Annotated in this window: 47 protein-coding genes, 4 tRNA genes and 4 pseudogenes (2 of these 55 cut by a window edge); 29 read left to right on the forward strand and 26 right to left on the reverse strand. The window is 40.6% G+C overall.

Features of this window, described 5'->3' with window-relative positions:
• The 3 genes and pseudogenes from AC0T5Z_RS03945 to AC0T5Z_RS03955 all read left to right on the forward strand — a co-directional run.
• Window positions 1-405: pseudogene (locus tag AC0T5Z_RS03945) on the forward strand (DUF808 domain-containing protein); its annotated part reaches 285 nt to the left of the window's first position; the annotation flags it as partial.
• A 40-nt stretch (window positions 406-445) separates the two neighbouring features.
• Window positions 446-1,351, forward strand: a complete 906-nt coding sequence (ypfJ, locus tag AC0T5Z_RS03950) for a KPN_02809 family neutral zinc metallopeptidase (RefSeq protein WP_435337657.1) — start codon at window positions 446-448, stop codon at window positions 1,349-1,351.
• Window positions 1,352-1,488: 137 nt separating this feature from the next.
• The gene (locus tag AC0T5Z_RS03955) at window positions 1,489-1,776 is read left to right on the forward strand and encodes an MGMT family protein (protein WP_291334098.1); all 288 of its coding nucleotides are present in this window, start codon (window positions 1,489-1,491) and stop codon (window positions 1,774-1,776) included.
• Between the two features lie 181 nt (window positions 1,777-1,957).
• Here the strand turns inward: AC0T5Z_RS03955 and AC0T5Z_RS03960 are convergent, their stop codons facing one another.
• From AC0T5Z_RS03960 to carA, 6 genes are all read right to left on the reverse strand, one after another.
• A complete protein-coding gene (locus AC0T5Z_RS03960) occupies window positions 1,958-2,398 on the reverse strand; it encodes a universal stress protein (RefSeq protein WP_004972175.1) in 441 nt (146 codons plus the stop codon).
• Between the two features lie 189 nt (window positions 2,399-2,587).
• Window positions 2,588-3,226 carry a CatB-related O-acetyltransferase gene (locus AC0T5Z_RS03965; protein WP_435337659.1) on the reverse strand — a complete coding sequence of 213 codons (639 nt, stop codon included), beginning with the start codon at window positions 3,224-3,226 and terminating at the stop codon, window positions 2,588-2,590.
• A gap of 94 nt (window positions 3,227-3,320) precedes the next feature.
• Entirely contained in the window at window positions 3,321-3,533 is a 213-nt protein-coding gene (locus AC0T5Z_RS03970; protein WP_291334087.1) for a hypothetical protein, read from the reverse strand.
• 110 nt (window positions 3,534-3,643) lie between these two features.
• The gene (gene greA / locus AC0T5Z_RS03975; protein WP_291340641.1) at window positions 3,644-4,120 is read right to left on the reverse strand and encodes a transcription elongation factor GreA; all 477 of its coding nucleotides are present in this window, start codon (window positions 4,118-4,120) and stop codon (window positions 3,644-3,646) included.
• An 85-nt stretch (window positions 4,121-4,205) separates the two neighbouring features.
• Window positions 4,206-7,436: a carbamoyl-phosphate synthase large subunit gene (carB, locus tag AC0T5Z_RS03980; RefSeq protein WP_291340643.1), complete on the reverse strand. Its 3,231-nt coding sequence runs from the start codon at window positions 7,434-7,436 to the stop codon at window positions 4,206-4,208.
• A 15-nt stretch (window positions 7,437-7,451) separates the two neighbouring features.
• Complete coding sequence (carA, locus tag AC0T5Z_RS03985; RefSeq protein ID WP_291340644.1) at window positions 7,452-8,591, reverse strand: glutamine-hydrolyzing carbamoyl-phosphate synthase small subunit; 1,140 nt, start codon at window positions 8,589-8,591, stop codon at window positions 7,452-7,454.
• A 321-nt stretch (window positions 8,592-8,912) separates the two neighbouring features.
• On the opposite strand from carA, the gene AC0T5Z_RS03990 reads away from it, so the two are divergent.
• The gene (locus AC0T5Z_RS03990) at window positions 8,913-9,392 is read left to right on the forward strand and encodes a hypothetical protein (protein WP_291340646.1); all 480 of its coding nucleotides are present in this window, start codon (window positions 8,913-8,915) and stop codon (window positions 9,390-9,392) included.
• A 126-nt stretch (window positions 9,393-9,518) separates the two neighbouring features.
• On the opposite strand, the gene AC0T5Z_RS03995 is transcribed toward AC0T5Z_RS03990, so the two are convergent.
• Both AC0T5Z_RS03995 and yhbY read right to left on the reverse strand, forming a co-directional pair.
• On the reverse strand, window positions 9,519-10,058 hold the full coding sequence (locus tag AC0T5Z_RS03995; RefSeq protein ID WP_291340648.1) for a DOMON-like domain-containing protein: 540 nt from the start codon (window positions 10,056-10,058) through the stop codon (window positions 9,519-9,521).
• 6 nt (window positions 10,059-10,064) lie between these two features.
• Window positions 10,065-10,388, reverse strand: coding sequence for a ribosome assembly RNA-binding protein YhbY (gene yhbY, locus AC0T5Z_RS04000; RefSeq protein ID WP_004972158.1), 324 nt, complete (start codon window positions 10,386-10,388; stop codon window positions 10,065-10,067).
• A 295-nt stretch (window positions 10,389-10,683) separates the two neighbouring features.
• Here yhbY and rlmE point away from each other — a divergent pair, with 295 nt between their 5' ends.
• From rlmE to AC0T5Z_RS04020, 4 genes are all read left to right on the forward strand, one after another.
• The gene (rlmE, locus tag AC0T5Z_RS04005) at window positions 10,684-11,334 is read left to right on the forward strand and encodes a 23S rRNA (uridine(2552)-2'-O)-methyltransferase RlmE (protein ID WP_291340650.1); all 651 of its coding nucleotides are present in this window, start codon (window positions 10,684-10,686) and stop codon (window positions 11,332-11,334) included.
• A 136-nt stretch (window positions 11,335-11,470) separates the two neighbouring features.
• On the forward strand, window positions 11,471-13,360 hold the full coding sequence (gene ftsH, locus AC0T5Z_RS04010; protein ID WP_291340652.1) for an ATP-dependent zinc metalloprotease FtsH: 1,890 nt from the start codon (window positions 11,471-11,473) through the stop codon (window positions 13,358-13,360).
• A 173-nt stretch (window positions 13,361-13,533) separates the two neighbouring features.
• Window positions 13,534-14,388 carry a dihydropteroate synthase gene (gene folP / locus AC0T5Z_RS04015; RefSeq protein WP_435337658.1) on the forward strand — a complete coding sequence of 285 codons (855 nt, stop codon included), beginning with the start codon at window positions 13,534-13,536 and terminating at the stop codon, window positions 14,386-14,388.
• Window positions 14,389-14,479: 91 nt separating this feature from the next.
• The gene (locus AC0T5Z_RS04020) at window positions 14,480-14,794 is read left to right on the forward strand and encodes a DUF5713 family protein (protein WP_291340656.1); all 315 of its coding nucleotides are present in this window, start codon (window positions 14,480-14,482) and stop codon (window positions 14,792-14,794) included.
• 25 nt (window positions 14,795-14,819) lie between these two features.
• On the opposite strand, the gene AC0T5Z_RS04025 is transcribed toward AC0T5Z_RS04020, so the two are convergent.
• Together AC0T5Z_RS04025 and AC0T5Z_RS04030 are read right to left on the reverse strand one after the other, a co-directional pair.
• A complete protein-coding gene (locus AC0T5Z_RS04025; protein ID WP_291340657.1) occupies window positions 14,820-15,245 on the reverse strand; it encodes a hypothetical protein in 426 nt (141 codons plus the stop codon).
• A gap of 115 nt (window positions 15,246-15,360) precedes the next feature.
• Window positions 15,361-15,446 (reverse strand) — tRNA-Leu (locus AC0T5Z_RS04030).
• A gap of 209 nt (window positions 15,447-15,655) precedes the next feature.
• Between AC0T5Z_RS04030 and AC0T5Z_RS04035 the strand changes: the two are divergent.
• The 3 genes and pseudogenes from AC0T5Z_RS04035 to AC0T5Z_RS04045 all read left to right on the forward strand — a co-directional run.
• Window positions 15,656-15,928 (forward strand): annotated as a pseudogene (locus AC0T5Z_RS04035) (PhoD-like phosphatase N-terminal domain-containing protein); the annotation flags it as partial.
• A gap of 40 nt (window positions 15,929-15,968) precedes the next feature.
• On the forward strand, window positions 15,969-16,631 hold the full coding sequence (locus AC0T5Z_RS04040; protein ID WP_473786247.1) for an IS1595 family transposase: 663 nt from the start codon (window positions 15,969-15,971) through the stop codon (window positions 16,629-16,631).
• Window positions 16,632-16,661: 30 nt separating this feature from the next.
• Window positions 16,662-18,167: an alkaline phosphatase D family protein gene (locus AC0T5Z_RS04045; RefSeq protein WP_435337514.1), complete on the forward strand. Its 1,506-nt coding sequence runs from the start codon at window positions 16,662-16,664 to the stop codon at window positions 18,165-18,167.
• A gap of 86 nt (window positions 18,168-18,253) precedes the next feature.
• Here the strand turns inward: AC0T5Z_RS04045 and AC0T5Z_RS04050 are convergent, their stop codons facing one another.
• From AC0T5Z_RS04050 to AC0T5Z_RS04060, 3 genes are all read right to left on the reverse strand, one after another.
• Complete coding sequence (locus AC0T5Z_RS04050) at window positions 18,254-18,985, reverse strand: hypothetical protein (protein ID WP_435337515.1); 732 nt, start codon at window positions 18,983-18,985, stop codon at window positions 18,254-18,256.
• Between the two features lie 109 nt (window positions 18,986-19,094).
• A tRNA-Leu gene (locus tag AC0T5Z_RS04055) sits at window positions 19,095-19,180 on the reverse strand.
• A gap of 15 nt (window positions 19,181-19,195) precedes the next feature.
• Window positions 19,196-19,269: transfer RNA gene (locus AC0T5Z_RS04060), tRNA-Cys, on the reverse strand.
• A gap of 153 nt (window positions 19,270-19,422) precedes the next feature.
• On the opposite strand from AC0T5Z_RS04060, the gene folD reads away from it, so the two are divergent.
• Window positions 19,423-20,271, forward strand: a complete 849-nt coding sequence (gene folD / locus AC0T5Z_RS04065; protein WP_291340662.1) for a bifunctional methylenetetrahydrofolate dehydrogenase/methenyltetrahydrofolate cyclohydrolase FolD — start codon at window positions 19,423-19,425, stop codon at window positions 20,269-20,271.
• Window positions 20,272-20,470: 199 nt separating this feature from the next.
• On the forward strand, window positions 20,471-21,139 hold the full coding sequence (locus AC0T5Z_RS04070; protein ID WP_435337516.1) for a class I SAM-dependent methyltransferase: 669 nt from the start codon (window positions 20,471-20,473) through the stop codon (window positions 21,137-21,139).
• Window positions 21,140-21,178: 39 nt separating this feature from the next.
• On the opposite strand, the gene AC0T5Z_RS04075 is transcribed toward AC0T5Z_RS04070, so the two are convergent.
• Entirely contained in the window at window positions 21,179-21,613 is a 435-nt protein-coding gene (locus AC0T5Z_RS04075; RefSeq protein ID WP_435337517.1) for a hypothetical protein, read from the reverse strand.
• A gap of 292 nt (window positions 21,614-21,905) precedes the next feature.
• Window positions 21,906-23,735 carry a phosphoenolpyruvate carboxykinase (GTP) gene (locus AC0T5Z_RS04080; RefSeq protein ID WP_291340666.1) on the reverse strand — a complete coding sequence of 610 codons (1,830 nt, stop codon included), beginning with the start codon at window positions 23,733-23,735 and terminating at the stop codon, window positions 21,906-21,908.
• 414 nt (window positions 23,736-24,149) lie between these two features.
• Here AC0T5Z_RS04080 and AC0T5Z_RS04085 point away from each other — a divergent pair, with 414 nt between their 5' ends.
• The 5 genes from AC0T5Z_RS04085 to AC0T5Z_RS04105 all read left to right on the forward strand — a co-directional run bounded on the left by AC0T5Z_RS04085 (window position 24,150) and on the right by AC0T5Z_RS04105 (window position 29,428).
• The gene (locus AC0T5Z_RS04085; protein ID WP_435337518.1) at window positions 24,150-25,088 is read left to right on the forward strand and encodes a diacylglycerol/lipid kinase family protein; all 939 of its coding nucleotides are present in this window, start codon (window positions 24,150-24,152) and stop codon (window positions 25,086-25,088) included.
• Window positions 25,069-25,842: a metallophosphoesterase family protein gene (locus AC0T5Z_RS04090; RefSeq protein ID WP_291340670.1), complete on the forward strand. Its 774-nt coding sequence runs from the start codon at window positions 25,069-25,071 to the stop codon at window positions 25,840-25,842. The genes AC0T5Z_RS04085 and AC0T5Z_RS04090 overlap by 20 nt, the downstream gene beginning before the upstream one ends.
• Before the next feature lie 185 nt (window positions 25,843-26,027).
• Window positions 26,028-26,318: a co-chaperone GroES gene (locus AC0T5Z_RS04095; RefSeq protein WP_004972131.1), complete on the forward strand. Its 291-nt coding sequence runs from the start codon at window positions 26,028-26,030 to the stop codon at window positions 26,316-26,318.
• Between the two features lie 59 nt (window positions 26,319-26,377).
• Entirely contained in the window at window positions 26,378-28,012 is a 1,635-nt protein-coding gene (groL, locus tag AC0T5Z_RS04100; protein ID WP_435337519.1) for a chaperonin GroEL, read from the forward strand.
• Between the two features lie 264 nt (window positions 28,013-28,276).
• On the forward strand, window positions 28,277-29,428 hold the full coding sequence (locus AC0T5Z_RS04105) for a helix-turn-helix transcriptional regulator (RefSeq protein WP_435337520.1): 1,152 nt from the start codon (window positions 28,277-28,279) through the stop codon (window positions 29,426-29,428).
• A gap of 37 nt (window positions 29,429-29,465) precedes the next feature.
• Here AC0T5Z_RS04105 and AC0T5Z_RS04110 read toward each other — a convergent pair whose 3' ends face one another.
• On the reverse strand, window positions 29,466-30,143 hold the full coding sequence (locus AC0T5Z_RS04110; protein WP_473786264.1) for a hypothetical protein: 678 nt from the start codon (window positions 30,141-30,143) through the stop codon (window positions 29,466-29,468).
• A 784-nt stretch (window positions 30,144-30,927) separates the two neighbouring features.
• Between AC0T5Z_RS04110 and AC0T5Z_RS04115 the strand changes: the two genes are divergently transcribed.
• The 3 genes from AC0T5Z_RS04115 (at window position 30,928) to AC0T5Z_RS04125 (ending at window position 36,268) form a co-directional block, all read left to right on the forward strand.
• Complete coding sequence (locus tag AC0T5Z_RS04115; protein WP_435337522.1) at window positions 30,928-34,020, forward strand: multidrug efflux RND transporter permease subunit; 3,093 nt, start codon at window positions 30,928-30,930, stop codon at window positions 34,018-34,020.
• 175 nt (window positions 34,021-34,195) lie between these two features.
• Window positions 34,196-35,530, forward strand: coding sequence for a magnesium transporter (mgtE, locus tag AC0T5Z_RS04120; RefSeq protein ID WP_435337523.1), 1,335 nt, complete (start codon window positions 34,196-34,198; stop codon window positions 35,528-35,530).
• A 147-nt stretch (window positions 35,531-35,677) separates the two neighbouring features.
• Window positions 35,678-36,268 (forward strand): DUF4112 domain-containing protein, encoded by a 591-nt coding sequence (locus AC0T5Z_RS04125; protein WP_435337524.1) that lies wholly within the window; start codon window positions 35,678-35,680, stop codon window positions 36,266-36,268.
• A gap of 112 nt (window positions 36,269-36,380) precedes the next feature.
• Here the strand turns inward: AC0T5Z_RS04125 and htpX are convergent, their stop codons facing one another.
• Window positions 36,381-37,286, reverse strand: a complete 906-nt coding sequence (gene htpX, locus AC0T5Z_RS04130) for a protease HtpX (protein ID WP_004972117.1) — start codon at window positions 37,284-37,286, stop codon at window positions 36,381-36,383.
• Window positions 37,287-37,407: 121 nt separating this feature from the next.
• On the reverse strand, window positions 37,408-38,295 hold the full coding sequence (locus AC0T5Z_RS04135; RefSeq protein ID WP_414630565.1) for a lytic transglycosylase domain-containing protein: 888 nt from the start codon (window positions 38,293-38,295) through the stop codon (window positions 37,408-37,410).
• A gap of 499 nt (window positions 38,296-38,794) precedes the next feature.
• On the opposite strand from AC0T5Z_RS04135, the gene ttcA reads away from it, so the two are divergent.
• On the forward strand, window positions 38,795-39,715 hold the full coding sequence (gene ttcA / locus AC0T5Z_RS04140) for a tRNA 2-thiocytidine(32) synthetase TtcA (RefSeq protein ID WP_291333438.1): 921 nt from the start codon (window positions 38,795-38,797) through the stop codon (window positions 39,713-39,715).
• Between the two features lie 236 nt (window positions 39,716-39,951).
• Complete coding sequence (locus AC0T5Z_RS04145; RefSeq protein WP_004972111.1) at window positions 39,952-40,335, forward strand: SCP2 sterol-binding domain-containing protein; 384 nt, start codon at window positions 39,952-39,954, stop codon at window positions 40,333-40,335.
• Between the two features lie 134 nt (window positions 40,336-40,469).
• Here AC0T5Z_RS04145 and AC0T5Z_RS04150 read toward each other — a convergent pair whose 3' ends face one another.
• On the reverse strand, window positions 40,470-41,585 hold the full coding sequence (locus AC0T5Z_RS04150) for an MltF family protein (protein WP_315280504.1): 1,116 nt from the start codon (window positions 41,583-41,585) through the stop codon (window positions 40,470-40,472).
• Between the two features lie 363 nt (window positions 41,586-41,948).
• Between AC0T5Z_RS04150 and greB the strand changes: the two genes are divergently transcribed.
• The 3 genes from greB (at window position 41,949) to AC0T5Z_RS04165 (ending at window position 43,483) form a co-directional block, all read left to right on the forward strand.
• A complete protein-coding gene (greB, locus tag AC0T5Z_RS04155) occupies window positions 41,949-42,446 on the forward strand; it encodes a transcription elongation factor GreB (RefSeq protein ID WP_435337525.1) in 498 nt (165 codons plus the stop codon).
• Window positions 42,447-42,532: 86 nt separating this feature from the next.
• A tRNA-Ser gene (locus AC0T5Z_RS04160) sits at window positions 42,533-42,622 on the forward strand.
• A 198-nt stretch (window positions 42,623-42,820) separates the two neighbouring features.
• Entirely contained in the window at window positions 42,821-43,483 is a 663-nt protein-coding gene (locus AC0T5Z_RS04165; protein ID WP_152875444.1) for an IS1595 family transposase, read from the forward strand.
• A 345-nt stretch (window positions 43,484-43,828) separates the two neighbouring features.
• On the opposite strand, the gene AC0T5Z_RS04170 is transcribed toward AC0T5Z_RS04165, so the two are convergent.
• Window positions 43,829-44,854 (reverse strand): IS30-like element ISAba125 family transposase, encoded by a 1,026-nt coding sequence (locus tag AC0T5Z_RS04170; RefSeq protein ID WP_010326927.1) that lies wholly within the window; start codon window positions 44,852-44,854, stop codon window positions 43,829-43,831.
• 27 nt (window positions 44,855-44,881) lie between these two features.
• Between AC0T5Z_RS04170 and AC0T5Z_RS04175 the strand changes: the two genes are divergently transcribed.
• Complete coding sequence (locus AC0T5Z_RS04175) at window positions 44,882-45,982, forward strand: hypothetical protein (RefSeq protein WP_473786265.1); 1,101 nt, start codon at window positions 44,882-44,884, stop codon at window positions 45,980-45,982.
• 327 nt (window positions 45,983-46,309) lie between these two features.
• Here AC0T5Z_RS04175 and metH read toward each other — a convergent pair whose 3' ends face one another.
• Window positions 46,310-49,999 (reverse strand): methionine synthase, encoded by a 3,690-nt coding sequence (gene metH / locus AC0T5Z_RS04180; protein WP_435337511.1) that lies wholly within the window; start codon window positions 49,997-49,999, stop codon window positions 46,310-46,312.
• Window positions 50,000-50,525: 526 nt separating this feature from the next.
• Here metH and AC0T5Z_RS04185 point away from each other — a divergent pair.
• Window positions 50,526-52,175, forward strand: a pseudogene (locus AC0T5Z_RS04185) (inorganic phosphate transporter).
• A gap of 117 nt (window positions 52,176-52,292) precedes the next feature.
• On the opposite strand, the gene AC0T5Z_RS04190 reads toward AC0T5Z_RS04185, so the two are convergent.
• The 3 genes and pseudogenes from AC0T5Z_RS04190 to AC0T5Z_RS04200 all read right to left on the reverse strand — a co-directional run bounded on the left by AC0T5Z_RS04190 (window position 52,293) and on the right by AC0T5Z_RS04200 (window position 55,236).
• A complete protein-coding gene (locus tag AC0T5Z_RS04190) occupies window positions 52,293-53,840 on the reverse strand; it encodes a hypothetical protein (RefSeq protein ID WP_435337510.1) in 1,548 nt (515 codons plus the stop codon).
• 251 nt (window positions 53,841-54,091) lie between these two features.
• Window positions 54,092-54,286: pseudogene (locus tag AC0T5Z_RS04195) on the reverse strand (hypothetical protein).
• Between the two features lie 332 nt (window positions 54,287-54,618).
• Complete coding sequence (locus AC0T5Z_RS04200; protein ID WP_435337509.1) at window positions 54,619-55,236, reverse strand: rhomboid family intramembrane serine protease; 618 nt, start codon at window positions 55,234-55,236, stop codon at window positions 54,619-54,621.
• Between the two features lie 157 nt (window positions 55,237-55,393).
• Here AC0T5Z_RS04200 and nfuA point away from each other — a divergent pair, with 157 nt between their 5' ends.
• Window positions 55,394-56,032, forward strand: coding sequence for a Fe-S biogenesis protein NfuA (gene nfuA, locus AC0T5Z_RS04205; protein WP_291333463.1), 639 nt, complete (start codon window positions 55,394-55,396; stop codon window positions 56,030-56,032).
• Window positions 56,033-56,105: 73 nt separating this feature from the next.
• On the opposite strand, the gene AC0T5Z_RS04210 is transcribed toward nfuA, so the two are convergent.
• A complete protein-coding gene (locus AC0T5Z_RS04210) occupies window positions 56,106-57,119 on the reverse strand; it encodes a hypothetical protein (RefSeq protein WP_435337508.1) in 1,014 nt (337 codons plus the stop codon).
• 18 nt (window positions 57,120-57,137) lie between these two features.
• Window positions 57,138-57,671, reverse strand: the 3' portion of a protein-coding gene (locus AC0T5Z_RS04215) for an alpha/beta fold hydrolase (RefSeq protein WP_435337507.1). Its footprint extends 528 nt past the window's final position; the window shows 534 of its 1,062 coding nt (coding positions 529-1,062); the start codon falls outside the window, past its right edge — the gene reads right to left on this strand; it ends in the stop codon at window positions 57,138-57,140.

Consider the following 57,671-nt stretch of genomic DNA (forward strand, 5'->3'; position numbering starts at 1 on the left):
TTGAGTGTGATTGCCGTTGCTATGACAGTTGGGGTCTATGGGTTTGTAGCGTTAATTGTCAAAATTGATGACATCGGTTTATATCTCACAGAACAAGCCACCAAGTTTAAACAACGCATTGGGCGTGGTTTACTGGCATTTGCTCCAATTTTAATGAAGACATTATCTGTGGTGGGTACTGCAGCGATGTTCTTGGTTGGTGGCGGAATTATCAATCATGCGATTCCTTTTGTGCACCATTTCACAGAAGATACGGTAGAGTATGTACAAGACATCCCAACCATGGGGAGTATTGTAGGTTCAGTCACGCCAATGTTGATTAACCTTGTCGTGGGTATTTTGGCAGGCATTTTGGTGGTGATTGTGGTCACACTCGTTCAAAAAGTGTGGTCAAAGTCTAAATAGGCTTAATCTGTTATCAGGGTTTAAGAGAAGGATAAGAATAATGCGTTGGAAAGGTCGTCGAGTTAGCACAAATGTAGAAGACCGCCGTGGTGGAGGTGGAGCAAAAGCGGGTGGTATTAGTATTTTGGGCTTAGTGGTGGCCTTTGTTGCGTGGAAGTTTTTTGGGGTAGATCCTCAATCGGCTTATCAAGCGACCAAGCAAGTCACCTCGCATGCACAAAGTACTGAAACCAAAGGTTTAGACAATCCAAGCCCCGAACAACAAGAGGCAATTGAGTTTGTGGGCACTGTTTTGGCTGATACGGAAGACACGTGGTCACAAGTGTTTCAGCAGCAGTTAAATAACCAGTATGTGCCGCCTAAACTAGTGTTATTTACAGGTGTAGTTAATTCTGGCTGTGGTACGGCACAATCGGCGATGGGGCCGTTTTATTGTCCTGCCGATCAAAAAGTATATATTGATACTTCATTTTTCCAAGCCATGCGTCAGCAAATGGGCATCGGGGGTGAGCAAAATCAGACTGAATTAAGCCGAAATGATCAGGCAGGCGATTTTGCCCAAGCCTATGTGGTAGCGCATGAAGTTGGGCATCATATTCAGACTATTTTAGGGATTTCAGAGCAAGTGCATAAAGCACGTCAGCAAGTCAGTGAAGTGCAAGGTAACCAGCTTTCGGTGCGTCAGGAGTTGCAAGCGGACTGTTTATCGGGGGTGTGGGCGCATCATAATCATCAACGTACTCAATTCCTGGAACAAGGCGATATTGAAGAAGCGATGGACGCTGCACATAAAATTGGGGATGATTACTTGCAAAAACGTTCACGTGGACAAGTCGTACCTGATAGCTTCACGCATGGTACTAGTGCGCAGCGCGTACAATGGTTCCAAACAGGCTTAAAGTCAGGCTTGATTAACGATTGTGACACCTTCAATGCCGCAATATAAGTGACTTAAACTTGTATGATTATGATAAAAGGAGTGATTGATTCACTCCTTTTTCTTTTTACTAATTGCAGAAAATCAGGCTGTTTATGAAGTCAAATATACCTATTACAAAACCCAGCGATGAATTAGCACAATAGATTTTAGCCGTGGTGTGTCTAATTCCTAAAGGGCATGTAGCGACTTATGGACAAGTGGCGGCATTGGCAGGTTTACCCAAACATGCGCGATTAGTGGGGTATGTCTTAAAGCATTTGTCGGCAGGTCATCAAGTCCCGTGGCATAGAGTGATTAATGCACAAGGCAAAATTAGACTAAGTAAGTTGAATACTCAGGGAGAGAATATACAAGTATTAAAGCTAATGGCTGAAGAAATAGTTGTGCTTGAAGGTAAAGTAAATTTAAAACAATACCAATGGCGACCTTGAGTCGTTGAAAAAACAAGAGGGAAGAAAGCAAAGCTTAAGCAGACTAAATATTATGTTGTAAGCAAAGTGGTTTAAGAAATTGTTGAAATGAAAAACAGTATAGTTTTAAGTGCATGAAGATGTGAAAAAGAAAGAAAAAGCGAAAAGTTCCCCATTTCCGAAGAAATGAGGAACAAAAAACTTATTGGCGTACCACAAGTACAGGTGTTGTGCCTTCGCTTAAAATGCTTTGAGCAACGCTACCTAAGAATAATTTTTTCAAGCCAGTACGACCATGAGAACCGATCACGATCAGGTCAGCATTTAAGTCTTTTGCAGCGTTGGTAATTTCGCGTGCAATTACTTGACCTTCAAGTAGTTTAGTTTCAGCTTCAACACCTTGTTCAGTGAATTTTTGCTTTGCTTCTTCTAAAGTTTTTACAATAGAAGCGCGCGCGCGTTCAATCAAGTCATTGGTTTGGTTTGCAGTGATGTATTCTGCAGCAATATACGGGTCAAGTGTAAGTACTTGTACCACAGTAATTTTACTACCAAATGCTTTTGCAAGTTCAGCAGCTTTTGCAACAGCAGCAAAAGAAGTTTCAGAACCGTCCACTGGTACGAGGATGTTTTGGTAAGCCATGAGTGTTTCTCCTTATTGTAATTTCAATACTTTAATAAAATATTCGCTCTGAGTCCTGTCTTATCTTACGCTGAATTTATAGAGAATAAAACCCAGTAATTTCATAAAGATAATTGAGTGCTGTAAGTCCTTATTTCACCTTAATTTAGCATGAAATTATGACGCTGTGCTTGAAATTCAACTAAAGTTTTAGTCCTTATTGTTGTGCTGATTTTTAAAAAATTCCACCAGTTTTTTAACGTCATCTGTCTGCAATTGTTCTCGTATTTGTAGCAGATATTTTTCATCTAAATCATACAGTTTTAGTGCCAGAATGTCGGAAATTTCAGCTGCATTAAAACGGTATTTAATCACTTTAGCAGGTACGCCCGCCACAATGGCATAAGGTGGTACATCTTGCGTAACCACTGCACCTGTAGCCACAATAGCACCTTCACCCAGTTCAACGCCTTGCATAATCATGGCTCGACTGCCAATCCAGCAACCATCACCAATTTTGGTATCACCTGCAGCAACAAAACTACGGGTATCGAATGGAAAAGCGGAAATCCAGTCACTGCGATGCAATTGATTGCCGCCCATCATAATCACACATTCCGCACCAAAGCAGACAAAATTACCAATATAGAGCTGATCAATTGGTTTTTCTGCTGTGGCGGGTTTGTCGTGCAAATAACGTACTACACAACGCTCAAAGCCTTGATCCCAATAAGCTGAATAATACGAGTAATTGCCTTTAATATGGATATTCGGATTTTTTACAGTTTTGGAGATAAACTCAAATTCGCACCAGTGTTTGACAGGGGAATTAATCAGCGCTTCAGACATGGTTTTTTCGTATGGGAAGGTGAGGGAATTATAACGAATGTTGCTTAGTACTGCTAAAAAGTGCGAAAGTTTTTGCGTTGTAGGGATGTTCTGATTATCTAAACCAATGCCACAAATACATAAAAACATTTTTAACACTATTGGGAAAGATGAAACCCCAAATGCCAAAAAGGAGTGATGCGGCCAATACGATACTGACGGGACTGGTTTGTGTATTGATGAAGAGTCCCCAGACAGGAATTAAAATCAGTCCTAACACTGCCCCAGAAAGCGCATAAACAAATGTATGAATGATGCGATTTTCCATCTTATTTTCCTAAATTTTTGTCGCAGTATAATCCATACATCATTCATTGTGATTTTTAGACAATAAAAAACCCCTCAAAGAGGGGCATCGCGTGCAGTTATCTTTAATTCTTAAAGATATTCTACATTCACAATTTCGTATTCCACTTCGCCTTGCGGGGTCACAATTTTGGCTTCATCGCCTTCATTTTTACCCAACAAACCGCGTGCAATTGGCGAGTTCACTGAAATTTTATTGATTTTAAAATCAGCTTCATCATCACCTACAATTTTGTAAGTTTTTTGCTCTTCAGTCTCTAGGTTTTCAATGGTCACAGTTACACCAAAAACCACACGTCCGTTTTGTTCCAACTCTTTAACATCAATCACTTGGCAAGCGCCCAATTTACCTTCGATGTCTTGAATACGGCCTTCGCAGAAACCTTGCTGTTCACGTGCGGCATGGTATTCGGCATTTTCTTTTAAATCGCCATGTTCACGTGCTTCTGCAATCGCTGCAGTAATACGTGGACGATCCACAGTTTTCAGTTGGTGTAGTTCTTTCTCTAGGGCAAGTTTGCCTTCGGGAGTCATAGGATAACGTTGCATAGTTGTCCCTCAGTAATAAAAAATAAAAGTCTATAAATGAAAAAAGCCCGCCACCGAGAAGGTGGCGGGACTTCTCAGTAACGAATTAACCTAATGTTAAATCTTGCAAACGATATACATCCATTGGTAATTTAATCGCTAAGGCTTGGCATACAGCATCTGCACCATTCAAGGTTGTGGTGTAATACACTTTACCTTGTAATGCAGAACGACGGATTGAGAATGAATCTTGCTGAGCTTGTTTACCTTCAGACGTATTGATGATGAGGTGAATCTCACCATTTTTCAAGCGGTCTACAATGTGCGGGCGACCTTCAGTCACTTTATTCACACGTTCACACTCAATACCTGCATCGGTGATGACTTTATGAGTGCCACTCGTTGCAACAAGTTTGAAGCCAAAATCAGCCAATTGTTTTGCAATACGCGCCACATGCGGTTTATCTGACTCACGTACAGACAAGAATGCATGTTTCACTTCGCCTTCAGTTGGAATTCCTGGTAAGCGATCATTCGAGCCTAGCACGGCTTTATAGAATGCTTCACCAAAAGTTTTGCCTACGCCCATGACTTCACCTGTAGATTTCATCTCAGGCCCAAGCACTGGGTCTACACCAGGGAATTTGTTGAATGGGAACACAGCTTCTTTCACAGAGAAGTGTTCCGGAATGATTTCTTTAGTAAAGCCTTGAGCTTCTAAAGATTGACCCGCCATACAACGTGCTGCAACTTTAGCCAATGATTCGCCAATACACTTAGAAACGAACGGAACAGTACGTGATGCACGTGGGTTCACTTCCAAGATATAAACGTCGTTGCCTTTCACTGCAAACTGTACGTTCATTAGACCAATAACGCCCAACTCTTTTGCCATTGCAACAGTTTGACGACGCATTTCGTCCTGTACTTCATCTGACAATGAGTAGGGTGGAATTGAACATGCCGAGTCACCAGAGTGAATACCTGCTTGTTCGATGTGCTGCATAATACCGCCAATCACCACATTTTTACCGTCAGATACGCAGTCTACATCAACTTCAATCGCATCATCCAAGAAACGGTCTAACAGTACAGGTGCATCGTTAGACGCTTGAACTGCATCACGCAGGTAGCGTTTCAATTCTTCCTCGTTATACACAATTTCCATTGCACGACCACCCAATACATAAGATGGACGAACAACGAGCGGATAACCTACTTTCGCTGCTTCTGCGATACCTTCTTCAGCAGATTTTACAATGCTGTTATTAGGTTGACGCAATTGCAGACGTTGAATCATTTGCTGGAAACGCTCACGGTCTTCTGCGCGGTCAATTGCATCTGGTGATGTACCAATAATTGGCGCACCTGCTTCTTCTAAAGCGCGTGCCAATTTCAATGGAGTTTGACCACCGTACTGCACAATAATGCCTTTTGGCTTTTCAGTACGTACGATTTCAAGTACATCTTCTAAAGTAATTGGTTCGAAGTACAAACGGTCTGAAGTATCGTAATCGGTAGATACTGTTTCAGGGTTACAGTTCACCATAATGGTTTCGTAACCGTCTTCACGCATTGCAAGCGCAGCGTGTACACAGCAGTAATCGAATTCAATACCTTGACCAATACGGTTTGGACCACCGCCAATCACCATGATCTTGTCTTTCGCTGAAGGGTTTGATTCACACTCTTCATCGTAAGTTGAATACATATATGCTGTGTCAGATTCAAACTCTGCAGCACAGGTATCCACGCGTTTGTAAACTGGGGTTACGCCCAAGTTCCAACGGTGTTTACGGAATTGCTTTTGTGAAATGCCCATCAAGTTCGCAATACGTAGGTCAGATAAACCTTTACGTTTGAACGAGCGAATGTTGTCAGCGTTTAGATCACCAAAACCTAAAGTTTTGATTTCGTTTTCAGTGTTAACGATGTCTTGAATTTGAATCAAGAACCAGCGGTCAATTTTGGTCGCTTCAAAAACTTCGTCCAAGCTAAAGCCGTGACGGAAAGCGTCAGCCACGTACCAAATACGCTCAGGGCCTGGAACTTTTAATTCAACTAAAATCTTGTCGCGTGCGCCTTCAGCACCCACTTCAATTTGTTCGTCAAAACCACAAGCACCAGTTTCTAAACCGCGAAGGGCTTTATTTACAGACTCTTGGAAATTACGGCCAATTGCCATGACTTCACCTACAGATTTCATCTGCGTGGTTAAAGTCGCGTCAGCTTGAGGGAACTTTTCAAAGTTGAAACGTGGAACTTTAGTTACAACGTAGTCAATTGCAGGTTCAAATGATGCAGGTGTTGTACCACCCGTGATGTCATTTTTCAATTCATCAAGGGTGTAGCCTACAGCCAATTTTGCTGCAACTTTTGCAATTGGGAAACCAGTTGCTTTAGAAGCCAGTGCAGATGAACGTGATACACGCGGGTTCATCTCAATCACAACCATACGGCCAGTATTCGGGCAAATACCGAACTGTACGTTAGAACCACCAGTTTCTACACCAATTTCACGCAGTACTGCTAAAGATGCATTACGCATCAATTGGTATTCTTTGTCTGTCAAGGTTTGCGCAGGAGCAACGGTAATTGAGTCACCTGTGTGCACGCCCATTGGATCAAAGTTTTCAATTGAGCATACGATGATACAGTTGTCGTTTTTGTCACGTACAACTTCCATCTCATATTCTTTCCAACCAATGAGTGATTCATCAATCAATAACTGTTTGGTTGGGGAAAGATCGAAACCGCGTTCACAAATTTCAAGGAATTCTTCTTTGTTGTATGCGATACCGCCACCAGAACCACCCATCGTGAATGATGGACGAATAATCACAGGGAAGCCAAAGCGAGATTGAATCTCAAGTGCTTCTTCCATAGATTCAGCAATCGCTGCTTTCGGGCACTCAAGACCAATTTTGCGCATTGCTTGATCAAACAGTTTACGGTCTTCAGCTTTTTCAATCGCGTCTTTGGTTGCACCAATCAATTCAACATTGTATTTGGCTAAAATACCGTTGGCATCTAATGCAAGCGCACAGTTCAACGCAGTTTGACCGCCCATAGTCGGAAGTACTGCATCTGGACGTTCTTTTTCAATGATTGCTGCAACAGTCTGCCAAGTGATTGGCTCGATATAGGTTGCATCTGCCATTGCAGGGTCAGTCATGATGGTCGCAGGGTTCGAGTTTACCAAAATAACGCGGTAACCTTCTTCACGCAGCGCTTTACATGCTTGAGCACCAGAATAGTCAAACTCACAAGCCTGACCAATAACAATAGGACCAGCACCAATAATTAAGATGCTTTTAATATCCGTACGTTTAGGCATTATTTCGCTCCTTAATTACTTCTTAGCGGCTTCAATAAGATCGATGAAATGATCGAACAATGGTGCGCAGTCATGTGGACCTGGACTTGCTTCTGGGTGACCTTGGAAGCTAAATGCAGGCTTGTCTGTACGATGAATACCTTGGTTTGTGCCATCGAACAATGAACGATGCGTTGAACGTACATTGCTTGGTAAGGTGTTTTCATCTACCGCGAAGCCGTGGTTCTGAGAAGTAATCATCACTGTACCAGTATCTAAATTCTGTACAGGATGGTTTGCGCCGTGGTGACCGTGCGACATTTTCATTGTTTTTGCACCAGATGCAAGTGCAAGAATTTGGTGACCTAAGCAGATACCAAATACAGGGGTATTCGTGGTTTCTACAATTGTTTTTACAGCTTCAATTGCGTAGTCACATGCAGCAGGGTCGCCAGGACCATTTGACAAGAAAATGCCATCTGGGTTCAGTGCAAGTACGTCAGCAGCAGGGGTTTGTGCAGGGACAACGGTTAATTTGCAACCGCGGTCTGCGAGCATACGCAGGATGTTGGTTTTGACACCGTAATCGTATGCAACCACATGATATTTAAGTTCAGGTTGAGTAAAGCCTCTGCCAAGTTCCCATGAGCCCTCAGTCCATTCAAAACCTTCAGGGTCACAGCATACTTTTGCAAGATCTAAGCCGTTTAAGCCGCCAAATGCACGTGCTTTCGCAATTGCTTCTTCTTCAGTGATATTTTCACCAGCAAGAATACAACCGTTTTGCGCACCTTTGGAACGTAAAATACGGGTCAATTTACGGGTGTCAATATCGGCAATTGCAACAACATTGTGTTGTTGTAAGTATTCACCTAATGATTGAGTAGAACGGAAGTTACTGTGTAATAAAGGCAAGTCACGGATAATTAAACCGTTTGCCCATACGTTATGAATTCGACCTGACTCAACATCTTCATCATTGCAACCAGTGTTCCCAATATGTGGGTAAGTTAAAGTCACAATTTGTTGTGCATAACTCGGGTCGGTTAAAATTTCTTGATAGCCAGTCATGGCAGTGTTAAAAACGACTTCACCAGTCGTGCTTCCCGTTGCACCGATAGACGTACCTTTAAAGATTGTACCGTCGGCGAGGGCTAAAATGGCGGGGGTGCTCAAACCAAAGCTCCTGAACTAAAACCACAAAAATAGGGCTGTAAAAAAGCGAGTAGACGAAAAAAAAGGAAGGTCAATGTTTAAACCTACCCTCCCATGTCTGCTCGCTTGAACTTAACATTGCATTATACGCACGCACTCATTAAAAGTCCATTGCGAATCTGACGAATATGTAAGTTAAAAGACTTGCTTTTTTGCTAAGTTTATGTTTCGCGTGTAGTCCAAATGTAATCAATCTATGATTGTTAGACAATCCAAAAACCATTTTAGTCTAAATTGCCTTATGCTTAAATTATAAACAACAACGACCTTGGGTGAAGCAAAATGACTGAACAAAAAAAATCAGTATTTGACAAAAACGCAATCAAAGATGCGGTACATGAAAGTGCTGAAAAGCTTGAAAATGTAACGCATGATGCTAAAGAGCAGGTGCTTGATGTGGTTGCGGAAACGCAAGAAAAACTGCAAACCGAAGCCAAACAACTCAATGCTAGCGTGCAAGAACAATTGGGTCAGTTAAAGCAAGATGTGTTGCAAAAAATTGAAGCTTTAAAGGCACAATTTGGCAGTTCACCTAAAGATTTGGGTGAATTAAAAGACTTTGTGAAAACTGAATTTAGTGCAATCATTGAAGACCTTTCTAAACTTGGTAAAGAGTTGAAAGAAGATGTCAGTAGCATTTCAGTGAAACACAAAGATCAATTGGCTGAAACTTTTAAGCGTTCTAAAGAGCACACATTAGAAGCGTGGAAAAAAGTAAATCCATCAAAAACTGAAAAAAATGAAGAAACTGATCAAGCATAATATAGTTTAAACTGTTGCTGATTCAGCCATAAAAAAAGTGAGGTCATACGCCTCACTTTTTTTTATTCAAATTTTTTGCTCAAACCAAAAATTAATTCTTTCAATCTAAACTATTATTAATCACAGTTAAAACTGATGTAGCCAATCTCGCTTATTGTGAAAATCGGCGGCAGGACTGCTGTGTTGCATGGCATAAAACTGTTCACCCTGACTGGTTTTGAGCACAGCAGTGAGCCCAATAAACAAATCTGTCCATTTCAGTTTATGTTTCAGCATAAATTCGGTTAAATCCAAACTGACATTTAAACCGTAATGCGTGCGTTTCAACTGATTCAACTCAATATCATAAGCGGCCATAGGTGGAATTTGCTCAGGATAACGATATTCTTCAAAGGCATACGCCTGCCAAGCTTGAGAAGGGGAGAGATTGACTTCGCGATAAAAATCTTCGCCCTGAACGCCAATGAAAATTTCAAAGCAGGTCTGTTCCCACAAAAAGTCCTGACGTGGATGTGAAGTCACCAATGCAGGCCATTCGACCCATTGATTAGGATCACGCAGCCAGTAACCTACATTTAAGCTAAACGGACTTTGTTGCTCAATTGCACCGACCAAAGAAATCGCTTGACACTGACGATCAAAGGCGCTGAGTTCGTAACTTGCCATATAAACTTAGTTAGACAAATGGGCGTGACGAACTAAATTTGACAACTTGGCATTTTGTTTTGCTGCTTTTTTATAAAGCAAAGCAATTTTACCAATCGTTTGTACCACTTCAGAACCTGTTGCTGCAGCAATTTCAGTAATTACAGCTGCACGTACTTCACGGTCTTCACCACCAATTTTGACTTTTATCAATTCGTGATCGTTTAAAGCACGGTTGGTTTCTTCAATTACATTTTCAGTCAAACCTTGACCGCCAACCATCACTACAGGGTTAAGTGCATGACCAATTTGACGTAAACGCTTGCGTTCCTGAATAGAGAGAGCCGCCATAAAGATAACCTAATTTTAAAAACGGCTTAGTATAACAAAAGCCAATTTGAAACGCTGTAAATTCTATGCAAATAATCCGCGAACGTGGAGCAGTGCAAAAATATCAAAATTGAACATTTGCTTAGGTTTATCTAACGGTGATGAGTATTTTTTTAGGTCCCGGTACAGAAATAAGCGATGGATTTAATAGAAAAAACTTGTCAGTTATTGGCATTTAGATACAGATGTCTACTGCAAGCTTGCTAATTTTCACGTACAATCGCAATTTAGATGGCTATTCGTTACTAAGAGAGTTATGGCAACACGGATTACCAACCAAAAGTTATCCAAAAGTAGTCGCGCGTGGATGAGAGAGCACCTAGATGATCCCTTTGTGAAAAGAGCGCAAAAAGAAGGGTATCGTGCACGTGCTGCTTACAAACTACTTGAGATTCAAGAAAAATATAAACTGATCAAACCAGGCATGACGGTGGTGGACTTAGGTGCAGCACCGGGTAGTTGGTCGCAAATCGCAGGGAAACTTGTCGGTGACAAAGGTTTGGTGATCGCTTCCGATATTTTAGAAATGGACGCACTACCAGATGTGACCTTTTTACAAGGTGACTTCCGCGAAGAAGAAGTGTTCGAAAAATTGTTAAATATTTTAAACGGACGCACGGTAGATGTTGTAATTTCCGATATGGCCCCCAATACATCAGGTAATAAAGCTGTAGATCAACCGCGTCAAATTTACTTATGTGAGTTGGCTCTTGATTTTGCCAACCGCGTATTGGGACCCAATGGTCAGTTTGTGGTCAAAGTGTTCCAAGGTTCTGGATTTGACGAATTTCGTAAACAAGTCGTGGATAGTTTTGATGTTTTAAAGACAGCAAAACCTGCTGCTTCACGTGCGCGTTCCAAAGAAGTATTTCTTATTGGACAAGGGCGTAAAAACGCGTCTAAATAAAGTTTACTTGCCAAGCCGCTAAAAATTGTGCATTTTGTACGTTTTTAATGAATTGTCTAGCTGATGTTCAGCTTTTTGAATGAAAGGTCACCCAGTAACGGGCATGATCAAATTAGATTGATATGGGAATAAAGCTTTGAGCGATCTCTTCAAGAATGCCGTATTGTGGCTGATTATACTTGGTGTGCTGATTCTAATTTTCAGCAACATCAATAACAGTGAAAAGCCAACTGCAATGAACTACTCAGAGTTCGTTGCAGCGGTGAATGCTGGTCAAATTAAGCAAGTCACAATTGATGGCGAAAGAATTAGTGGCGAAAAAGTCAACGGCACGTCCTTTGAAAGCATTCGTCCAGCAGTTCAAGATCCTGAACTGATGTCGAATCTGATTAAAAACAACGTTGTAGTTGAAGGTACTGCACCTCAACGTCAAGGTTTGTTAATGCAACTATTGATCGCAAGTTTCCCTGTACTTTTAATCATTTTGTTATTCATGTTCTTTATGCGCAACATGGGTGGCGGTGCAGGTGGTAAAAACGGCCCGATGAGCTTTGGTAAGTCTAAAGCCAAAATGTTGTCTGAAGACCAAATTAAAGTCACATTTGCCGATGTTGCGGGTTGTGACGAAGCAAAACAAGAAGTGGTTGAAATTGTAGATTTCTTAAAAGACCCAGCTAAATTCAAACGTTTAGGTGCAACTATTCCTAAAGGTGTGTTGATGGTGGGTCCACCGGGTACAGGTAAAACCTTATTGGCCAAAGCCATTGCAGGTGAAGCTAAGGTGCCATTTTTCAGTATTTCTGGTTCTGACTTCGTTGAAATGTTCGTGGGTGTTGGTGCTTCTCGTGTCCGTGATATGTTCGAGCAAGCTAAACGTCATGCACCATGTATCATCTTTATTGATGAGATTGATGCGGTGGGTCGTCACCGTGGTTCAGGTACAGGTGGTGGACACGATGAACGTGAGCAAACACTTAACCAAATGCTTGTTGAAATGGACGGTTTTGAAGGCAATGAAGGTATTATTGTCATCGCTGCGACAAACCGTGCCGATGTACTGGATAAAGCTTTATTGCGTCCAGGTCGTTTTGACCGTCAAGTCATGGTTGGCTTGCCAGACATTAAAGGTCGTGAGCAAATTCTAAATGTTCACTTGAAGAAATTGCCTTCTGTTACAGGGGTAGATGTCAAAGTCCTGGCACGTGGTACACCTGGTTTCTCAGGTGCGCAATTGGCGAACCTTGTGAATGAAGCTGCATTGTTTGCTGCCCGTCGTAATAAAAACACGGTGGATATGCACGACTTTGAAGATGCTAAAGACAAGTTGTATATGGGCCCTGAACGTAAGTCGATGGTGCTGCGTGAAGAAGAACGTCGTGCAACGGCTTACCATGAAGCAGGCCATGCGATTGTTGCTGAAATGTTGCCAGGTACAGACCCTGTTCATAAAGTGACGATTATGCCACGTGGTTGGGCATTGGGTGTGACATGGCAACTGCCTGAGCATGACCAAACTAGCCATTATAAAGACAAAATGCTAAATGACTTGTCCATTTTATTTGGTGGTCGTATTGCGGAAGAGGTCTTTATCAACCAAATGTCGACAGGCGCATCGAATGACTTTGAGCGTGCGACTAAATTGGCGCGTGCGATGGTGACCAAATACGGTATGTCTGAAAAGTTAGGTGTGATGGTCTACGAAGATGATACTCAACAATCATTCATGGGTAGTTTAGGTAGCCGTACGATTTCTGAAGCAACCCAACAACAGGTAGATGCTGAAGTTCGTCGTATTATTGATGAGCAATATAAAGTAGCCCGCGATATTTTGGAAAATAACCAAGACATTGCCCACGCAATGGTAAAAGCATTGTTGGAATGGGAAACCATTGATCGTGACCAAATCCGTGACATCATGGAAGGTCGTGAGCCACAGCCACCTAAGGTATATATTGCAGACAATCCTGTGATTGATGTAACGCCAACTGATGGTCCTAGCACACCGCCGCCATTACCAGCGAGCTAGTCAGCTAACATGATTCAAAAAAGAGTCTTTATATAAAGGCTCTTTTTTATTTGTGTAGTTTACGTGCAGTTGTGACACGAATATTGGCAATGTTGAAGCCCACTGAAAAGAATTCAGCATCTTCAAAATTAGCCTTGTTAAAATAAGCATTTCAAATTAAAAGGAAGACAAGCATGCAGCTAATGCCATTACCAAAACGCATATTGCAATGTGGGCGTTTGAGTTTAGACTTGTCTCAGCCGCATGTGATGGGAATTCTAAATGTGACACCAGACTCGTTTAGTGATGGTGGGCGACATAATGAAAAAGATGCTGCTGTGGCGCGTGCGTTGGAAATGATGACCGAAGGTGCAACCGTGATTGATATTGGTGGTGAGTCTACACGTCCGGGGGCAAGTCCAGTCGGTGTGGAAGAAGAAATGCGTCGTGTGGTGCCTGTGGTAGAAGTCTTGTCTGCTTATGATGTGGTACTTTCCATTGATACGTCACAACCAGAAGTGATTCGTGCTGCGGTAGCTGCAGGGGCACATATCTGGAATGATGTACGTGCGCTGACCCGACCAAATGCGTTGCAAACAGCCGCAGATTTAAATATCCCTGTGGTTATTATGCACATGCGCGGTGAACCAACCACCATGAACAATTTAGATCAATATGATGATGTCACTGCAGATGTGATTGCAGAGTTGCAGCAACGTGTCGCCGATGCTTTGGCGGTAGGGGTCAAGCCTGAAAATATCATGATTGATCCAGGTTTTGGTTTTGCGAAAAATGCACAGCAGAATCTGAAACTGTTAAATGAGTTGCATCAACTTAATGGTATGGGGTATCCAATTTTGTCAGCATTGTCCCGTAAACGCTTTATTGGTGAAGCTTTGGGTGGGGCAGAGCCAACACAGCGTGCAGTCGGTTCTGTAGCGGCACATTTACTCAGTATTCAGCAAGGTGCCTGTATGGTGCGTGCGCATGATGTTAAGGCTATGTCTGATGCTATTAAAGTTTGGCAAGCAATGCAATTAGCAAATTAAGCGCTGTTTGTAGATTTGAGGCGAAGCTAGAATTAAAGTCCTGCTTATGCTATATAAGCACGCTTAAATATCTGTATTTTTGAGTGCCTGTATGTTTGCAGATTTACTTCTCCCTATGTTTGATGATGAGTTTTATCCTGATATTTTAGTTGCTGAGTTAAAACAACTGATTCAACAGTTTGCAAAACACGTGTCCAAATCCAATTTATCTGAAGCGGATATTTATCATTTTGCCGATCAGACCGTGCAAGCCATCAATAAAATGAAACCACAATTTGAAGATCTGGATTCAGATTTGGACGATACCGCAGCAGATTATATTGCTGAGGCGATGATGATGGTGTTGCAAGATCAAGGCTATTTCGAGATTGAAATGGAAGCGTTAATTGCAACGCGAGAGTGGTGATTGATCACTCTCTTGTATCTTTAATTTATGGGTGATTCAATAAATCATCTAAAACATCATTCAAATGGCAACTTTGTTGTGTATGTAGTTCTGCAATTTCCCGTACATTCAGCGTGTATTGCCCATTGTGTTCACTCGGCTTTGCAATTAAATTCACCCAAAACTTTGTATTTTGTTGCAGCAAAGTTTTGAGTTGCTTTTTATCTTCAGGATTTTGGAAATCTAATAAATATAAATCGTTGCCTAAGCTGCAACGACGTAGTTGTAACTCTTGCTTTTTATATTGCACTGTTCCCGCAAAAATATCATAAAATTCTGCATCAGTTTCAATTGGGCTTACGGACTCGGTTGCTGACTCAAGGCTGGGATTTTGTGCCTGGCTTGCAAAACTGAGCAAGCAGCATAAACAGGTCATCCACTTGAAAGAGAAGATAAAGCGTTGTAGAAACATTGCAAATCATCGGCACATAAATATTATTGTTTTCAATATTATATTTTTTAGGCATAAAAAAACCAGCGTAATGCTGGAGTTCTTTATTTGCACCATTTGAATGATTTCATTCAAATGGTGCCCGAGGCCAGACTCGAACTGGCACGCTTTGAGGGCGGGGGATTTTAAATCCCCTGTGTCTACCGATTTCACCACTCGGGCATGTGCGCAATAATAGAGGACGAAATAAATCTTGGCAAGTAAATTTATTTACAATTGCTTTCTTTTCAATCAATTCAATTCATTAGCCATTATAGACATCTCTATTTAGCTCATTTTTTCGATTTGTCATTAATCCGTCATCATTTGGAGATTAAAGCGACATCATGATTCTTTATGTTGTTTGCTTTAGAAAAATAAAAGGAAAATTTATGAGCATTCGTTTAAATCGTCGTGAACTGATTCAAAAAGGTTTAGCGGGGTTTGGGGCACTATCATTACCTGTGGCGTTGACTGCATGTCGAGATGACAATGAAAACACAGCAGGAAGTACACTAAAAGTGCAGTTTTTGCATGGTGTCGCCAGTGGTGATCCGCTGCATGATCGTATCATTTTATGGACTCGCTTAACACCTAATGACAATGCAGCGCGTCTTGAGGTGGTGTGGGAAATTGCGAGTGATGAGGCGTTTAAGCAATTGGTAAGGCTCTAGACTAGCAGAATAGATATGTTAGTCTAGAATCATGATAGAAAACAGTAAATTAAGTCACTATAAGATTAAAAAAATTATTCAGTGCTTTTGCATTGATATTCCTGCTTCTAAAACAGCCTTATTGCTTAACTTGAACCGTAATACCATCAACTATTGGTACATGCTTTTTAGAGAAGCAATCTACGATCATCAAACAGATTTAAGAGCAAAGTTTGTAGGTTCTATTGAAGTTGATGAGAGCTATTTTGGAGCAAAAAGACAACGTGGTTTTCATGGGAAATTGAAGCGAGGTCGAGGTACTTTAAAACAACCTGTATTTGGAATATTTGAAAGGAATGGTCGAGTTTATACAGAAATAGTCCCTGATTGTAAAAAGACTACATTACAACAAGTTATCTTAGGTAAAGTTGCACTTGAAAGTGTAATTTATAGTGATGGTTGGCGTGGATACAATGGTTTGGTAGATGTTGGTTACTCAAAGCATTTTAGAGTAAATCATGGAGCGAATGAATTTGCCAGAGGACAATGTCATATAAATGGAATAGAATCATTCTGGAGCTTTTGTAAAAGAAGGCTAGCAAAGTTCAACGGTATATCAAAAGAGTATTTTGATTATCATCTTAAAGAAACAGAATGGCGTTGGATGAGGGAGTCTAATGAGCTAGCAACAGAGTTGTGGGACCTCATTAGGTAAAACTAAGTGCAAATCTGCTAGTCTAGAGCCTTGGTAAATACTGGCAAAGTACAAACCAATGCAGCGCAAGATTTTACAGTGAAAGTGGACGCAGATCGTTTGCAGGCAGGGACTGAATATTATTACCGTTTCCGCTTTGGCAATACAGTTTCAGCTGTAGGACAGACCAAAACCTTGCCACAACGCAGCGATCAGGTGAAATTTGCAGTTTGCTCTTGCTCGAACTACCCTGCAGGATATTTCCATGTCTATAAAGAAATGGCACAGGAAAATAATCTAGATGTGATTATTCACTTGGGGGATTACATTTATGAATATGGACAAGGTGGGTACGCAACTGATGATGCAAAACAGTTAGGGCGTACCTTTGCTGCAGACAATGATAAAGAAATTATCAAGTTAGATGATTATCGTAAACGCTATGCTTTATATCGTACCGATGCCGATTTGCAAGTCGCACACCAACGTTATCCATTTATTGTAATTTGGGATGACCATGAACTCAGTAATGATACTTGGGAAGCGGGCGCAGATAATCATCAAGAAGGTGAAGGTAGCTTTATAGAGCGCCAGATTGCAGCCTTGAAAGCCTATTTTGAATGGATGCCGATTCGTCCAGTTGCAGAAAATGATCACTTAAATATTTATCGTCAATTTGATTTTGGTGGTTTGGTCAATTTGATGATGCTGGATACTCGTATTTTGGCACGCCATAAGCAATTAGATTATGCAGATTATATGACGGCAACAGGTATGGATGTTGCCCGATTTATGGCAGATTTAAGCAGCAATAGCCGTAGTTTATTGGGCGTAAAACAACTGCAATGGTTACAAGCACAATTGATGCAGTCCACTGCCAAATGGAATGTGTTGGGCCAACAAGTATTGATGTCTAAGATGTTTATTCCACAAGAGCTGTTATTGCTTTTAGAACAAGTGACCAGTGGCAATGCTACTGTAGAAACGCTTGCACAGATTAAACAAAAAATTGCTGATTTACTCACACTGAAAATGCGTTTAAAAGCTGGTGATCCTACGCTATCAGCAATGGATAAAGCACGTTTGAGTACAGTTGCACCCTATAACTTAGATGCCTGGGATGGTTATGCCTACGAGCGCGAAGTTGTGTATGGTACCTTGCAACAGTTAGGCAAAAAAGCGGTAGTGTTGGCAGGTGATACCCATAATGCTTGGGCTGCAAGCTTGTATACACATGCAACAAATCATGAGGTTGGGGTTGAGTTCGCGACCAGTTCGGTATCATCGCCAGGCATTGAATATTACTTAAATGTGCCTGCAGCGGAAATGGTAGAGTTAGAGAATGCCTTCAAATTGCTGATTGATGAGCTGGATTATTGCAACCTAAATCAGCGTGGTTATTTAACAGTGACTTTTGATCATGATCAAGTGGTTGCCGATTGGAAGTTTGTGGATACGGTGAAGGCACGTGAATACAAAGTTGATTCAACACGTAGTCATCAAATGACCTACGATGTGCACTTAAAACCAATCATTGAAGTTGCTAAAACCGCCTAAAATTGGTGTGATGTTTACAGAAAACCGAGTTTAAGTTGCTCGGTTTTAATTTTTTTGATGAGTTTTCTGATGTTTGGAGTGAAATTTTAATCGAGTTTCTCTTGAATATAACTGTCTAAATCTATGTATTTAATGCTTTTACATAAATTATGCTCAGCCTGCATAAGTTGTTGGTGTAATTGGGTTGCATGTTGATATTGCTGATTTAATTGGGTAAAACGAGGACTCTTTTTATTAGAAAAATACATCCGATATTGAATTTTGGCAGCCTGACGATATGACCAATATGCAGCACGGCGAAATTGCGTCAAGCAATATTTTTGTTCAAGGCTAATGTGGTCACGAAACATATTCTCTTTATAAAAACGTACAAAACCAAAACTAATACAGAGAAAGAATAAAATCCCTTGCAGAATTGCATTCTGAACATAGGCAAAATTTACTGCTTGTAACAGAATCAATACTGCTATTTTCACAGTGGCGTGTTGTTGCAGTTGATACCATGATGCGGAACTGTGTTTAATTTGATACAACACATAAGGTAGAAGCAGCATAAAACCTAACATGATGGCTAAAATCGCCAATGCTTTGGCTTGAAAGGCGTCGTACAGCGGTGCAAGGTGTTGAATGCCGTGTGCCAGACTGATTGAAATAGGAATAAAAATCAGGCAGGCCAAGACCCAAGGAATCATTTCTTTCCAATCATCCAACATACCTTTGCTTTGAATAAAACCATAAAACAAAATATTTCTTTTAAATGCAGCAGGGTATTGTTGTTGCAATTGCTGCAAATCAAGAAGCGCTTGTTTTGGGTTCATAGAGGCATCATTGAATATTGAATGAAGAAAGGAAAACCTAAAATTTAGGCATAAAAAAACCAGCGATATGCTGGGTTCTTTATTTGCACCATTTTAATCTGTTTTAAAATGGTGCCCGAGGCCAGACTCGAACTGGCACGCTTTGAGGGCGGGGGATTTTAAATCCCCTGTGTCTACCGATTTCACCACTCGGGCATAGTTTTACAAGATTGGAGGCGGAGGTCGGAATCGAACCGGCGTCCACGGAGTTGCAGTCCGCTGCATGACCACTCTGCCACCCCGCCGCGTCTTGTTGATGCGTATATTAGCAAGCTCTGAAAAAAAAACAATACTATTAAATGAGCAGATGCACATTAATTCGGCATATAGAATAAAATAGCCTAAATAATCATGTATTATTTGCAAAATTGATTCATATCAACATTTGGAGATGTGCCGTGGCATTAATTTTAGATGGTCGTGCATTGGCAAAACAAATTGAAGCTGATCTGTTAACACGAGTAGAAGCGTTAAAAGCAAAATCAGGTCGTACCCCAATTCTAGCGACTATTTTGGTCGGTGATGACGGTGCATCTGCAACTTATGTACGCATGAAGGGTAATGCTTGCCGTCGTGTGGGCATGGATTCTTTAAAAGTAGAATTGCCAACAGAAACCACCACAGAACAACTTTTGGCAGAAATTGAAAAGTTGAATGCAAATCCTGATGTTCATGGTATTTTGTTGCAACACCCAGTTCCTGCACAAATTGATGAGCGTGCTTGCTTTGATGCAATTTCGCTTGAAAAAGATGTAGACGGTGTGACTTGCCTTGGTTATGGACGCATGGCGATGGGTGAGGCTGCTTATGGTTCTGCAACACCAGCAGGCATTATGACCATCCTAAAAGAAAACAACATTGAAATCGCAGGCAAACATGCTGTTGTTGTGGGGCGTTCAGCAATTTTAGGTAAGCCAATGGCTGCGATGCTGCTTGAAGCCAATGCAACGGTAACAACTTGCCATTCACGTACACAAAACTTGGCAGACTTTGTAAAACAGGCCGACATTATTGTAGGTGCGGTAGGTAAAGCAGAATTGATTCAAAAAGACTGGATTAAACAAGGTGCTGTGGTTGTTGATGCAGGCTTCCATCCACGTGATGGCGGTGGTGTTGGTGATATCCAATTGCAAGGCATTGAAGATATAGCTTCTGCCTATACGCCTGTACCAGGTGGTGTTGGCCCAATGACGATTACAACGTTGATTCGTCAAACAGTTGAAGCGGCTGAGAAAGCGTTAGGTTAAGCCCGATCTCCCTCTTTTGCGCTTCAATTTAAAAGCAATGCTTTAAATTTTGCTCTGGAGAGGGAAAATTCATTACTAAAATAATGGATGCTCCTTCTCCCTTTGCGAGAAGCTTGGAATGAGGCGTTAGAATAATCCTCTCCCTACCTCTCCTTAAAGAAGGGAAGGGAATTTTTTAAATCACAACGAATAAAATCCAATGAGCTGTACCTTTCATTTTCCTAAAGCCCCTGAACATCTCTTAGATGCTTTGCATGATGTGATTCCAAATTGTGAATTACTTGCACTGCAATTGCCTGAAACGCCTATTTCGCTATGGCTTATTCCACCCGTATTTTCGACTGACAAGTTGGATGATGAAGTCATTCGTCGTATTTGGAATGATACACCTTACTGGATTTTCTGTTGGGCTTCAGGACTTGCAATGGCGCAATGGTTATTGGCAGAACCGCAGCAAGTTAAAGATAAAGTCGTTTTAGACTTTGGTGCAGGTTCAGGCGTGGTGGCGATTGCTGCAAAAATGGCAGGTGCTAAACGGGTAATTTGCTGTGATATTGATTCTATCAGTCTTGCAGCCTGTCGTGCCAATGCTGAATTGAATAATGTGGTGCTTGAATATTTAGATGATCTATACAAAGCAGAACAAGTGGATGTTTTGCTAGCTGCCGATGTGCTTTATGATCAATGCAATCGCTTTTTTTTAGATGAGTTCTTAAAGTTTGCTCCAGAGGTTTGGGTGGCAGATAGCCGAGTGAAAAACTTTAGTCATCCACAATATATAAAAATAGATGAACGCAGCGCGACCACATGGCCAGATTTGGATGAAGCCAAAGAGTTCCGTAATGTGAGTTTTTATAAGACGCGATAAATCATCACGTCTTATAGGAGGTAAGTTTTGTGATACGAATTAATTACAGCTATAACGCACAATGCGCAGTGAGCTTGGACGAGCATCTAAGGCCTGACGTGTAGCATAGTTTTCAGTGCTATGCAGTTCAGGTGTGTTTGATAAGCCAATAGATGTACGGCTTTGTCCAAGTTGGCGACCAAACGGGTCTTGTTGGTTAGCTGCAGGATTCACCACTTCATTCATACTTAAAATACGCAATTGATAAGTTTTATGTGCACCAAGTTCTTCTTGGCAGGCACGCTGTAATTTGCTTTCATCGCGCTGCTGGTTTTGACGTCCTGCAAGTGTGTAGGCTAATACTGCGGTGCGATCAGTTTTGCTTTCGACTTTATAGCCGACAAAACTTTTCTCATTTTGCTCTGGCAAACTTTGACAAGCGGATAAACCCAACCCAAGTCCCGTCATAGCGAAAATAATCATTGTATTCTTCATGGTTTTATTCATGATCATGTCCCAGGTTTTGATGTCATTTCATTCTTGTTGTAAGTATGCCATAGCTGATAGGACAAAGCATGGCTTTGTTGGCGGTGTAGCTGGCTGTCTATATTTGGGGTTGATGAGCGTGTGCTTGTGATGTCATGTTTTTACCTTGAATCTTCGTATTATTTAGTATTTACACATCAGGTGGGATTGTTGAAGAGCTGATTTCGATGCTTTAACACCTAAAATATCAGGGCAATAAAAAGGTCACCGAAGTGACCTTTTCTTGCTAATCGGCGTTGAATTACGCAGATTTAACCGCTTCAAGTAAAGCAGCTTGACGTGCTTTCAATGCAGCAGGTAAGCGCTCACCAAGTTTGTTGAATAACTCAGTGTGACTTTCTAACTCTTTGATCCATTGTTCTTTGTCTTGCGCTGTAACAGTTTCAAATTGCTCTTTAGAGAAATCTAAACCAGTCCAGTTCAATTGCTCATACGTTGGAACAAAACCAATTGGAGTTTCAACAGCTTCTGCACGACCTTCGCAACGATCAATGATCCACTCAAGTACACGCATGTTTTGACCAAAACCAGGCCATACGAAGTTGCCTTCTGCGTCACGACGGAACCAGTTTACGTTGTAGATGCCTGGTAATTTGTTACCTGCAGCTTTTGCTTTTTCGCCAACTTGCTCACCCATTTCTAACCAGTGAGAGAAGTAGTCTGCCATGTTGTAGCCAGCAAATGGCAGCATTGCAAATGGGTCACGACGTACAATACCTTGTTGACCAACTGCTGCAGCAGTGGTTTCAGAACCCATAGTTGCTGCTTTATATACGCCATCTACCCAGTCAAATGCTTCAGAAATTAGAGGCACTGTGTCTGCACGACGACCACCGAAGATGAATGCTGAAATTGGAACACCTGCTGGATTTTCCCAGTCAGCATCAATAGAAGGACATTGACCTGCTGAAACAGTAAAGCGCGCATTTGGATGCGCTGCTTTTTCTGCGCCAGTGTGTGGTTGACCTTTCCAGTTGGTTAAATTTGCAGGAACTTCTTTAGATAGACCTTCCCACCATACTTCGCCATTGTCAGTTACGGCAACGTTGGTGTAGATCACGTCTTTGTGAAGAGTTGCCATACAGTTCGGGTTGGTCTTAGTGTTTGTACCAGGAGCAACACCGAAGAAACCTGCTTCAGGGTTAATGGCATATAAGCGACCATCTTCACCTGGCTTGATCCAAGCAATATCGTCACCTACAGTTTCAATTTTCCAGCCTTCATAACCTGTAGGTGGAATTAACATCGCAAAGTTGGTTTTACCACATGCAGAAGGGAACGCTGCTGCGATGTAGTGTTTTTCGCCTTGTGGATTGGTCACGCCTAAAATAAGCATGTGTTCTGCTAACCAGCCTTGTTCACGGCCCATTGCAGAAGCAATACGAAGCGCTAAGCATTTTTTACCCAATAATGCGTTACCGCCGTAACCAGAACCATACGACCAGATTTCACGAGTTTCTGGATAATGTACGATGTATTTTTCTTTGTTACATGGCCAAGCAACGTCTTTCTCACCTTCAGCCAAAGGCGCGCCCACAGTGTGTACGCAAGGAATAAATTCGCCATCTGTGCCCAATACGTCATAAACAGCTTTACCCATACGAGCCATTTTAGACATGCTGACAGCAACATAAGGAGAGTCAGTTAATTCAATACCGATGTGCGCAATGTGGCTACCGAGTGGACCCATAGAGAATGGAACCACATACATGGTACGACCAGCCATTGAGCCGTCGAATAAACCGTTTAATTTAGCGCGCATTTCAGCTGGCGCTTCCCAGTTGTTCGTCGCACCAGCATCTTCTTTGTTTTCAGAGCAGATGTAAGTACGGTCTTCAACACGAGCAACGTCAGAAGGATCAGAATTTGCAAGGTACGAACCAGGGTGTTTTTCTTGGTTTAATGCTTGCATGGTGCCGTTAGCGATCATCAAGTCGATTAGACGTTGATATTCTTCTGCGCTACCGTCACACCATTCAATTTTTGCTGGTTTCGTTAACTTTGCAATTTCTTCAACCCATGCAATAAGCTTAGGGTGACGAACGAATTCTGGTGCGTTCACTTGGGTCATGGTGAGGCCTATCTTAAATGTGTACAAGTTGTGTACAAAGTACAATCTGAACAATGGGTACATAGTTCAGATGAAATATGAAAAAAAGTGGCTGTATTAAAGCACAAAAAGATATAAAAAATAAGACATAGGCTTGATTCAGCTTTATGTGAACGACACCATATAAATTATGAATAATATATATGAAACATAGGCTTACAATTTTTACGTGCTCCACTTATTATTATTTTGAAAAATTATGGGCATTATTTATTTTAATTATTTTTAATTTAAACAGTTGTTTATGTGTTTAATTCTTTAAGGAGTGATTATTGATTTAATGAATGTTCATTATTCGATTTTTACATAAAGCCGCTTTTCATTTGGCATTAATTGGTTAAAGATAGAGCAAAAGCTTTAAAATGATTGAAGAAAATGTCGATAACTTTACAGCCTTTATCTCTTATTTATAATCAAAAATCAGGATTTCATTCAACACACCAAGAAGGTGTCTATGAAGAATTGTTGCACATTTTGTCACAGCATGGTTTTGAAATTCAATTGTTTGAAATGAGTGAAATCGGCAACTTTGATCAACTGATGCAACAGGTGTTAGCGCGGCATGAAGCAGCGCATTTAAGTGGTGTTGTGGTTGCGGCAGGTGGTGATGGTACTTTAAACGCAGTGGCAGCTAAACTGAAAGGCACTCGCATTCCGATGGGCATTTTACCTTTAGGCACGTTTAATTACGTGGCGCGTTTATTGAATATTCCTCTAGATTTAATTGAAGCTGCACAGGTTATTGGCACAGGCACGACGCGCGCTGTGCATGTGGCACAAATCAATCAACATATTTATTTAAACAATGCTAGTTTAGGTTTGTACCCTTTATTTATCCAAAAACGTGAGCGTTATAACCAATATTTAGGGCGTTTGCCTTTACATGCCTACACCTCGGCTTTAGATGTATTACTGCGTGACCGTAAAGAATTAAAACTAGAGTTAGAGTTCGATACAAAGCGCTATCCACTGAAAACCCCACTCATTTTCTTTGGTAATAATCAATTGCAACTGTCTGAAATGAATTTACACATTGCCAAAGCGGCTGCAGCGGGGAAAGTTGCTGGTGTTGCAGTGACAAAGTCTGATAAATTGACTTTATTTAAAATTCTGTGGCAATTTATTCAGGGGAAGGCTGAGCAAGCCAATGATATTTACAGTTTTGCAGCAGAGCATGTGGTCATTCATAGTAAATGTCTACAACTGACCGTGGCGCTTGATGGAGAAATTGTTAAAATGCGCCCGCCACTACGTATTTCTGTATTAAAAAATGCATTAAAAATTAAGGTGCCGCATGCTGCTGCATCTGTCTGATTTGCACTTTGGCACTGAAAATGTAGCGTGTATGCAGGCAATTCAACAGCTGTGTGAAAGTATGCGTCCTGAAGCTGTAGTGGTAAGTGGTGATTTAACCCAACGTGCACGCTATGCACAGTTTTATGCCTGTAAGCATTTTTTAGACAGTTTGAATTTGCCGTATTTGGTTGTGCCAGGTAATCATGATATTCCGCTATATCATCTTTGGAATCGTTTTTTTAGCCCATTTGCACGGTATCAACTGTTTTTTGGACGTATGGAAACAATTTTGGAAATCGACCATTTTTATGTGATTGGAATAAATAGTATCAGGCGACGTTTTCACACCCGTGGGCATATTTCTTTGAATCAAATTCAGGCGGTTGATGCTTTTCTGCAAGCCGCGCCAAGCAATAAGTTCAAAATTTTGGTGGCGCATCAACCATTTTATACAGCTCCAGATGATCGTCACGGCATTAAAGATTGCCCAGTGTTAGGGCGAATTGCCTTAGAACAGTGGAGCAAAAATGGTTTATATGCCTTGCTGCATGGACATTTACATCAACCTGCAGTGTATGACTTAAATCAAATTTATGCGTTAGGTGCAGCGCATCCTGTGCTTGATATTCATGCGGGTACTGCAATTTCGTATCGTTTGCATCAGGGTATGCCGAATAGCTTGAATGTATTGTATAACAATGGTGATGTGCAGCATTACATTTTTGATACCGCACAAAAGCAATTTGTATTGTGGCAAAAAAATGCAGAATAAAACATCGAACTAGCCAAATTGTTTAAAAAAACAACAAAAACTCAAATATTTTTAGCTTTTCCCCTTGAAGCGTTTTTTTCCATCCCCACAACAGTGTCATCTAAAATTTATTTTGATGATGACCAAAGGAATAAATAAGTCGTCATCAAGAATCTACACATTGACCTAGTCTGATGGAGTTATTTATGAGCAACATTCGTCCATTACATGACCGCGTAGTAATTCGTCGTGTTGAAGAAGAAACAAAAACAGCTGGCGGTATTTTGCTTCCAGGTTCTGCTGCAGAAAAACCAGCGCAAGGTGAAGTGATTGCAGTAGGGAATGGTCAAATCACAGACAATGGCGTGCGCGCTTTAGATGTCAAAGTGGGCGACAAAGTCTTGTTTGGTACTTATGCAGGCACCACAGTTAAAGTAGACGGTGAAGAACTTCTAATTATGAAAGAGTCTGATATTTTAGCAGTACTTGAAGGCTAAGTTCAGAACTCATATTCAAAGCAAATTTGAACATTATTTAAAAATATTTGGAGTTAAACATGTCAGCTAAAGACGTAAAATTTGGTGATTCAGCTCGCACAAAAATGATTGCAGGTGTAAACGTACTTGCAGACGCAGTTAAAGTAACTTTAGGCCCTAAAGGTCGTAACGTGGTGATTGACCGTTCTTTCGGTGCACCGCACATCACTAAAGATGGTGTATCTGTTGCGAAAGAAATTACCCTGAAAGACAAATTTGAAAACATGGGTGCGCAATTGGTTCGTGAAGTATCGAGTAAAACCAATGACATCGCAGGTGACGGTACGACCACTGCAACAGTACTTGCACAAGCCATTTTAAATGAAGGCATCAAATCTGTGACTGCGGGCATGAACCCAATGGATTTGAAACGCGGGATTGACCTTGCTGTTAAAGCAGTAGTTGAACACATTAAAGCCACTGCTAAACCAGCATCTGACACGAAAGCGATTGAGCAAGTCGGTTCTATTTCTGCAAACTCTGACACGACTGTGGGTAAGTTAATTGCAGAAGCAATGGAGCGCGTGGGCAAAGAAGGCGTGATTACCGTTGAAGAAGGTTCAAGCTTTGAAGACTCGCTTGACGTTGTAGAAGGTATGCAGTTTGACCGTGGTTATATCTCGCCATACTTCGCTAACAAACAAGATACTTTGACTGCAGAACTTGAAAATCCATTCATTCTTCTTGTTGATAAAAAAATCGGCAACATTCGTGAATTGATTAGCGTTCTTGAAGCCGTTGCGAAAACAGGCAAGCCATTATTAATTATTGCTGAAGATGTTGAAGGCGAAGCGTTGGCAACTCTTGTTGTGAACAACATGCGCGGCATCATTAAAGTATGTGCGGTGAAAGCGCCTGGTTTTGGTGATCGTCGTAAAGCAATGCTTCAAGATATTGCAATCTTGACAGGCGGTACGGTTATTTCTGAAGAAATTGGTATGTCTTTGGAGCAAACTTCTCTAGAGCACTTGGGTAGTGCGCACAAAGTAACAGTCTCTAAAGAAAACACCGTGATTGTGGATGGTGCTGGTGATGCAAATCAGATTTCTGAGCGTGTTCAGCAAATCCGTGCGCAAATTGAAGAATCTACTTCTGAATATGACAAAGAAAAACTTCAAGAACGTGTTGCTAAATTAGCAGGCGGTGTAGCAGTCATCAAAATTGGTGCTGCAACTGAAGTTGAGATGAAAGAGAAGAAAGACCGTGTAGATGATGCGCTTCACGCAACTCGCGCTGCGGTTGAAGAAGGTGTTGTTGCAGGTGGTGGTGTTGCACTGGTGCGTGCTGCATCTGCACTTGATGGTCTGACTGGTGCTAACGATGACCAAAACGTAGGTATCAACATTCTTCGTCGTGCAATCGAAGCTCCGCTTCGTCAAATCGTAGCCAATGCTGGTGATGAGCCATCTGTAGTAATCAATGCTGTGAAGAACGGTGAAGGTAACTATGGTTATAATGCTGCGACTGGTGAATATGGCGACATGCTGGAAATGGGTATTCTTGACCCTGCAAAAGTAACTCGTTCTGCACTTGAACATGCGGCTTCTGTTGCGGGCTTGATGTTAACCACGGAATGTATGATTACTGAAATTCCAGAAGAAAAGCCAACAATGCCTGATATGGGCGGCATGGGTGGTATGGGCGGCATGATGTAATCCATCATCTTCCATAAAGTTAAAAAAAAACCTCGTATTTTTATACGGGGTTTTTTTATGGTGCAGGTTTTTTTGTAAGTTGGAAATTATGCACATGAAAAAGCAAAATTGCCCAACTAATTTCTATTTACACATTAAATGTGTGATATGTATCTAAACTACTTTTTTTTGTGAATAAAACTCATTATTCTATTTAGAACAATAAGAAAAACAAATGATTAAATAAATGCAATGCAGGCTGGAGTAGGCATTAAGGGGTTAAAAATGGATAACCAAGAACACGAAATTATAGGCAGTATTTATGATGCCGCTGTAGATGTGAGTTTATGGCCGCAAGTAATTGAAAATATTGTTCAATATACAGATAGTAAAACCGCTATTTTTACTGCTTTAGACCAATTTAGCCCAAGTTACGATTTTTTATTTAGTCACAATATTCCAGATGAAGCTTTGCATGCCTATCGTGATGAGCGGATTCGCGTGATTGACATGCAGTTACACCGAGTATTGTGGGAAAATTCGGGTGTGGGGCAAGTAGCGAGCTCGGATTTATCGCATTATGGGGAAAACCCTGAAAGTGATGAATATATCTTTTATGAACGCTGTTTGAATCCAACGGGAATCAGTTATATATCCGCTGTTTTGCTTGATCAAGGATCACATCGCTGGGCGGTTTTAGGGTTACACCGTGCGCCTGATGCAGCGCCGTATCAACAAAAAGAGTTGGATTTTTTAAAGCAATTGGGGGTGCATTTGCGCCGTGCTTTACAAATCCATCGTCAGTTTAGTTTGGTTAAACAAGAAAATTTAAGTTTGTATAGTGTGCTCGATCATTTAAAAACAGGTGTAATTTTGCTTGATCATCAGCTGAGTTTGACTTATTCAAACCCTTTAGCTCAAAGCATGATTGAACACGATTCATGTTTAGATTTGGATTTGTATAATCATTTAAAAACCCATGCTTATGATCAAAGTCGTTTAGATCAATTATTAAATTCAGCCTTATTAGGACAGTCTGCATTAAATGCAGATGTAGGCGGTGTATTGGCTTTGTCAGATCTGAAAGGACGAGAATTAATGCTGACTATCGTGCCTTTTTCTAAATTAAAAAATATGCAGCATCAAGATGCAGGACAACATCAAATAGCGGTATTTCTGACCGATAAACATCAACTCTACGCCTTGTCAAAAGCCTATTTGCAGCAAGCTTATCAATTGTCTAAACGTGAGTTTGAGCTGTGTGAGTTGTTGCTGAATGGTTGTAAGTTAGAAGAAATCGCTGAACATTGTGGAATTACCCTCAGTTCGGTGCGCACTTATTTTAAAAATATTTATGAAAAAACCCAATGCAACTCGCAAATTGAGCTCATGCATTTATTAATGGGCTGTACCATTCATTTTGAGCATATTGGTTAATGCAGCCTAAGTCGGGCTTAGGCTGCTTCTGAGTATTTTAGTTACTACGTTGAAGGGTAACAGAGGGTTCGCCTTGTGTGCCTATGGTCAGACTTGTGCCTGAAATAGTATAGTTTACAATTGATTTGGAATTGTCAAAGCTATCATGGAATCCAGCACATTCGTTAGTGTCATAAAAAACTTCGGTAGGTGTGAGTGTATTCGCAGTAATGGATAACTTGCCATATTCAATTCCCGCCCAACCGCAATCTTCACCACCTTCTCCATCTAGGAAGAAGTAGTAGTTATTGTCAAAGAAGGCAAAGAGTTGAGTTTCTGAGAACTTCCAAGTACCGACTAGACCTGATGATTGTTTGACTTTAGTTAAAATATAGGTGCTATTACTTCCTACATCGGTCAGCACTAAATCTGTACCGTTATAACTTAAGCGGTATTGACCATCATTGTCAGGATGTGAAAGCCCGTAGTCACCGTTTGTATCGAGTGAGATCTCTGGACTCAGCGCTGAAGTTAAAGCATTCCAATTTAGTCGTCCTATTTCAATACCAGGTTGCCCCGTTACATCAGCTTCATCTGCTTCACCTAGCGCGTAACGTCCGTCTGGTAAAATATGTAATACAACAGCAGATGTATTGGTGCGTCCAATTTCCCAAGTTCCAGCAATATCTTTATAAAAGGTGGCTTGGAAGTTTTCTGCAGCTTTTTCTGGTGTCACGAGTTGGTCAACTGTGAGGGTTGTTTTGCTAAGCACTTCAGTTGTGAAATCGGTGCTATTTTGTTCAAAAGTTAGATTTACAGGGTTGAAGGCTGCTTGAGTCTCTGCACTAATCTCAATCCCATTACTATGGTCGCCATCGCTATCTAAAGATTGTAAAAATACCATTAAGTTGGTACGGGCATTTTCACTTTCAGCCAAATCTAGTGGGGTAATACGTGCTTTGGCTTTAATCGCTTCACCCAGTTGGACATCGCCAATAAAGAAGCGGACAGTATCACCCTCTGCATATTCAAACTCACCTTTATCATTGGTTGTACCTTCACTACTTTCACCTGAACTCGAAGCTCTGAGATATTTAACCCCAGTTACAGGTCCATCGGTCAGTATCCCAGTTTTTAGGGAGCTTGAAGGTGGGGGAGCAGAACTACCAGAATCATTGTCTGAACCACCACATGCGCTGAGTAAGCCTGCTAAAGTTAAGCATAATAAAGTTTTTTCATCATGAATTCCTTGTTATTTAAATTGTCATGTCTGCAGTATAGAAATAAGATGAATCTAGGTGCTATCCCAAAATTGGGAGGGTAAATTAAAAAATCTGTAAGAAAGAATGAAGACCAATCAACATTTTTGTGTCAAAACTAGGTTTTTTGATATGCAGTCATAGAAGTTCTATTTAGCTGTGTTAATTTGAAATACAGTTTCAAGTTTTTTTGATGATCTTCATCCACTTGATTCATTTCATATAAATATCAATATTGTTATCTATAAGTGATCTAGTTTTATGCTGTCTAAATTTTTTATTGAACGTCCTATTTTTGCAGGTGTGCTCGCCATTGTGGTGATGGCACTCGGGATTTTTTCAGTATTAAATTTACCTGTAGAACGCTACCCAGACATTGCACCACCTCGTATCACTGTCAGTGCAACCTATACAGGAGCTTCGGCAGAAACTGTTGAAGAAAGCGTCACACAGGTTTTGGAACAGCAAATTAAAGGCTTAGATCACTTACTGTATTTTAGTTCTAGCAGTGATTCTTCAGGACGAAGTCGAATCAGCATTAGCTTTGAAAATGGTACCAACCCCGATACCGCACAAGTCCAGGTACAAAATGCGATTAATGGTGCAATTAACCGCTTACCTGAAGATGTGCAGCGTCAGGGGGTGAATGTCTTTAAGTCATTGGGCGATACCCACATGGTCATTGGGCTGTACGATGCCACAGGCAAAAGCAGCAATATTGCATTGTCTGACTATATGATGAGTCATTTAGAGCAAGAGTTGGCACGCATTGAAGGTGTGGGTGAGGTCGATGTTTTTGGTGCGCAATATGCAATGCGGATTTGGCTGAATCCGATAAAGTTAAAACAATATGTGCTGATGCCAAGTGATGTACGTGCTGCGGTATTGGCACAAAATACTCAAGTTGCAGCAGGGGCAATTGGTGAATTGCCCACAGCACAAGAACAATATCTCAATGCCAAAGTCACCTCAGGTTCACGCTTAAAAACGGTAGAAGAATTTGAAAATATTATTTTAAAAGCAGATCAGGCAGGTGGCTTTGTTTATTTAAAAGATGTGGCACGTATTGAGCTTGGTGCAGAAAATTATCAAAGCTTTAATACCATTAATGGTTTTCCATCGGCAGGTATGGGGATTTCATTATCGTCTGGTGCCAATGCGTTACAAACTTCAGCCTTAATTCAAAAACAAATTGAGCATTTAAAACATCAATTGCCCGAAGGTTACCAAATTGTCTATCCACGCGATAACACGCCTTTCGTGCAGGAATCGATTAAAGAAGTGGTGAAAACTTTAATTGAAGCGGTGATTTTAGTTGTCATCGTGATGTTCTTGTTTTTACAAAACTGGCGCGCGACGCTCATTCCTACCGTAACCGTGCCTGTGGTGATTTTAGGCACCATGGCCGTGTTGCAACTCTTTGGCATGAGTATTAACACGCTGACCTTATTTGCTTTGGTATTGGCGATTGGTTTATTGGTGGATGATGCGATTGTCGTGGTCGAAAACGTCGAGCGTTTGATGCACGAACAGCAGCTCTCGGCTAAACAGGCATCCATCGCATCGATGCAGGAAATTAGTGGTGCTTTGGTCGGTATTACTTTGGTTTTAACCGCAGTATTTATTCCTATGGCATTTTTTGGTGGTTCAACTGGAGTGATTTATCGCCAGTTTTCCATCACCTTAGTCACTGCGATGGCACTGTCTTTAGGTGTGGCATTAATTTTAACGCCTGCCTTATGTGCCTTGATTTTAAAACCCAACCCACAACCAGCCCAATGGGCCATCTGGTTTAATCAAAAACTGGAACGCATAAAACAACACTATCTCAAATTAGCAGGCTGGACGATTCAGCATAAAGCGGTATGTCTAGTTGTTTTTGCAGGTTTACTGACAGTTTTTGCTATGTTTTACCGTGCCTTACCTACCAGTTTTATTCCCAATGAAGATCAGGGCATGTTGACGGTGCAGTTTAAATTGCAGGAAGGTGCGCCGTTGTCTAAAAGTCGTGAAGTGGGCGAAAGCATACGTGAATACTTTATGCAGCATGAAGCCCAGAATGTCGATTTGGTGATGATTCGTTATGGACGTAATTTTTCGGGAACAGGGCAGAATTTAGGGCAGGGTTTTATTGCGCTAAAACATTGGGATGAACGTCAAGGGCAGCAACATACTGCACAAGCCATTCGTGAACGCGCCATGCAGCATTTTCGACAGCATCCCAATGCACACATTACCATTGGCATGCCCGCAGCAGTCCGTGGTTTGGGGCAAACAGATGGTTTAGAGTTTTGGATGCGTGATGTGAACGGTACAGGACGTGATTTTTTAACCCAGCAATTTCAAAATTTGCAGCAGCAAGCCACTCAATATCCAAGCTTTAAAAATTTAGATCAACGCGCCAATCCTGAAAAAGCAGAGCTAAACGTCACGATTGATCAGAAACAGGCGATGGCTGCAGGTTTAAATCAAACAGCGATTAACAGTACTTTAGCGGCTGCTTGGGGCGGCAGTTATATCAACGATTTTATTGACCGTGGTCGAATTAAGCGCGTGATTATGCAGGGTGATGCCGAGTTTCGTGGCAAACCTGAAGATTTGAACCAATGGTCGGTACGCAGTCAGCAAAATCAAATGGTACCTTTTAGCCAGTTTGCTCAACTCAGCTGGAGTGGTGGGCCAGAAGTGGTCAATCGGTTTATGGGTTATAGCGCTTTGCAAATGGAAGCTGACACTGCTGAAGGATATAGCTCGGGGCAGGCGATGCGTGATTTAGAACAGATGGTGGCACAGCAGCAGGGCATTGACTTGGCATGGAGTGGATTGTCTTTTGAAGAAAATCAGTCCAGTAATCAGGCTTTGTTACTGTATTTGGTTTCTATCGGGTTTATTTTCTTGTGCCTTGCGGCCTTGTATGAAAGTTGGAGTATTCCCACAGCGGTCATGAGTGCCATTCCTTTAGGAATTGGTGGAAATATTATTTTCAGTTATTTGGCAGGTTTCCCAAATGACATTTATTTCCAAATTGCATTGCTTACCACCATTGGTTTGTCATGTAAAAATGCCATCTTAATTGTGGAATTTGCTTCGGCTGCGCAGCAACAAGGCAAACAAGTCATTCAAGCCGCTTTGGAAGGTGCGAGTTTGCGGCTTAGACCTATTTTAATGACCTCATTGGCATTTGGTGCAGGTATTTTACCGCTAGTATTTGCGTTTGGTGCAGGTGCAGCAAGTCGTCAGGAAATTGGGGTGAGTGTTTTGGGTGGGGTAATTTTTGGCACAATTTTAGTGCTTGTTTTTATTCCATTTATGTATGTGCTGATTCGTGCTGTATTTCAAGTCAATCGTTCTTAGTCTATGAATTAAAGGTGTTTTTTATTAAGTACTTAGCAGAATAATAGGCTATGATATAAAACGCTCAAAATCTTGCATTCATCAACCTGTTTTCGGATTTTAAGCACTGGTTTGGGCTGAGACACTTCGCCCATTCTTCATTTTACGTTTTGGAATGATGGAGTGGGGGAGATCAATGACCAATCTGCACGCTGAACAGTTAGAACAAGCCTTGCAATTACATCAGCCAAGTACAGTGAGCAGATTGATAGATGGTATCAACCCTGCCGATTTAGCCGACTTAATGCAGCACTTGAGTCTGAAAGCACAGCTTAGTTTAATTGAGCAAATTGACAGTGCTGCCTTAGTGATGGAATTTTTACCACTGCATTCACAACTTCAAATTGCCGAAGCGATGGTACCGCAGCAATTGGTCAAACTGATTTCAGCCATGCATTCAGATGACCGTACCGATTTATTTAAGTTACTTTCGCCGCCTTTACAGCACTTTGTCAGCTTACACATTACGGAAGAAAAACGCGCACAGATTCAGACTTTAGCGCGCTATCCTGAAGAATCTGCGGGCGCGATTATGAGTTCGGATTTCGTGGTGCTCTCACCAGAACTAAACATGCAGCAAGCTATAGCTGAATTGCGCAGAATGACCGCAGATCGGGAAACTTTGTACCTGATTTATATTGTCGATGAGTTGATGAAACTATTGGGAGTGATTTCTTTAAGAGAAATTATTCAAAACCCACCTGAACAAAAAATTAAAAATGTGATGTGCACCGATTTAGTCACTGGTTTAGTGACAGAAGATCAGGAAAGTATTGCGCAAAAACTCAGCCATTATGATTTTTTGGCCTTGCCGATTGTAGACCACGCACAGCATTTACTGGGGATTGTCACCTACGATGATGCGATGGACGTGGTACAGGCAGAAACCACGGAAGACTTTTTAAAATCCAGTGCGGTCGCATCTTCTCCTGGCATGAGTATAAAAACTGCGCCAATTTTGTTTCTATACCGCAAACGTGTGTTTTGGTTGGTGATTTTGGTATTTGGTAGTTTATTGTCAGGAATCGGCATTGCCCATTACGAAGATATTATTGCAGCACATATTGTGCTGGTTTTTTTCTTGCCACTTTTGGTCGGTAGTGGTGGTAATGCGGGTTCTCAGTCTGCGACCTTAATGGTACGGGCACTAGCTACAGGCGATGTGCAATTTAAAGATTGGTTGCATTTACTCGGGCGTGAAAGTTTAGTAGCGCTGTGTTTGGGTGGAACTATGGCTTTTGCGGTCTCAATTTTAGGCTATTATCGTGGCGATATGATGGTGTCTGTAGTATTAGCACTGAGTATGTTGGGCATTGTGCTGATGGGCTGTTTAATTGGCATGAGTCTACCTTTTATTTTGCATCGCCTGAAACTAGACCCTGCTAGTGCCTCTGCGCCTTTGGTAACATCGATTTGTGATGCAACAGGCGTGGTGGTGTACTTATTTATCGCTTCGCAGTTGTTACTTTAAATGCTGTCGGTGATGATGTGACTCATTGCAATTTTATCTTAAAACTTTTTCCATTGATCAAAATTCTATTTATCAAAACAATACAGACTTGAGCAAAAAACAGCTTTATTCTCAAGTAGATTGCACTTACCTAACGATACGTTTTCTATGCCAGAACCTGCATCTTCAAAAAAACTTAGCCAGCAAGAGGTGATTCGCTTAGAGCGCGATTTAGCCAAATTTGCCAATATGATGGATTCTGTGGTGCGTATTCCATTTACCAAGCAGGGTGTGGGAGCCGATGCTGCATTGGGAACTGTACCTATTGCAGGGGATGCTGCAGGTTTTGCACTGACCTGTTATGCGATTTATAAAGCCAAACAAATTGGCGTACCGCAAACCAAACTCACGCCAGTGATTAAACTTGCTGTGGTGGATGCGGTGGTTGGTTTTGTGCCAATTGTCGGTACACTATTTGATGTATTTATTCGCCCAAGCCGCAAAGCTTTAGATGTAGTGCATACGCATATCCGTGAAGAATATCAGATTCACAGTGAACATCATGTGGTGCATCCTTTTTTACATGAGCGATTGGAACATAAACAACAATACTCGGCATTTTGGCGTAATCCCGTAGTCGCATGGCTGTGGTTACATTTGCCTGATTTGCTTGGCGTGATTTTTCTTATTTTCTTTGTTTGGGCGGTCTGGCTTGGTGCAAGTTGGTTGTGGCACTGGTCGCAAAGTTTTGGGTTTTAAAGAACCTGTTTAATATATTCCAAAACTACGCAGCAGATCTAATTTACAGACATGAAAAAAAGCTTCCCTGAGGAAGCTTTTTGATGTAACTGTTACTGTATCGCTATGAGCATTAAGGTAAATTTAATTGCTGTAAAGCTGCAACACGTTGTTCAATACTTGGGTGAGTTTGGAATAACGCTGCCAAGCTAAAACCTTCTTCTTTGCCTGCAGAAATTGCAAAAGCTTTCATTTCTTTTGGCATAGCATCTGGCATTTCAGACTCTGCTTGTAAACGCAATAACGCAGAAATCATAGCTTGTTTACCTGCTAAACGTGCACCTGCTTCATCTGCACGGTATTCACGTTGACGCGAGAACCACATCACAATTGAAGATGCCAAAATACCAAAGACAATATCTAATACAATGGTAATTGCAAAGTAAGCTAAGCCTGGGGCTTCGCCATCTTCACGACCAAAGACATTACGGTCAATAAAGTCACCTGCAACACGAGCAAAGAACATGACGAATGCGTTGACCACGCCTTGAATTAGCGCCAAGGTCACCATGTCACCATTGGCAACGTGCCCAATTTCGTGTGCCAAAACTGCACGTAATTCATCTTTGTTCATACGCTCAAGTAGCCCTGTAGATACAGCCACTAAAGCATCGTTTTTATTCCAACCTGTTGCAAAAGCATTCGATTGGTAAGAAGGGAAAATACCCACTTCTGGCATTTTGATACCAGCACGTTGCGACAATTGTGCAACTTCATTTAATAACCACGCTTCAGCTTGGTTACGAGGGGCATTTGGGTCAATTAATTCAGTTCCAGTTGTTTTTTTCGCCATCCATTTAGACATGAATAGTGAAATTAAAGAGCCAACCATACCAAAGACAAAACAGATGACCAACAGGTTGCCTAGGTTTAAGCCACCCGCGCCATGGTAACTACCGACACCGAAGAGTGACAAAATTATGCCAGCTACAACCAGTACCGCGAGGTTGGTTAGCAAGAACAAACCAATCCGCATCATTGAGTAAATCCTCTTATATTAAAAATGTAATCTGATTTATTAATAAACCATGCCATAAATATGCGGTGTATGTATTAAAAATTCAAGAAAAAATAATAAAACTGTACCAAAAATATCGACTTTATTCTGAAATGAAAATACGTGCCGAAGCTGTGGCATTGCCCGTGGCATAAGAGCCCGTTGGGGCATCGGTAAAGCGACCATCGGCGGCCATAATAATTTGACGTTGTGGGCGTTTGTTTGTCGCCACTTGATGATTACTGGCGGTGTAATTCTCTGACTGCGCAATCACTTGTGCATTTTGGCTCTGAGTATTGCTATTGTTATTTGCCGTAATTGCGCTGTTGCTAGAACTTGCATTGACACCGCTAGCATACAGGTTGTTAAAACGACTGGTCACACGCCGTACATAGTCTTGTGTTTCACGAAAAGGTGGTACGCCGCCGTATTTTGTGACATTACCTTCGCCTGCATTATAACCTGCCAAAGCTAAAGTGGTGTTGCCATTAAAGCGTTTGAGTAACCAAGCTAAATATTTTGCACCCGCCATAATGTTTTCATGCGGGTCATAAGCATTGCTGACATTAAAACGCCGTGCTGTCGCAGGCATGAGTTGCATTAAACCTTGTGCACCGACAGGTGAACGGGCGTTGACATTAAAACCCGATTCAGTATGCATCACCGCTTTAATCAGACCTTCTGAAACACCGTGCTGCTGTGCTGCCTGCTGAATAATGTGGTCAAAGGCATTTTTATTACGGCTATAACTTGGCAATACCGATGCTTCGGAATTGCCCCAATTGCGATAACTGTGGATATTACTGTCTGGATAATAGGTGACTTTTACTTTAGTCAGTGAACGATCTGCACTTTTGCGGTTGGTCAGCAAGGTACTGCCATTGCTGTCCTTATACATATAAATTTGACCTGCGTGCGTTGACGTTGCCAAAGGCATGATGCTAGCAGTCCCCAAAATATACAGTAAAAAGGCATTAATTTTATTATTCATGCTGTGAATACACTAAAAGCTGTTCCCAAACAGTTATGAGGAGTTTAACAAAAATCTCACAGATGAAAAGGCTTTGTACAAATTCATTTACAGTAGTGTTGAAAAAAATCAAGCTCAATTGCTGACAGAGTAATCAAAAAAATATTTATTTTTTTTTAATTGGCTTAACTTGACACACCTAAGCCGTTGATTTTTATTTAAAATAAAAACGATCAAAAAATGATCAATTTAAAGAGAAGCCTTAGAATATCGGGAAGAGGCGTTGTCAAGTTGTTTTAAATCCACAAAGTTATCCACAGGATTTGTGGAAAACTGTGGAAAAGTCCAAAAGATAAGCATCTTGCCGAAAAACTGAACGCGAAGGTTCAAAATAACATGCGGTTCAATACAGCCCGATGACAAAAATTTTGATTGCGATGAAATTACATTCTTTTGATGCGGGATTGGTCTGAATCGGCTAAAATTGCGCGGTAATTTTTTTCATGGGTTAATCTCGTCTATGTTCTCACCCGTTGAGTCCGATCAAGGATTTAATTTCAAGCCAGAACTCCCAACCAGCTCTGCGTATTATCGTTTGTTGAAAAAGCTGCGTCGCCAAGTCGGGCATGCGATTCGTGACTTCAATATGATTGAAGATGGCGATAAAGTCATGGTGTGTATTTCTGGCGGGAAAGACAGTTATACCTTGCTGGACATTATGTTGCAGTTTAAACGTATTGCGCCAATCAATTTTGATGTGGTGGCAGTCAACTTAGACCAAAAGCAGCCTGGTTTCCCTGAAGATGTATTACCGCGTTATTTAGAAGAAAATAACATTCCGTATTATATTTTGGAAAAAGACACCTATAGCATCACCAAGCGTTTAACCCCTGAAGGAAAAACCTATTGTGCGGTATGTTCACGTTTGCGCCGTGGTTCGCTCTATGGCTTTGCACAGGAAATTGGTGCAACCAAAGTGGCGCTTGGGCATCACCGTGATGATATTTTGGCGACTTTTTTCTTGAACTTGTTCCATGGGGGCAGTTTAAAGGCGATGCCGCCGAAGCTACTTTCTTCAGACAAGAAAAATATGTTGATTCGTCCACTGGCTTATGTGGAAGAAAAAGACATCATCAAATATGCAGAAATGCGCAAATTCCCAATTATTCCGTGTAACTTGTGTGGTTCACAGGAAAACTTACAGCGTGCGATTATTAACGTCATGCTGCGTGAGTGGGATAAAGCCCATCCTAAGCGTTTACACAGTATTTTTGGTGCTTTGCAGAATGTATCGCCATCACAATTGGCAGACCGAGAATTATTTGACTTTGAAGCTTTAGATAGCCAGCGTGTATTTGATTTTGCAGATCAGGCTGAACAAAATGCTGCTGAGCAGAACAAGCGCATCAATATGGTCAATTTAGGCTACGCTGCAGACTAAGTTTAAATTGTGCGTCAATCCTAGATTCAACATGAACCCCAAGCTTCGGCTTGGTGTTTTTTTATGCTATTGATTTATTTGATAAAGTATTAAATATACAAAAACTGAACGTCCCGTACAAAATTTCTTAGCCTTTATTCTGGTTATCATGCTATAACAATCAGCAAGCAAAATAGCTTAATAATGATGGTGTCTGGATAGACAACACACATGCACAAATATATTGAGGAAAAATCATGCCTGCTTTTTTAACTGATGATTGGTTTGCGACTGTAGAAAACTTAACGGCTCAAGCTGGTGATTTAAATTTACCTCCTGCATTGGCAAATCTGGCAATTAACTTAGTGGTGACTGATGCTGCAGGTAACACTGAGTTGTCTTTAGATGGCGGTAAAATCCAAAAAGGTTTGGCGGACAACGCGAAAACAACATTAAATATGGATGCGGAAACCTTACGCAAAGTATTCTTAGAATTTGACATGGCGGCTGCTATGCAAGCATTTATGACTGGTAAAATTAAAGTACAGGGCGATATGTCACAATTAATGGCATTACAAACTGCAAAACCAAGCCAAGAACAAAAAGATTTGTTTAAGAAGATTCTTGAGCAATCTGCTTAATTAAAGTCATTTCTGCTGTAGTGGGTATTTATTGCCGCTACAGCATTAAAAAAGCCTAGCTGACGTATCCACTAGGCTTTTTTATTTGGGCTATAAATAGAAAGCTACAAAATCAAATATATGATTTAAGCGACTTAGATGTTAACCAATTGTGGTGTGGTCTTAATATGCTCTAAATAAGCACGAATACGGGTCACGTATTGCACCGCTTGACGATAACGACCATTGCTGGCTTTGTTACGATCTAAATAAGCATATAAGTTCACCCAGTTATTTGGGTTTTTACCTTGCGCACGAATTCGCTTCTGAATCTGACTGACTGCGCCTGGGCCCATGTTATAAGCCACTAGTGCGTACCAATTACGATCAGGGAACGGAATATGATCATAGCGGTTTAGCATTTGGTCATAATACTTGGCACCACCCTGAATACTTTGAGCAGGATCGGTACGGTTACTTACACCCATTGCTTTGGCTGTGTTATTGGTCAGCATCATAATACCGCGCACACCTGTTGGCGAAACCGAGTTTGGCTTAAGGTAAGATTCCTGATAACCAATGGCCGCCAAAAGATGCCAATCTAAATCGTACTGCGTGGCAGTCTTTTTAAAGTTGGCCTTATATAAAGGTAAACGATTACGCAAATCACGCTGGATCACATCCCACGATTCTTGCTTGACTACATTACGATTATAAAATGAAGCCAATTGGCTAATTGCGCCATTTTGCTTGCCATGACAAACAAAGTTGCTTGCGGTTTGGCTCAGTGGATCATCTGCATGTTTAAACACCCAGTTCAACTCACTATTTAAACCATTACGCTTTAAAGTATTTAAATCGCCACAACTGGCTGAAAATGCCGTGAGTTGCTGCTTTTCAATACTTTGGATACTCGACGTGGTCATGGCAAAGTTCGCTTTACCAGAAGACACCCATTTTAATGCGGTCGCATTGTCGCTTACCGTTTTAAATTCGAGTTTCACATTCATGCTGTCGGCATAGTTACGCACTAGGTCATAACCAAAGCCATGTAAATGTTGTCCATCTTTAAACACTGTGGTTGGATTTACCACAGACACAACCGTCAATTTGTTCTGATTGACGACGCTGTCAAATTGATGAACGGCTTTGCCTGCGTTAATACTGTGAAATGGGAGAAGAGCAGTACTGAAAGCGAGGACTTTGAATGGGAGGTGATTAAAAAATGAGTGAAGGCTAAGCCTAGACCCAGATGTTGAACTACTGTGCATGTTGGCTCCGCTACAAGTAATTTATGCCCTAAAAAGCAAAGGCAACACACCTTAAACTTTTTCAAGTTTGATAAATTCAATAAGGGTTGGGCAGTCATGACGTCATTCAAAATGACTTGGGATTAAAGGGAAAGTGTGTAAAATTTCTACACGGGTTAAAAAGTGATCAAAAATAAAAGATGTGCGAATAATAAAGATGAAAATTTTGGATGTCAAATTTTGTACATAAATTTTTTTAAAAATACAACATAAGATATTAATTTCATTGGGGAATAAATTTTATAAATTTTTATTGTGTATAAAAATGCAATAAAATATACGATTGATGTTAACCAAATGTAAAAAAATGGCTGCAAAAACACCATGAAATCTAACTTAATTACACGTTCTGGACACGATAAACTCGTGGCTGAGTTAAAGCATTTGTGGCACGAAGAACGCCCTGAAATCACCAAAAAAGTAAACTGGGCGGCAAGCCTAGGCGATCGTTCAGAAAATGCCGATTTTTTTTATAATAAACAGCTTTTGCGTAAAATTGACCGTCGGGTGCGTTATTTGGGCAAGCGTTTGGAAGAATTGCGCATTGTTGATTTTGCACCTGAACAAGAGGGCAAAGTATATTTTGGCGCATGGGTCGAAATTGAAAATGAACAAGGCGAGCAAAAGACCTTGAGAATTGTGGGCGTGGATGAAATTTATGATCATCATCCACAACATATTTCGATTGATTCACCTATGGCTCGGGCTTTGTTGTCTAAACAGGTGGATGATGAGGTGGAAGTGCAGACACCGCTGGGTAAAAAGAGCTGGTTTATTAATTCGATACGCTATGAAAAGCCTGAAATTGCAGAAAATGACTGATTTTTGATTTTATTTTGAACATTTGGATCATAATTTTTAGAAAATATTTGCCAAGCTGAATTTTTCTTTATATGATAACCGCCATTGGAAGCGTGGCAGAGCGGTTTAATGCACCGGTCTTGAAAACCGACGAGGGTGTGAGTCCTCCGTGAGTTCGAATCTCACCGCTTCCGCCAAATTACAAGCACTTAGCCCCGATTATCGGGGCTTTGTTGTTTCTAGGCTTATGCAACGTAAGCCAATAATAAGCAATAGGACATAAGAATGCCGACAGCAAAAAGTGTTAAAAATTTTGGGGAAATAGATTTAATTACGTTTGTTGGTAATATTTTTAAGGCTCTAGACTAGCAGAATAGATATGTTAGTCTAGAATCATGATAGAAAACAGTAAATTAAGTCACTATAAGATTAAAAAAATTATTCAGTGCTTTTGCATTGATATTCCTGCTTCTAAAACAGCCTTATTGCTTAACTTGAACCGTAATACCATCAACTATTGGTACATGCTTTTTAGAGAAGCAATCTACGATCATCAAACAGATTTAAGAGCAAAGTTTGTAGGTTCTATTGAAGTTGATGAGAGCTATTTTGGAGCAAAAAGACAACGTGGTTTTCATGGGAAATTGAAGCGAGGTCGAGGTACTTTAAAACAACCTGTATTTGGAATATTTGAAAGGAATGGTCGAGTTTATACAGAAATAGTCCCTGATTGTAAAAAGACTACATTACAACAAGTTATCTTAGGTAAAGTTGCACTTGAAAGTGTAATTTATAGTGATGGTTGGCGTGGATACAATGGTTTGGTAGATGTTGGTTACTCAAAGCATTTTAGAGTAAATCATGGAGCGAATGAATTTGCCAGAGGACAATGTCATATAAATGGAATAGAATCATTCTGGAGCTTTTGTAAAAGAAGGCTAGCAAAGTTCAACGGTATATCAAAAGAGTATTTTGATTATCATCTTAAAGAAACAGAATGGCGTTGGATGAGGGAGCCTAATGAGCTAGCAACAGAGTTGTGGGACCTCATTAGGTAAAACTAAGTGCAAATCTGCTAGTCTAGAGCCTTTTTAAATATGAATCATTTGATTTCGATGATGAACTCCTAGCAATAAGGCGTGGAAATTATGATGAGTATTTAACAAAAATTAGTGGTAATTTTTATAGTTTTTTACGTGCTTCCGATTTTAGGGCATTAATTATACATGAGCAAACACATTTTCTGGATTTAGTCGCTTCATTGTGGGGGATTGAATACAATTTAAGAAAGATTAGGGTATTGGATGAAATCTCGGAAAACCGAGTATCTGTTTTTAAGTTAAATTATTCAGAATTACAGTGTATTCACAACGAGCATCAAATAAATTTAAACAATGGCGAATTCAAACATGAGGTGCGACAGTTTGAAAAGTCTTATGATAATCAACAAGCTGAGCAAATTTCTCTAATGGTGTAAGCCAATCTAACGCTTTTCTAGGACGAGTATTCAGTGACATGGCAACTTGATTTAAATAATGCTGATCTGCCTGATTTAAATCAATCCCTTTAGGTAAATATTGCCTAATTAAACCATTCATATTTTCGCATGTGCCTTTTTGCCAGGGTGAATGTGGGTCACAGAAATATACATCTATGCCTAAATCTTCTTCAAGTATTTTATGTTCTGCCATCTCGCGTCCACGGTCATAGGTCAACGTTTTACGCAGTTCTGCAGGTAAATATTTCAGAGCTTCAGTTAAAGCCTTGCGCACTGATTCTGCCTTTGCATCAGGTAATGTTGCCAAGATACAGAGCCGTGTATTTCGTTCAATAAGTGTTGCTATCGAACTTTTATTGTCTTTACCTTTAATTAAATCAGCTTCCCAATGACCCGGTATTTTTCTTTCTTGAACTTCGGCTGGGCGCTCATGAATAGTTTTAATATCCTGTAATATAGAATCTTTTTTAGGTTCACCGTTAGCTTTTCGCTTTTTATTTTCATGACGCAGACAGGATAATAAGTCTTTTTTCAACTCACCCTTTGGTAATGCTCGTATCGTTGAATAAATCGTTGTATGGCTTACATTCATTGTTTGATCCAAATCAGGAAATGTCTTTAAACGTTTTGCTATTTGCTGAGGAGACCATAAACAACGGATCGCTTCAACAATAAATTTCCAGAGGATTGAATCGATTTTGAGTTTTCTGTGACCACGTCTACGTCTAGCGAAGGTGTTATCAGAAGCATATCGAGCTTGATAAACGTCATTGATGCTATTTCTTTTAAGCTCACGATAGATCGTACTAGGATGTCTTTTAATGAGTTCAGCAAATTTTCTGGCTGAAAAGCCTTCTTTTCTTGACTCAAGCATTAATGCAGTACGATCTTCAAAGTTAAGATGATGGTATGACAATTTTATATACTCCATAAACCCTTTAAATTAATTAGGTGGTTTATGTCGCACTTCAAGTTTTACTCTGCCAATTTTAGTTATAAAATTGTGGAAACTTTTAAGCATGAGTATGATTATTCTGAAAAGTTTGGGGTTTTGTTGTTTATTGTTCTTATTGATCAAAAAGGTAAACAATCAAGAATTCCTATAACAATGTTATCTTTGTTTGAGGGTCATGCATTTAGTAATGAAGAACTTCGCAAAATTAATGATATTAAAATAATTACTAATAAAGATGTAAAAAATAAATTTATTAATTTAATTGAGAGTGAATATTACTCATATCTCAATGATCCAAATAATCATGAATATAATATTCTTATAATGTTGTCAACAATACATATGGAAACATTAGGATTAAGTAGAAAAGAAATTCTTCAGTTTTTTTCAGCAGTTGCTGGATTTACATTTAATCTTTACTCCAGTGGTATTTCTATACTTGCTAATAAAGTATTTGAATTTATTAACTCTGAACTTAAATATTGTGTTAAAGCAGATCTTTGTCGAAATCAATTAAGGCATATTTTAGCTTTTCATACAATTTTGAGATCATATGAGTATATCAATCATCCATACAATAGAAATAAAAAGAAAGAATTGATTGGTTTAATAAAAAAATCACCTTTGAATTTTATTAATATTATGTGGAATGGATATTCTGGTGGAGTTTTGAGAGAGTATGAAATTCTAGGTGAAATTGAAAGGCCTAGTCTTATAGGAAAATTTAACGATTTTGATTATAAAAGAACAAAAGAAATATTTAGTAAATCCATTGAAAATTCAATACAATTTCATTCTGATGGTTATATTTTAAATAATCTTGAAGATTACTATTTTTTAGATATGTATAGAGATTATGAAAATTTTGATGTGAAGCCAGAAAATCAAATAATCAAGTTTAAAAAAAGAATTGATATTAATATTGAAGAATATTTTGAACAGGATGAAGAACATGAATTATTATCACAATTAGTTGATAACGAAATTTTTAAAACTACCACTAAATTTCATTTAGATTTGAAAAGTGCAATTGATTTGGAGATAAGAAATAAAGTTCAAGCACAGTTGGATCCAAGTGCAGTTTTTATATCAACGTTTTACTAAATTAATACCTAGTATCGTCAACTTATTGTTGTTGATGTGGTACAGAAATAGCTTCCCAATCATCATAAGACAAAATAGGTGGAAAACGGCTACGAATTAAATAGTAGTTGCGTTGTTCTTTCTATGGGTTTCGACTTTATCGAAAAGTCTTTCACATTGTGTAAAGGCGAGAAAATACCTCTAGCAATCTAATCACTCAAAAAATTCAGACTAAGTGATGAACTGCCCATAAAAACAAAAGCCAGTGAATTTTACAATTCACTGGCTTTTGAAATGACATTATGTATAGCGCATCGGCAAATGAACTACCCATGCGGCATAAAGCACTTAATTAATCGAATCATCCAAGTTTGGAGCTAACCAACGCTTCGCTTCATCTAAACTCCAGCCTTTACGCTGTGCGTAATCTTCAAGCTGATCTAACGAGATTTTACCTGCGTTAAAGTACTCAGAAGCAGGGTTAGCATAGTAGAAGCCGCTCACAGATGAAGGCGGCCACATCGCAAAGCTGCTCGTAAGTTGTGTGCCAATCTTTTCAGTTGAACCTAACCAGTTGAACAGTGTGGCTTTTTCAGAGTGTTCAGGGCAAGCAGGGTAGCCTGGTGCAGGACGAATCCCCACATATTTCTCTTTAATCAGTTCTTCATTGCTTAGTTGCTCATTCGGCTGATAGCCCCAGAATTCTTTACGAATACGCTCATGCAAATGCTCTGCAAACGCTTCTGCAAAACGATCACCCAAAGATTGCACCAAAATGGCAGAATAATCATCGCCCTTGGCTTTAAACTCATTGGCCATTTCTTCCGCACCAAAAATCGACACGGTAAAGCCGCCCAAGTAATCTTGCCCTTGCTCTGCAGTTGCAATAAAGTCTGCCAAAGACAAGTTTGGTTTGCCTGTTACTTTGTCTGACTGTTGACGAATATGATGGAAGGTGTGCGTTACTTGATCACGTGTTGCATCATATACTTGTACTGAATCTGCCGCAGAACGGTTGGCAGGGTAAATCCCAAATACTGCACGTGCATCAAAGCGATTATTTGCAATAATATCTTTGAGCATGGCTTGCGCTTGGTTGTATAAGTCAGTTGCAGCTTCACCCACCACTTCATCTTCCAGAATTTTTGGGAATTTGCCCGCTAAACTCCAAGAAATAAAAAATGGTGTCCAGTCAAAGTATGGCAATAAGGTTTCAAGTGGGTAATTGGTCAGCACTTGTGTACCAATTAATTTTGGTACTGCAGGCGTGTAGTTGTCCCAATCAATTTTTAAACCATTGTCGATGGCTTCTGCATACGACAATTTGGCGGCTTTAGGTTGCTTGTTGGCAATACGTTCACGAATTTTAGCGTATTCTGCACGATGCTCTGCAACAAAAGCAGGTTTCATTTCAGGGGAGAGTAAGGTTGTCGCAACACCAACAGCACGCGAAGCATCGGCAACGTAAATGACGGCATCATTTGAGAACTGTGGATCAATTTTAACCGCAGTGTGTGCTTTAGATGTGGTAGCGCCACCAATCAACAATGGAATGTTAAAGCCTTTACGCTGCATTTCTTTGGCAACAAAAACCATTTCGTCTAAAGACGGAGTAATTAAGCCAGACAAGCCAATAATATCGACTTTTTCATCAATAGCCGTTTGCAGGATTTTCTCTGCAGGTACCATCACGCCCAAATCGACAATATCATAACCATTACAGCCCAAGACCACGCCAACAATGTTTTTACCAATGTCGTGTACATCGCCTTTCACCGTTGCCATCAAGACTTTACCTTTAGACTGACCTTCGGTTTTTTCAGCTTCGATGTAAGGGTTGAGCCACGCAACGGCTTGTTTCATTACACGCGCAGATTTCACCACTTGTGGCAGGAACATTTTACCTGCACCAAACAAGTCACCGACCACGTTCATGCCATCCATTAACGGGCCTTCAATCACATCTAATGGACGTTTGGCTTTTAGGCGTGCTTCTTCGGTGTCTTCATTAATAAAGGTGGTGATACCTTTCACTAAAGCGTATTCAAGACGCTTTTCAACAGATTCGTTGCGCCATTCCAAGTTTTCTTCGGCTTTTTGTGTACCTGACTGACCACGGTATTTTTCTGCTACTTCTAGTAGTTTTTCCGTAGCATCTTGACCGCTGGCACCCTGATTCTGGTTCAGAATCACGTTTTCAACTGCATCTTTCAGTTCTGGGTCAATATCATCGTAAATGGCTAGCTGACCTGCGTTGACAATACCCATGGTCAGGCCTTGTTTAATGGCATAGTACAGGAACACGGCATGAATCGCTTCACGCACTGGCTCATTACCACGAAAGGAGAACGACACGTTAGAAATACCGCCAGAAATCATGGCATGTGGCAGATTCTGTTTAATCCAGCCAGTCGCTTCAATGAAATCCACCGCATAGTTGTTGTGTTCTTCAATACCGGTTGCAACCGCAAACACGTTCGGATCAAAAATAATGTCTTCGGCAGGGAAACCAACATCGTTGACCAGCACATCATAAGAACGTTTACAGATTTCTTTTTTACGTGCGGCAGTATCGGCCTGACCATTTTCATCAAAGGCCATCACAATCACCGCAGCGCCATACTGACGGCATAGACGCGCTTTTTCGACAAACTCGTCATAGCCTTCTTTTAGGGAAATAGAGTTGACGATGGCTTTACCTTGTACGCATTTCAAGCCTGCTTCAATGATTTCCCATTTAGAAGAGTCAATCATGATGGGTACGCGAGAAATGTCCGGCTCAGAGGCTACCAAGTTCAAAAAGTGCACCATTGCACCTTCTGAATCAAGCATGCCTTCATCCATGTTGATGTCGATGATTTGCGCACCGCTTTCGACCTGTTGACGCGCAACATCTAAGGCTTCGGCAAAGTTTTCTTCACGAATTAAACGCAGGAATTTTTTAGAACCTGTGACGTTGGTACGCTCGCCTACGTTTACAAATAAAGAATCATCATAAATGTTAAATGGTTCTAAACCACTTAAACGACAAGCAGGTTTAATTTCTGGAATTTTACGTGGTGGAATGTCTTTTACTGCATTGTAAATCGCGCGAATGTGGTCAGGCGTTGTACCACAACAACCGCCTGTAATATTGATCAAGCCACTTTCAGCAAACTCTTTGAGGAAAGCTGCAGTTTCTTCAGGCGTTTCATCATAGCCACCAAATGCGTTGGGTAAGCCTGCGTTCGGGTGTGCAGAAACGAATACATCTGCAACATCTGAAACGGTTTTGACGTGTGGACGCATGGCATCTGCACCCAAGGCACAGTTAAAACCAATAGAAAGTAAATCGCCATGACGTACCGAGTTCCAGAATGCTTCTGCAGTTTGACCCGTTAAAGTACGTCCTGAAGCATCGGTAATGGTACCTGAAATCATTAACGGCAATTCACGCCCGAGCTGTTTAAACACTTCTTTCACCGCAAAAATCGCGGCTTTACAGTTTAAGGTGTCAAATACAGTTTCAATGAGCAGGATATCTGCACCACCTTCAATTAAGGCATGCGCAGCTTCAATATAGTTTTCTTTGAGTGCGTCAAATGTAATGTTACGAAATGCAGGGTCGTTTACATTTGGTGAAATTGAACAAGTACGTGATGTAGGCCCAAGTACACCTGCCACAAAACGAGGTTTGTCTGGCGTTGAATATTTTTCACAGGCAGCTTTAGCTAAACGGGCTGCTTCACGGTTAATTTCGGGAACCAAATCTTCCATGTGATAGTCAGACATGGAAACGCGCGTGCCGTTAAAGCTATTGGTTTCGATAATGTCTGCGCCCGCATCTAAATAGGCTTCGTGAATGTCTTGAATAATTTTCGGTTGAGTCAGTACCAATAAATCGTTATTGCCTTTGAGGTCATGTGCCCAATCTGCAAAACGTTCACCACGATAATCGGCTTCTTCCAATTGATGGCGTTGAATCATAGTACCCATGGCACCATCGATAATTAAAATTCTTTGGACAAGAAGCGCTTTCAGCGTGGTAAGCGTGGACATAAAAAACCCTTTATGACTGAATCCGAAATGAGCGCTATTTTAACAGAGTTCGCAAGGCTTTCGTGCACTTGAAGCGAACTAGAGCTAGTGTAAGTCGTAAAAATAGTGCATAAAGCGGTATTTTTAGGATTTTGCTCAGCTTGTTGATAATCATAAGTCTTTTGAAACTGTCGCACCTCATGTTTGAATTCGCCTTTTAATCCTGAATAAAAGGCGTGATGGTGTGTATTCAAATTTTAATTTTACTTTAATGCGTCATCGCTTTGTCATATTGCTGAGGCAAAATTGGCTCATTCTGAAATTAGTCTGAAGTTTTAGACAAATATGACAACCGTGTAATAATCTAAATTTAAGAGAATGACATCACGAAAGTAGGTTTTTTTATTCTAAGTGTTTAAATTTAAATATTTATTTTATTTTTATGCACATAAAACACAGCTTAAAGTGTGAAAATAAAGTATGTAAGTTGCTTTATATAGCAGCTCTTTGTCATATAATTGTCACAATTTAATTGAACAATAAGGGGATTTTAAATCCTCTTTTCTGCTTGCATGAATTCTAATCCAACTCCTGTAGATTTGTAGATTCAGCACACAAGTCGACTACTAAATCGACCAATGTTCATGTGCCTACACCGAAATTTTTTATGCCGGTGTTTTTAACGATCATCGTTTCTACCCTTATTTATATTGGTTTCCAATTATCTGCGGACTTGTCCCACGTACCTGCACTGAGCATGTACTCGGTGATTTTATTAGCTACTGCTTTATTCATTGCCTTAGGCTTTGAATTTGTGAATGGTTTCCACGACACAGCCAACGCTGTGGCAACGGTCATTTATACCAATGCCTTGTCTGCACCTGTGGCAGTAATGTGGGCCGGATTCTGTAACTTTCTTGGGGTGATGGTCGCCAGTGGCGCAGTTGCCTACGGTATTATTGCCTTACTTCCAGTCGAACTGATTATGAATGTTGGTTCAGGCGCAGGTTTTGCCATGGTTTTTGCCATGTTGATTGCCGCAATTGTCTGGAACTTGGGAACGTGGTTCTTCGGTATTCCTGCTTCAAGTTCGCACACTTTAATCGGTTCGATTTTAGGTGTGGGCATTATGAACTACTTGCTTAACTCAGGTGCGGGCGCAAGTGGTGTAGATATGGAACAAGTCATGAAAGTAGGTAAGGCTTTATTGTTCTCGCCACTGATTGGTTTTGCTTTTGCCGCGATTTTGTTCCTCTTGGTGAAAAAAATCTTCAAGAAACAAGTAGAGTTGTTCCAACCGCCTGAAGGTAATAAGCCGCCACCACCTCTGATTCGTGCCATTCTAATTTTTACCTGTACTGGGGTAAGTTTTGCGCATGGTTCAAACGATGGTCAAAAGGGCATGGGTTTAATCATGTTGATTTTGATCGGGATTGTGCCGTTGGCGTACTCATTAAATAAAGAGTTAGACCAAAATCACATCCAATCGTTCCAGCAGCTTTCTACACAAACGGCTGATGTGATTTATGCACAACATGTCGATATGCCAGATGAAAAAGCACGTCAGATTATTACTAGCTATATTCAGACGAAAGAAATTACTCCTGAAGTAGTGCCTGCTTTGGCAAGTTTAACTGACCATTTGGGTGAGCGTGTGGGTCAATACAGCAACTTGAAAGATGTGCCTGAAGCTGAAGTGGCAGAAATGCGTAACGATATGTATTTAAGTACGACTTCGTTCAAGCGTTTGGACAAAGCTAATGCCTTGCCTGAAATGTCGGAAGAACAGAAAAAAGTGGTTAAAAGCTACCGCAGTCATTTAGATTCGTTTTTACAATACATTCCAACTTGGGTCAAAGTAGCCGTTGCCTTAGCACTAGGCTTGGGTACAATGGTCGGCTGGAAACGTATTGTGGTGACCGTTGGCGAGCGTATTGGTAAGCAGCACATGACTTATGGTCAGGGTATGTCTGCCGAGCTTGTGGCAATGTCAACTATTGCTGCTGCAGATGGTTTGGGGATGCCAGTTTCGACTACACATGTACTGAACAGTGCGGTGGCAGGTACGATGGTGGCAAATAAATCTGGTCTAAATTTCCAGATGGTTCGCACCATTCTTTCTGCATGGATTTTCACACTACCTGCAACAATTTGTTTATCGGGTAGCTTGTTCTGGTTGTTCTTAAAAGTGTTTTAATCCATTCAAAACTTTTTGAGTGGTTGAAAAAGCGCTGTGATAATACAGCGCTTTTTTTGTACCTAGTGATGAATAAGTGCAACATTTGCAGACAAGTTTTAAAGTGAGATTTCGCCCTTACTTTTTAAACTTAGCAATGAGTTTGTCGAGCGGCAATTTCTCTGCAGCAAAGCCATAGAGTGCAGCAAAAGGCAAGGCAGTTCGTGCTAAATACGCCACGCGCCATAATCCACCGTGGTTCGCACCTTGCATCATCAATTCGAGCGGATGATCAAGTTTCACTTCGGGATTGGCTGCCGAGTCAGGATTTCGTAGGTCATGAATCCATAACGCAGCCATAATCGCATTGGTGGTTTCAGGGCTAAACGCTTCAACATCAAACAAACTTGCGCCGCTAAATGCAGCCTTGAGCAATGGATTTTTGGTCACGGAGTGTGTGGTGGTTGAAGGTGCAATATTGATGCTGACACGCTGTCCTTGATGACGGGCTAAAATTGCACGCCATTGCTGGATACGTTTTGCCAAAGCATAGTTTGGCCCTTGTTCCACCACCAAACAGTCGGCAATACCATAATGTTGACCATTGTCTGAAGCAATCAAATTGTGCAGATTCTTTTGGAAGAAATGACTGCGTGAAATGGTTTCAATACTTTTGGTGAGCAGCTTTTGCCCTTGAGAGCGCTGCTGAAATTTCTCCGCAGATGCGCTGATCACTTCTTCAGGAACAGCATAAACATCGGTTGGAGTGCACATAAACATTAGGCTGCTGTCAGCTTTGTGTTCGCTGACATATTGCATAATGGCATCCATTGCCATAGCAACACGCACGTGTTTTTCACCATCCAAATAAGCAATGGCTGCTAAATCTAGCGTTTCAGTTTTTTGAGCTAACCATTGCGCAATTTCTGGGGTTTGCGTCAGCAGATTTGCACCCAATTGTTCTGTTAAAACGTCAAATGGAGTATCTGCCGCGAGTTGTGTTGTACTTGGTGCGTATAAGGTGGCATTGCCTTGTTGCACAGTACTTAGTATTTTATTCCATACACGGCTATTTGGTAAATCGACTGCAATAATATTGGCTTTCCATTTGGCTAACCATGTGAGTGGACCAGCTTCTGACGCTGCACCAAATAGCACCATATTACGCTCAGACAAATCAAACCATTCGGGATGCGCTACTGCTGCATTTAACGCTTCGGCATGACTTGGTTCAATAATGCCTGCTGCCAGCCAAATTGCAATTTGATCTAGTAAAGCTTGACCTTGTAACTTTTGCCCGTGATACGGCACATACCATTCAGGTGCTGATTGGCTGCTGCCTTGTAATTTAAAGGTATATAACGTTTCAGTAGGCAAGTGCATGACATCTTTCAGCACATATTTTTGCTCATGACGATAAAACTCAAAACTTTGATGCGCTTTTCTTAACCCATCTTCTGCAATTTGAATTGCGTTAGCTTGTTTATGAATTCCATTGATCACAAGGGCTTTAAAGTATTTTGGATAGTGCTTTCGCCAGTTTTTTTCTGCCAAAGCATCAACTGAGCTTTGATGATCGACAGTGGCTAAGGCTTCGGCAATAATTTGTTTGCCTGTGCTTGAGGTGCTGGGTTTATGTTTTTCTGGATGAATTGGGAACTGTAAGCCATCGAAAGAAGTGGACATGCAAAAACTCGCAAACTAAATTGAAATTAATATACAGATGTATACATTATCTATGCCAAGTTGCGATATGGGCTAGCAAAAACTACCAAAATTGAGTGAAATTTGAATAAAAAACCTTCACGAAGTGTAAAGGTTTTTAATGTGAATGAGATGTTGTTGGGATTTAAAGGTTAGTGTTTAAATGTCTAGGTTCGAATCATAAATGAGTCTGATGCTGTATCAACAATGTTATATTCACTCAGAGCAACAGCTTAACAACGTCCTTTTTTCGCCTGACCGGGTGGACAAAAATCACCATCACCATGCGGATGTTGGTGTGGCTAATAGCCTTTCGGATAGATCGTACGGTCAGGATCAATCAGCATACTGCCTTCAGGGGTATGTACGGCACAGGCGCTTAATCCTAAACTAAGTAAAAAGGCGCTTAGAAGTGCAAATTTTTTCATGGCTGACTCCTGATTGCTTGATAGTTTTAGTCTTTATATTTTTAGTATAAGTGCTTGCTGAGTAACAGCATGTTATTTGTTGTGTGTTTTATCGTGTGTCACAAAGTTGATATATTGGATTATTCAGATACTTTCATCAAGCAAAAAAAACTCATTCCAAGTTCTTAAAGTGAAGATTGAAAAAGCGCATTTACCAAAGAAATACTGAGGATGAGAGGCAATAAATGATTGTTTAAGCGGATTTATAAAAGCGGTCTGTTGAAGGATTTGAAAATACTTAAAAGTAGTAACGACTTAGTTGTATATGTACTAAGTCGTTATAGTTTGAAAAGTTAAAACGGCAGTTGCGCCAATTTATTCAGGAAGTGAGGCAAGATGCGTGGTTCAATTAAAATAGTCACAATCACACCATACGCCGCACCCGATAAATGCGCACTATGATTAATATTGGAATTACCGCGTTTACCCGACCAAATGCTATACGCCACATACAGCACTGCAAAAATAATAGCAGGCACAGGAATAAAGAACACAAAAATCAGCTTCCATGGCTCAAACAAAATATAGGCAAACAACACTGCAGATACAGCGCCAGATGCGCCTAAGCTAGCCCAACGATGGTCATTTTTATGCTTTAGATAACTTGGAATAATCGCGGCAATCAAACCACTTAAATAGAATAAAACGAAGCCTAAATCATAGACGTATTGGCGATAAAAACTTTCAATGATGCTGCCAAAGAAAAACAGGGTAATCATATTGAACAGCAAATGCGCACCATCGGCATGCACAAATCCATGGGTAATAAAGCGGTCATATTGTCCGCGTTGCATCGCAGGCGGCCAAAAGATCAGGCGATTCATTAACTCTTGTTTGGAAAATGCCAACATAGACACAATGACCGTAATAATGATGATGGTCACGGTATGATTAAAAGGTAAATCGAGCATAAACGCCTATTCTTTTACTTGAACTCTGCTGTAATAATGCATCAAAACTGAGTTTGAGTCGAACTTTAGGAATAAATCCGACAATTTTGGTTGATTTTTTTTTATTCCCCCGCATCTTCAGTTAAAATAGCCACTTCAGCTTGAGGAAATTATTGTTATGTCGACTGAGAACAGCAGCACAGCAGTTGTAGATGAAATTCCAAACTTATTGATTACGCCAACTGCTCAAGAGTATTTGAAGGATTTATTGGCAAAGCAAAATACACCAGGTATTGGTGTGCGTGTTTTTGTAGAAAATCCTGGTACACCGCGTGCTGAATGTTGCATGGCTTATAGTGCGCCCGATGAAGTTGTACCTACAGACTACAAACAGGAATATCCAGACTTTCCTGCATTTATTGATACGCCGTCTATTCCATATTTATTGGATGCCGTAATTGATTACAACAAAGACCGTTTTGGTGGTCAATTGACCTTCCGTGCGCCTAACTCAAAAGTGCCGCGCGTAGGTCCAGACGCTTCAATAGAAGAACGCATTACTTATGTTTTACAGTCTGAAATTAATCCAGGTTTAGCAGGGCATGGCGGTAACTGTGCTTTGGTTGAAGTGGTGGAAGATGAACAACATGGCTTAACTGCAGTATTGAAATTTGGTGGCGGTTGTCAGGGCTGTTCAGCGATTGATGTAACTTTAAAGCAAGGTGTTGAAACGACCTTGAAACAACACGTACCTGAATTGATGCGTGTGGTGGATCAGACTGACCACAGCCAATCCGAAGGTGCTTATTTTAAATAAGTTCGTAAGTCTAGTTAAAAATAACCTCCTAAATTTTAGGAGGTTATTTTTTATCTGAAATCGCCAGTAGACTCTAATTATTCGTGTGTAAATTTAAAATTTGTTGTGCTGCTTCAGAATAATAAAATTTCTCTAAATAATGGCGTGCACGTTGTTTTAAATAGCCTTCAGCAATCATTTTTTGAATGACTGGATTTAACAGTTGTTGTAATTGTTGCTGGACTAGAGCTTCATCAATATTTAAGTCGTGCAATAACAAGTCAAAAGGTCGAGCTTGATTGCGTACATACCAAGCATACACACCATCAAGCACTTGCTGTTTCAAATAGTCACTTTGGCGTAAATGATCCCAAATTTCGTGTCCTAAATTGACAGTTAGGGATAGGTCTTGCACTTCAATATAGTTTTTTAAAACCGAAAGCGGTAAGTCTTTAATTTTGTGCCATAAATTGGCTTGGAAGTGATACAGTTTTTCATCATCAAAATGTTGATTGAGCACTGACTCGCTCATTTGAGTCAGCTTCTGTACATTTTTTTGTAAATAATGCTGAATGGCATGGTCTAAATTGCTATCGGTAACGCTTTCCAAAACCGATTTACCCATTTTCATAAAACGTGATACACCAGGCACGCTTTTGGCAATGACCGAATTATCCATATAATCTTGAATGGAATGTTGAATGAGTTGGGTAATCATGGCGGCAAAGGCAGGATTATTCACCACACTTTTAATTAAACGCTGACGATGTCCACTTTTACTTGCAACATATTGTGCAATTTTGTCGATGGTCAGCACAGGTATCACATCGGCAATTTGACTACTGTCATTAACAGGGTGTACCAGTGCAAAACGAATATGCTCGGCAATTTGTTGCACTAAAAATGAACTGGCAGGCGTATTTAAAATTTGTTGTTGAATCAGTTGATGAATGGCTTCCGATGTCCATAGATCTTGTAAGCTTTGTTTGCGAAACCATTGGTAAAACTGCATAAACTCAGTTTGTACCGTTTCATTTTGGTTAAATTCTTGATCTAAGAAATCAAGCTGAGCGTCAATCAGTTGCTCAATGATGGGATGTTTCTGCATTCAGGTTTTATATAATAATTAATTGAGAGGAATCAGTTTATCAGCAAGTGGGTTTTTTAGGTTCTGTGTTTTAGACAGAAACGGCAAATAATATTGTGCGACTTGTTTTTCGGCTTCTAATAAAGGCATGTGTCCAACATTATTGAGAATCACGGGTGTTTCGGCGCGTTTGAGTAAAGATTGTAATTCCTTCGCCACTTCAACATTAATAATGCGATCTTGTTTACCCCACAAAATTAGGGTTGGTGCTTCAATTGACCCTGCTAAACGCGCAAATGAGTCAGGCGTATAAATGCGGTTGAGTTTGACAATTTGCTCAATTGCTTTACGGGTTTGTTCCGAGCGTGAAATTAGGACTTCTTCTTGCGCATGTTGAATTTGTGAGGTGATAGCAGGCGGGTTTTGCATGATTTGTTTAGCAATGTTGGCTAAATCACCATGTTTGCTCACAATTAAGTCATTTAAAGATAAAGGATTTTTGGTATAAGGCGTATTGGCGAGTTTATAAATTCCTGCACTATTGAGTAAAAATAAACTTTGCGTATCAAAAGG

This window comes from Acinetobacter pengchengensis (genome assembly GCF_982235305.1).

Bases quoted from the DNA above. Each gene is read 5' to 3' on its own strand.
- carB (WP_291340643.1), bottom strand. From the start codon at position 7,436: ATGCCTAAACGTACGGATATTAAAAGCATCTTAATTATTGGTGCTGGT.
- AC0T5Z_RS04090 (WP_291340670.1), top strand. From the start codon at position 25,069: ATGCTGCTGCATCTGTCTGATTTGCACTTTGGCACTGAAAATGTAGCG.
- nfuA (WP_291333463.1), top strand. From the start codon at position 55,394: ATGTCGACTGAGAACAGCAGCACAGCAGTTGTAGATGAAATTCCAAAC.
- AC0T5Z_RS04070 (WP_435337516.1), top strand. From the start codon at position 20,471: ATGAGCTGTACCTTTCATTTTCCTAAAGCCCCTGAACATCTCTTAGAT.
- AC0T5Z_RS04190 (WP_435337510.1), bottom strand. From the start codon at position 53,840: ATGTCCACTTCTTTCGATGGCTTACAGTTCCCAATTCATCCAGAAAAA.
- AC0T5Z_RS04125 (WP_435337524.1), top strand. From the start codon at position 35,678: ATGCCAGAACCTGCATCTTCAAAAAAACTTAGCCAGCAAGAGGTGATT.
- AC0T5Z_RS04135 (WP_414630565.1), bottom strand. From the start codon at position 38,295: ATGAATAATAAAATTAATGCCTTTTTACTGTATATTTTGGGGACTGCT.
- rlmE (WP_291340650.1), top strand. From the start codon at position 10,684: ATGGCAACACGGATTACCAACCAAAAGTTATCCAAAAGTAGTCGCGCG.
- AC0T5Z_RS03960 (WP_004972175.1), bottom strand. From the start codon at position 2,398: ATGGCTTACCAAAACATCCTCGTACCAGTGGACGGTTCTGAAACTTCT.
- ypfJ (WP_435337657.1), top strand. From the start codon at position 446: ATGCGTTGGAAAGGTCGTCGAGTTAGCACAAATGTAGAAGACCGCCGT.
- greA (WP_291340641.1), bottom strand. From the start codon at position 4,120: ATGCAACGTTATCCTATGACTCCCGAAGGCAAACTTGCCCTAGAGAAA.
- groL (WP_435337519.1), top strand. From the start codon at position 26,378: ATGTCAGCTAAAGACGTAAAATTTGGTGATTCAGCTCGCACAAAAATG.
- AC0T5Z_RS04085 (WP_435337518.1), top strand. From the start codon at position 24,150: ATGTCGATAACTTTACAGCCTTTATCTCTTATTTATAATCAAAAATCA.
- yhbY (WP_004972158.1), bottom strand. From the start codon at position 10,388: ATGGCGGCTCTCTCTATTCAGGAACGCAAGCGTTTACGTCAAATTGGT.
- htpX (WP_004972117.1), bottom strand. From the start codon at position 37,286: ATGATGCGGATTGGTTTGTTCTTGCTAACCAACCTCGCGGTACTGGTT.
- AC0T5Z_RS04200 (WP_435337509.1), bottom strand. From the start codon at position 55,236: ATGCTCGATTTACCTTTTAATCATACCGTGACCATCATCATTATTACG.
- AC0T5Z_RS04145 (WP_004972111.1), top strand. From the start codon at position 39,952: ATGCCTGCTTTTTTAACTGATGATTGGTTTGCGACTGTAGAAAACTTA.
- AC0T5Z_RS04050 (WP_435337515.1), bottom strand. From the start codon at position 18,985: ATGAACCCAAAACAAGCGCTTCTTGATTTGCAGCAATTGCAACAACAA.
- AC0T5Z_RS04040 (WP_473786247.1), top strand. From the start codon at position 15,969: ATGATAGAAAACAGTAAATTAAGTCACTATAAGATTAAAAAAATTATT.
- AC0T5Z_RS03965 (WP_435337659.1), bottom strand. From the start codon at position 3,226: ATGTCTGAAGCGCTGATTAATTCCCCTGTCAAACACTGGTGCGAATTT.
- metH (WP_435337511.1), bottom strand. From the start codon at position 49,999: ATGTCCACGCTTACCACGCTGAAAGCGCTTCTTGTCCAAAGAATTTTA.
- AC0T5Z_RS04170 (WP_010326927.1), bottom strand. From the start codon at position 44,854: ATGGAGTATATAAAATTGTCATACCATCATCTTAACTTTGAAGATCGT.
- AC0T5Z_RS04080 (WP_291340666.1), bottom strand. From the start codon at position 23,735: ATGACCCAAGTGAACGCACCAGAATTCGTTCGTCACCCTAAGCTTATT.
- AC0T5Z_RS04095 (WP_004972131.1), top strand. From the start codon at position 26,028: ATGAGCAACATTCGTCCATTACATGACCGCGTAGTAATTCGTCGTGTT.
- mgtE (WP_435337523.1), top strand. From the start codon at position 34,196: ATGACCAATCTGCACGCTGAACAGTTAGAACAAGCCTTGCAATTACAT.
- AC0T5Z_RS04115 (WP_435337522.1), top strand. From the start codon at position 30,928: ATGCTGTCTAAATTTTTTATTGAACGTCCTATTTTTGCAGGTGTGCTC.
- AC0T5Z_RS04165 (WP_152875444.1), top strand. From the start codon at position 42,821: ATGATAGAAAACAGTAAATTAAGTCACTATAAGATTAAAAAAATTATT.
- AC0T5Z_RS04025 (WP_291340657.1), bottom strand. From the start codon at position 15,245: ATGTTTCTACAACGCTTTATCTTCTCTTTCAAGTGGATGACCTGTTTA.
- AC0T5Z_RS04150 (WP_315280504.1), bottom strand. From the start codon at position 41,585: ATGCACAGTAGTTCAACATCTGGGTCTAGGCTTAGCCTTCACTCATTT.
- AC0T5Z_RS04020 (WP_291340656.1), top strand. From the start codon at position 14,480: ATGTTTGCAGATTTACTTCTCCCTATGTTTGATGATGAGTTTTATCCT.
- AC0T5Z_RS04175 (WP_473786265.1), top strand. From the start codon at position 44,882: ATGTCGCACTTCAAGTTTTACTCTGCCAATTTTAGTTATAAAATTGTG.
- greB (WP_435337525.1), top strand. From the start codon at position 41,949: ATGAAATCTAACTTAATTACACGTTCTGGACACGATAAACTCGTGGCT.
- folP (WP_435337658.1), top strand. From the start codon at position 13,534: ATGCAGCTAATGCCATTACCAAAACGCATATTGCAATGTGGGCGTTTG.
- ttcA (WP_291333438.1), top strand. From the start codon at position 38,795: ATGTTCTCACCCGTTGAGTCCGATCAAGGATTTAATTTCAAGCCAGAA.
- AC0T5Z_RS03990 (WP_291340646.1), top strand. From the start codon at position 8,913: ATGACTGAACAAAAAAAATCAGTATTTGACAAAAACGCAATCAAAGAT.
- AC0T5Z_RS03970 (WP_291334087.1), bottom strand. From the start codon at position 3,533: ATGGAAAATCGCATCATTCATACATTTGTTTATGCGCTTTCTGGGGCA.
- AC0T5Z_RS04210 (WP_435337508.1), bottom strand. From the start codon at position 57,119: ATGCAGAAACATCCCATCATTGAGCAACTGATTGACGCTCAGCTTGAT.
- AC0T5Z_RS04075 (WP_435337517.1), bottom strand. From the start codon at position 21,613: ATGAAGAATACAATGATTATTTTCGCTATGACGGGACTTGGGTTGGGT.
- AC0T5Z_RS03995 (WP_291340648.1), bottom strand. From the start codon at position 10,058: ATGGCAAGTTACGAACTCAGCGCCTTTGATCGTCAGTGTCAAGCGATT.
- AC0T5Z_RS04105 (WP_435337520.1), top strand. From the start codon at position 28,277: ATGGATAACCAAGAACACGAAATTATAGGCAGTATTTATGATGCCGCT.